At 43.6% G+C, this 56,986-nt stretch carries 66 protein-coding genes (2 of these 66 only partly in view); 2 read left to right on the forward strand and 64 right to left on the reverse strand.

Features of this window, described 5'->3' with window-relative positions; translation table 11 throughout:
- From dinG to BSI_RS01585, 11 genes are all read right to left on the reverse strand, one after another.
- A protein-coding gene (gene dinG / locus BSI_RS01635) for an ATP-dependent DNA helicase DinG, 3'-5' exoribonuclease type (protein ID WP_004398027.1) crosses the window boundary here: on the reverse strand, positions 1–263 show its 5' end (the start). 2,533 nt of this gene lie to the left of the window's left edge; only the first 263 of its 2,796 coding nucleotides appear in the window; its start codon is at positions 261–263; the stop codon falls past the left edge of the window.
- 125 nt (positions 264–388) lie between these two features.
- Positions 389–772 carry an aspartate 1-decarboxylase gene (panD, locus tag BSI_RS01630; protein ID WP_004398029.1) on the reverse strand — a complete coding sequence of 128 codons (384 nt, stop codon included), beginning with the start codon at positions 770–772 and terminating at the stop codon, positions 389–391.
- A gap of 1 nt (position 773) precedes the next feature.
- Positions 774–1,634 (reverse strand): pantoate--beta-alanine ligase, encoded by an 861-nt coding sequence (gene panC / locus BSI_RS01625; protein ID WP_004398030.1) that lies wholly within the window; start codon positions 1,632–1,634, stop codon positions 774–776.
- Between the two features lies 1 nt (position 1,635).
- Positions 1,636–2,469: a 3-methyl-2-oxobutanoate hydroxymethyltransferase gene (gene panB, locus BSI_RS01620; protein WP_032732356.1), complete on the reverse strand. Its 834-nt coding sequence runs from the start codon at positions 2,467–2,469 to the stop codon at positions 1,636–1,638.
- Positions 2,470–2,717: 248 nt separating this feature from the next.
- Positions 2,718–3,695: a bifunctional biotin--[acetyl-CoA-carboxylase] synthetase/biotin operon repressor gene (locus tag BSI_RS01615; protein WP_004398032.1), complete on the reverse strand. Its 978-nt coding sequence runs from the start codon at positions 3,693–3,695 to the stop codon at positions 2,718–2,720.
- On the reverse strand, positions 3,680–4,873 hold the full coding sequence (locus BSI_RS01610) for a CCA tRNA nucleotidyltransferase (RefSeq protein ID WP_004398033.1): 1,194 nt from the start codon (positions 4,871–4,873) through the stop codon (positions 3,680–3,682). The genes BSI_RS01615 and BSI_RS01610 overlap by 16 nt, the downstream gene beginning before the upstream one ends.
- 4 nt (positions 4,874–4,877) lie before the next feature.
- Complete coding sequence (gene bshA / locus BSI_RS01605; protein ID WP_004398034.1) at positions 4,878–6,011, reverse strand: N-acetyl-alpha-D-glucosaminyl L-malate synthase BshA; 1,134 nt, start codon at positions 6,009–6,011, stop codon at positions 4,878–4,880.
- Entirely contained in the window at positions 6,008–6,718 is a 711-nt protein-coding gene (gene bshB1 / locus BSI_RS01600; protein ID WP_004398041.1) for a bacillithiol biosynthesis deacetylase BshB1, read from the reverse strand. Before bshB1 ends, bshA begins: the two co-directional genes overlap by 4 nt.
- Entirely contained in the window at positions 6,711–7,124 is a 414-nt protein-coding gene (gene mgsA / locus BSI_RS01595) for a methylglyoxal synthase (protein ID WP_019258743.1), read from the reverse strand. The genes bshB1 and mgsA overlap by 8 nt, the downstream gene beginning before the upstream one ends.
- 15 nt (positions 7,125–7,139) lie before the next feature.
- The gene (dapB, locus tag BSI_RS01590; protein ID WP_004398043.1) at positions 7,140–7,943 is read right to left on the reverse strand and encodes a 4-hydroxy-tetrahydrodipicolinate reductase; all 804 of its coding nucleotides are present in this window, start codon (positions 7,941–7,943) and stop codon (positions 7,140–7,142) included.
- Positions 7,944–7,954: 11 nt separating this feature from the next.
- A complete protein-coding gene (locus BSI_RS01585) occupies positions 7,955–8,290 on the reverse strand; it encodes a nucleotide pyrophosphohydrolase (RefSeq protein WP_004398044.1) in 336 nt (111 codons plus the stop codon).
- A gap of 139 nt (positions 8,291–8,429) precedes the next feature.
- Between BSI_RS01585 and BSI_RS01580 the strand changes: the two genes are divergently transcribed.
- Entirely contained in the window at positions 8,430–9,302 is an 873-nt protein-coding gene (locus tag BSI_RS01580; protein ID WP_004398045.1) for a YitT family protein, read from the forward strand.
- A 40-nt stretch (positions 9,303–9,342) separates the two neighbouring features.
- Here BSI_RS01580 and ypjB read toward each other — a convergent pair whose 3' ends face one another.
- From ypjB to BSI_RS01400, 36 genes are all read right to left on the reverse strand, one after another.
- Positions 9,343–10,137, reverse strand: coding sequence for a sporulation protein YpjB (gene ypjB / locus BSI_RS01575; RefSeq protein WP_004398047.1), 795 nt, complete (start codon positions 10,135–10,137; stop codon positions 9,343–9,345).
- Between the two features lie 68 nt (positions 10,138–10,205).
- Positions 10,206–10,799, reverse strand: coding sequence for a lipoprotein heptaprenylglyceryl N-acetyltransferase LhaT (gene lhaT, locus BSI_RS01570; RefSeq protein ID WP_004398049.1), 594 nt, complete (start codon positions 10,797–10,799; stop codon positions 10,206–10,208).
- A gap of 111 nt (positions 10,800–10,910) precedes the next feature.
- A complete protein-coding gene (locus BSI_RS01565; protein ID WP_004398051.1) occupies positions 10,911–11,678 on the reverse strand; it encodes a menaquinol-cytochrome c reductase cytochrome b/c subunit in 768 nt (255 codons plus the stop codon).
- Positions 11,679–11,712: 34 nt separating this feature from the next.
- Entirely contained in the window at positions 11,713–12,387 is a 675-nt protein-coding gene (qcrB, locus tag BSI_RS01560; protein WP_003225560.1) for a menaquinol-cytochrome c reductase cytochrome b subunit, read from the reverse strand.
- Position 12,388: 1 nt separating this feature from the next.
- Positions 12,389–12,892, reverse strand: a complete 504-nt coding sequence (locus BSI_RS01555) for a Rieske (2Fe-2S) protein (RefSeq protein WP_004398062.1) — start codon at positions 12,890–12,892, stop codon at positions 12,389–12,391.
- Positions 12,893–13,034: 142 nt separating this feature from the next.
- Positions 13,035–13,481 (reverse strand): YpiF family protein, encoded by a 447-nt coding sequence (locus BSI_RS01550; RefSeq protein WP_004398065.1) that lies wholly within the window; start codon positions 13,479–13,481, stop codon positions 13,035–13,037.
- A gap of 54 nt (positions 13,482–13,535) precedes the next feature.
- On the reverse strand, positions 13,536–14,075 hold the full coding sequence (locus BSI_RS01545; RefSeq protein ID WP_003225551.1) for a ReoY family proteolytic degradation factor: 540 nt from the start codon (positions 14,073–14,075) through the stop codon (positions 13,536–13,538).
- 71 nt (positions 14,076–14,146) lie between these two features.
- Positions 14,147–15,418, reverse strand: coding sequence for a tetratricopeptide repeat protein (locus BSI_RS01540; RefSeq protein WP_004398067.1), 1,272 nt, complete (start codon positions 15,416–15,418; stop codon positions 14,147–14,149).
- 348 nt (positions 15,419–15,766) lie between these two features.
- Positions 15,767–17,053, reverse strand: a complete 1,287-nt coding sequence (gene aroA, locus BSI_RS01535) for a 3-phosphoshikimate 1-carboxyvinyltransferase (RefSeq protein ID WP_004398069.1) — start codon at positions 17,051–17,053, stop codon at positions 15,767–15,769.
- 11 nt (positions 17,054–17,064) lie between these two features.
- A complete protein-coding gene (locus tag BSI_RS01530) occupies positions 17,065–18,180 on the reverse strand; it encodes a prephenate dehydrogenase (RefSeq protein ID WP_004398071.1) in 1,116 nt (371 codons plus the stop codon).
- Positions 18,181–18,228: 48 nt separating this feature from the next.
- The gene (gene hisC, locus BSI_RS01525) at positions 18,229–19,311 is read right to left on the reverse strand and encodes a histidinol-phosphate transaminase (protein WP_004398073.1); all 1,083 of its coding nucleotides are present in this window, start codon (positions 19,309–19,311) and stop codon (positions 18,229–18,231) included.
- 11 nt (positions 19,312–19,322) lie between these two features.
- Positions 19,323–20,126 carry a tryptophan synthase subunit alpha gene (gene trpA, locus BSI_RS01520; protein ID WP_004398075.1) on the reverse strand — a complete coding sequence of 268 codons (804 nt, stop codon included), beginning with the start codon at positions 20,124–20,126 and terminating at the stop codon, positions 19,323–19,325.
- Positions 20,119–21,321 (reverse strand): tryptophan synthase subunit beta, encoded by a 1,203-nt coding sequence (gene trpB, locus BSI_RS01515; RefSeq protein WP_004398077.1) that lies wholly within the window; start codon positions 21,319–21,321, stop codon positions 20,119–20,121. The genes trpA and trpB overlap by 8 nt, the downstream gene beginning before the upstream one ends.
- On the reverse strand, positions 21,302–21,949 hold the full coding sequence (locus BSI_RS01510; protein ID WP_004398079.1) for a phosphoribosylanthranilate isomerase: 648 nt from the start codon (positions 21,947–21,949) through the stop codon (positions 21,302–21,304). Before BSI_RS01510 ends, trpB begins: the two co-directional genes overlap by 20 nt.
- 4 nt (positions 21,950–21,953) lie before the next feature.
- The gene (gene trpC, locus BSI_RS01505; RefSeq protein ID WP_004398090.1) at positions 21,954–22,706 is read right to left on the reverse strand and encodes an indole-3-glycerol phosphate synthase TrpC; all 753 of its coding nucleotides are present in this window, start codon (positions 22,704–22,706) and stop codon (positions 21,954–21,956) included.
- Entirely contained in the window at positions 22,699–23,715 is a 1,017-nt protein-coding gene (trpD, locus tag BSI_RS01500; RefSeq protein ID WP_004398092.1) for an anthranilate phosphoribosyltransferase, read from the reverse strand. Before trpD ends, trpC begins: the two co-directional genes overlap by 8 nt.
- Positions 23,687–25,234, reverse strand: a complete 1,548-nt coding sequence (gene trpE, locus BSI_RS01495) for an anthranilate synthase component I (RefSeq protein ID WP_004398093.1) — start codon at positions 25,232–25,234, stop codon at positions 23,687–23,689. The genes trpD and trpE overlap by 29 nt, the downstream gene beginning before the upstream one ends.
- Positions 25,235–25,448: 214 nt before the next feature.
- Positions 25,449–25,832 carry a chorismate mutase gene (aroH, locus tag BSI_RS01490; RefSeq protein WP_004398096.1) on the reverse strand — a complete coding sequence of 128 codons (384 nt, stop codon included), beginning with the start codon at positions 25,830–25,832 and terminating at the stop codon, positions 25,449–25,451.
- Positions 25,829–26,917 (reverse strand): 3-dehydroquinate synthase, encoded by a 1,089-nt coding sequence (aroB, locus tag BSI_RS01485; protein WP_004398098.1) that lies wholly within the window; start codon positions 26,915–26,917, stop codon positions 25,829–25,831. Before aroB ends, aroH begins: the two co-directional genes overlap by 4 nt.
- Positions 26,917–28,089: a chorismate synthase gene (gene aroC / locus BSI_RS01480; RefSeq protein WP_004398727.1), complete on the reverse strand. Its 1,173-nt coding sequence runs from the start codon at positions 28,087–28,089 to the stop codon at positions 26,917–26,919. Before aroC ends, aroB begins: the two co-directional genes overlap by 1 nt.
- A gap of 74 nt (positions 28,090–28,163) precedes the next feature.
- A complete protein-coding gene (cheR, locus tag BSI_RS01475; protein ID WP_004398101.1) occupies positions 28,164–28,934 on the reverse strand; it encodes a protein-glutamate O-methyltransferase CheR in 771 nt (256 codons plus the stop codon).
- 237 nt (positions 28,935–29,171) lie between these two features.
- Positions 29,172–29,621 (reverse strand): nucleoside-diphosphate kinase, encoded by a 450-nt coding sequence (gene ndk, locus BSI_RS01470; protein WP_010886554.1) that lies wholly within the window; start codon positions 29,619–29,621, stop codon positions 29,172–29,174.
- A gap of 115 nt (positions 29,622–29,736) precedes the next feature.
- A complete protein-coding gene (gene hepT / locus BSI_RS01465; protein ID WP_004398107.1) occupies positions 29,737–30,699 on the reverse strand; it encodes a heptaprenyl diphosphate synthase component II in 963 nt (320 codons plus the stop codon).
- Between the two features lie 25 nt (positions 30,700–30,724).
- Complete coding sequence (gene menG / locus BSI_RS01460) at positions 30,725–31,426, reverse strand: demethylmenaquinone methyltransferase (RefSeq protein WP_004398109.1); 702 nt, start codon at positions 31,424–31,426, stop codon at positions 30,725–30,727.
- 6 nt (positions 31,427–31,432) lie between these two features.
- Positions 31,433–32,188, reverse strand: a complete 756-nt coding sequence (hepS, locus tag BSI_RS01455; RefSeq protein WP_004398111.1) for a heptaprenyl diphosphate synthase component 1 — start codon at positions 32,186–32,188, stop codon at positions 31,433–31,435.
- Positions 32,189–32,351: 163 nt separating this feature from the next.
- A complete protein-coding gene (gene mtrB / locus BSI_RS01450; protein ID WP_003225517.1) occupies positions 32,352–32,579 on the reverse strand; it encodes a trp RNA-binding attenuation protein MtrB in 228 nt (75 codons plus the stop codon).
- A gap of 21 nt (positions 32,580–32,600) precedes the next feature.
- A complete protein-coding gene (folE, locus tag BSI_RS01445; protein ID WP_003225516.1) occupies positions 32,601–33,173 on the reverse strand; it encodes a GTP cyclohydrolase I FolE in 573 nt (190 codons plus the stop codon).
- Positions 33,174–33,360: 187 nt separating this feature from the next.
- A complete protein-coding gene (gene hbs / locus BSI_RS01440) occupies positions 33,361–33,639 on the reverse strand; it encodes a non-specific DNA-binding protein Hbs (RefSeq protein WP_003153447.1) in 279 nt (92 codons plus the stop codon).
- Positions 33,640–34,011: 372 nt separating this feature from the next.
- On the reverse strand, positions 34,012–35,490 hold the full coding sequence (spoIVA, locus tag BSI_RS01435) for a stage IV sporulation protein A (protein ID WP_004398133.1): 1,479 nt from the start codon (positions 35,488–35,490) through the stop codon (positions 34,012–34,014).
- Positions 35,491–35,672: 182 nt separating this feature from the next.
- The gene (locus BSI_RS01430; RefSeq protein WP_004398134.1) at positions 35,673–36,407 is read right to left on the reverse strand and encodes a YphF family lipoprotein; all 735 of its coding nucleotides are present in this window, start codon (positions 36,405–36,407) and stop codon (positions 35,673–35,675) included.
- A 21-nt stretch (positions 36,408–36,428) separates the two neighbouring features.
- Positions 36,429–36,632 carry a DUF2768 domain-containing protein gene (locus BSI_RS01425; RefSeq protein ID WP_004398135.1) on the reverse strand — a complete coding sequence of 68 codons (204 nt, stop codon included), beginning with the start codon at positions 36,630–36,632 and terminating at the stop codon, positions 36,429–36,431.
- A 340-nt stretch (positions 36,633–36,972) separates the two neighbouring features.
- Positions 36,973–38,010, reverse strand: a complete 1,038-nt coding sequence (locus BSI_RS01420; protein WP_004398136.1) for an NAD(P)H-dependent glycerol-3-phosphate dehydrogenase — start codon at positions 38,008–38,010, stop codon at positions 36,973–36,975.
- Positions 38,011–38,027: 17 nt separating this feature from the next.
- Positions 38,028–39,338, reverse strand: coding sequence for a ribosome biogenesis GTPase Der (gene der / locus BSI_RS01415; protein WP_003225506.1), 1,311 nt, complete (start codon positions 39,336–39,338; stop codon positions 38,028–38,030).
- 153 nt (positions 39,339–39,491) lie between these two features.
- Positions 39,492–39,686 (reverse strand): capping complex subunit for YIEGIA, encoded by a 195-nt coding sequence (locus tag BSI_RS01410; RefSeq protein ID WP_004398137.1) that lies wholly within the window; start codon positions 39,684–39,686, stop codon positions 39,492–39,494.
- Positions 39,683–40,576, reverse strand: a complete 894-nt coding sequence (locus tag BSI_RS01405; protein WP_004398138.1) for a YIEGIA family protein — start codon at positions 40,574–40,576, stop codon at positions 39,683–39,685. Before BSI_RS01405 ends, BSI_RS01410 begins: the two co-directional genes overlap by 4 nt.
- Positions 40,573–41,172: a YphA family membrane protein gene (locus BSI_RS01400; RefSeq protein WP_004398139.1), complete on the reverse strand. Its 600-nt coding sequence runs from the start codon at positions 41,170–41,172 to the stop codon at positions 40,573–40,575. The genes BSI_RS01405 and BSI_RS01400 overlap by 4 nt, the downstream gene beginning before the upstream one ends.
- A 77-nt stretch (positions 41,173–41,249) precedes the next feature.
- On the opposite strand from BSI_RS01400, the gene BSI_RS01395 reads away from it, so the two are divergent.
- The gene (locus tag BSI_RS01395; RefSeq protein ID WP_004398140.1) at positions 41,250–41,381 is read left to right on the forward strand and encodes a YpzI family protein; all 132 of its coding nucleotides are present in this window, start codon (positions 41,250–41,252) and stop codon (positions 41,379–41,381) included.
- A gap of 41 nt (positions 41,382–41,422) precedes the next feature.
- On the opposite strand, the gene fni is transcribed toward BSI_RS01395, so the two are convergent.
- The 17 genes from fni to BSI_RS01310 form a co-directional block, all read right to left on the reverse strand.
- Positions 41,423–42,472, reverse strand: a complete 1,050-nt coding sequence (gene fni / locus BSI_RS01390) for a type 2 isopentenyl-diphosphate Delta-isomerase (RefSeq protein ID WP_004398141.1) — start codon at positions 42,470–42,472, stop codon at positions 41,423–41,425.
- Positions 42,473–42,484: 12 nt separating this feature from the next.
- Positions 42,485–43,633 carry a 30S ribosomal protein S1 gene (gene rpsA, locus BSI_RS01385; protein WP_003225495.1) on the reverse strand — a complete coding sequence of 383 codons (1,149 nt, stop codon included), beginning with the start codon at positions 43,631–43,633 and terminating at the stop codon, positions 42,485–42,487.
- A gap of 233 nt (positions 43,634–43,866) precedes the next feature.
- Positions 43,867–44,541, reverse strand: coding sequence for a (d)CMP kinase (gene cmk / locus BSI_RS01380; protein WP_004398144.1), 675 nt, complete (start codon positions 44,539–44,541; stop codon positions 43,867–43,869).
- 78 nt (positions 44,542–44,619) lie between these two features.
- A complete protein-coding gene (locus BSI_RS01375) occupies positions 44,620–44,796 on the reverse strand; it encodes a YpfB family protein (RefSeq protein ID WP_004398147.1) in 177 nt (58 codons plus the stop codon).
- Between the two features lie 44 nt (positions 44,797–44,840).
- Entirely contained in the window at positions 44,841–45,497 is a 657-nt protein-coding gene (gene dgrA, locus BSI_RS01370) for a cyclic di-GMP receptor DgrA (protein WP_029316850.1), read from the reverse strand.
- Positions 45,498–45,593: 96 nt separating this feature from the next.
- A complete protein-coding gene (gene ypeB, locus BSI_RS01365; RefSeq protein ID WP_004398151.1) occupies positions 45,594–46,946 on the reverse strand; it encodes a germination protein YpeB in 1,353 nt (450 codons plus the stop codon).
- A gap of 35 nt (positions 46,947–46,981) precedes the next feature.
- A complete protein-coding gene (sleB, locus tag BSI_RS01360; protein WP_004398152.1) occupies positions 46,982–47,893 on the reverse strand; it encodes a spore cortex-lytic enzyme in 912 nt (303 codons plus the stop codon).
- A 153-nt stretch (positions 47,894–48,046) separates the two neighbouring features.
- A complete protein-coding gene (gene prsW / locus BSI_RS01355) occupies positions 48,047–48,703 on the reverse strand; it encodes a glutamic-type intramembrane protease PrsW (protein WP_004398155.1) in 657 nt (218 codons plus the stop codon).
- A gap of 119 nt (positions 48,704–48,822) precedes the next feature.
- Positions 48,823–49,797 carry a YpdA family putative bacillithiol disulfide reductase gene (locus BSI_RS01350; RefSeq protein ID WP_004398157.1) on the reverse strand — a complete coding sequence of 325 codons (975 nt, stop codon included), beginning with the start codon at positions 49,795–49,797 and terminating at the stop codon, positions 48,823–48,825.
- A gap of 107 nt (positions 49,798–49,904) precedes the next feature.
- Positions 49,905–51,179 carry an NAD-specific glutamate dehydrogenase gene (gene gudB, locus BSI_RS01345; protein WP_004398159.1) on the reverse strand — a complete coding sequence of 425 codons (1,275 nt, stop codon included), beginning with the start codon at positions 51,177–51,179 and terminating at the stop codon, positions 49,905–49,907.
- Between the two features lie 156 nt (positions 51,180–51,335).
- Positions 51,336–51,920 carry a genetic competence negative regulator gene (locus tag BSI_RS01340; protein WP_003230533.1) on the reverse strand — a complete coding sequence of 195 codons (585 nt, stop codon included), beginning with the start codon at positions 51,918–51,920 and terminating at the stop codon, positions 51,336–51,338.
- Positions 51,921–52,078: 158 nt separating this feature from the next.
- A complete protein-coding gene (locus tag BSI_RS01335) occupies positions 52,079–52,858 on the reverse strand; it encodes a metallophosphoesterase (protein WP_004398162.1) in 780 nt (259 codons plus the stop codon).
- A gap of 83 nt (positions 52,859–52,941) precedes the next feature.
- A complete protein-coding gene (locus BSI_RS01330; protein WP_004398163.1) occupies positions 52,942–53,385 on the reverse strand; it encodes a YpbF family protein in 444 nt (147 codons plus the stop codon).
- Positions 53,386–53,448: 63 nt separating this feature from the next.
- Positions 53,449–54,201: a LysM peptidoglycan-binding domain-containing protein gene (locus BSI_RS01325; protein WP_004398166.1), complete on the reverse strand. Its 753-nt coding sequence runs from the start codon at positions 54,199–54,201 to the stop codon at positions 53,449–53,451.
- The gene (locus BSI_RS01320) at positions 54,152–54,754 is read right to left on the reverse strand and encodes a CPBP family intramembrane glutamic endopeptidase (RefSeq protein WP_004398167.1); all 603 of its coding nucleotides are present in this window, start codon (positions 54,752–54,754) and stop codon (positions 54,152–54,154) included. Before BSI_RS01320 ends, BSI_RS01325 begins: the two co-directional genes overlap by 50 nt.
- A gap of 26 nt (positions 54,755–54,780) precedes the next feature.
- Entirely contained in the window at positions 54,781–56,271 is a 1,491-nt protein-coding gene (locus BSI_RS01315; RefSeq protein ID WP_004398169.1) for a RecQ family ATP-dependent DNA helicase, read from the reverse strand.
- Positions 56,264–56,986 carry the 3' portion of a YpbB family protein gene (locus BSI_RS01310; RefSeq protein WP_004398171.1) on the reverse strand. 336 nt of this gene lie beyond the right edge of the window, so 723 of the gene's 1,059 nt are visible here — the last part of the coding sequence; the start codon falls outside the window, past its right edge — the gene reads right to left on this strand; the stop codon is at positions 56,264–56,266. The genes BSI_RS01315 and BSI_RS01310 overlap by 8 nt, the downstream gene beginning before the upstream one ends.

The raw sequence follows: 56,986 nt of genomic DNA on the forward strand, positions 1-56,986 counted from the left end.
AAATAAGCGCCATCAAGCAAATGGAACACTTCTTCAGCCACAGCTTCAAACGGCTGTTCATGCTCTACCATTTGATTGGAGATTCCAGTAAGCTGCTCAATAAAAGCAGGAATGGATTTATTTGGATTAATGTATTTTGAAAACCGCTCAGTAATTTGTCCATTTTCGATTACAACCGCTGCGATTTGTATGATTTTATCGCCTTTCTTCGGCGAATTCCCTGTTGTTTCTACATCTATAACAACGAACCGTTGCTTATTCATTAAAATGGACACCTCAATTCTTGCATACGACAAAAGTGTAACACGTTTTGTGCGGAAATGGAGCGGCAAAACCGTTTTACTCTCAAAATCTTAAAAGAAAACCCCCGATAAAGGGGGCTTTTCTTCTACAAAATTGTGTGGGCTGGTTCATTCCCCAGCATTTGTTCAATTTTGTTTTGATCATTCAGAACAGCCACTTTCGGCTGGTGGCTTGCCGCTTCTTGATCAGACATCATTTTGTAGGAAATAATAATGACTTTATCGCCTTCCTGCACAAGGCGTGCGGCTGCACCGTTTAAGCAGATGACGCCGCTTCCGCGTTTACCAGGAATAATATACGTTTCCAGTCGTGCTCCATTATTATTATTTACAATTTGCACTTTTTCATTAGGAAGCATTCCCACTGCATTAATGAGGTCTTCATCAATTGTAATGCTTCCCACATAGTTTAGGTTTGCTTCCGTAACGGTTGCCCTGTGAAGCTTTCCGCTCATCATCGTGCGATACATATTATATTCTCTCCATTTCTCGAATATCAATAATGATATTATCTATTAAACGCGCTTTTGAAAAAGCAACTGCAACAGCCAGAATCATCTTTCCTTCAATGTTGTTCACAGGCTCGAGTTCCGGATAGGAATAAAGCTCTACATAGTCAATGGTGCCGCTTGTCGTTTCAATGATTTCTTTCGCAGCATTTATCACCGCTTCAGGATCTCTTTCACCGGCTCTGATCAGCTCCGCACTTGTTTGAAGTGCCTGATAGAGCTTAGGCGCTTCTTTTCTTTCCTCAGCTGTTAAGTATACATTGCGGGAGCTTTTGGCTAAGCCGTCTTCCTCTCTGACCGTATCGACAGCAACCAATTCAATATTCATGAAGAAATCGCTGATTAAGCCATCAACAACAGCCACCTGCTGTGCATCCTTTAAACCGAAATAGGCGCGAGTCGGCTGCACAAGGTTGAACAGCTTCGTCAGTACGATTGCAACCCCGTCAAAATGTCCTTCTCTTGAGCGACCGCATAAAACGTCTGTGCGTCTTTCAACGTGAATTGTGACATTCTTTTCACCAGGATACATGTCATGAGCATCAGGCGTAAAAAGAATATCGACTCCGGCGTTTTCTGCAAGGGCCGCATCCCGCTCAATATTGCGCGGATATGCTTCAAAATCTTCATTAGGACCGAATTGCGCAGGATTCACAAAGATACTCATAACGACGGCGTCATTTTCTTGTCTTGCTTTGTCTGCCAAGGTTAAATGCCCCTCATGCAAAAACCCCATCGTCGGAACAAATCCGACTGACTTCCCCTCTGATTGATATTGTCTTATGGCTTCTTTCAGCTGTGAAATATCTGTAATCTGTCTCATCTTATTTTCCTCCATACAAGCCGTCAAGCACTGTCTGGTTCATTTGAAAGGAATGCTTTTGTTCAGGGAAAGCACGATGTCTTACATCATGGACATATCCGCTGATTGCTGTTTCGATTGTTTCGTCAATTCGCGTATATTGTTTTACAAATTTAGGTGTTCTTTCAACACCGTGGCCGATAATATCATGATAAACGAGAACTTGTCCGTCCGCTTTCACACCAGCCCCGATTCCGATGACCGGTATGCTTAGCATTTCGGCAATTTTGGCTGTGAGTTCTGCAGGAACACATTCCAGTACAAGCATCATAGCTCCTGCTTCTTCGCATTTTATACTGTCTTCTATTAATTTTTTAGCGCTTTGTTCGTCTTTGCCCTGTACTTTATATCCGCCCAATACACCGACTGACTGCGGTGTCAGGCCTAAGTGACTGACTACCGGAATGCCTCCGATCGTCAATGCGCGAATGGATTCAAACACGCCTTCTCCGCCCTCAAGCTTCAGCGCGTCAGCTCCGCTTTCCTGAACGATCGCAGCCGCATTTTTCAGCGTATCTTCCTTAGACAGGTGATAAGACATAAACGGCATATCCGTTACGATAAATGTATTCGGCGCGCCCCTTTTAACCGCTTTTGTATGATGGATCATGTCCGCAACTGTCACACCGACAGTTGAATCAAGGCCGAGGACGACCATTCCGAGTGAATCACCGACTAAAATCATGTCGACTCCCGCTTGTTCAGCCAGCTTAGCCGCTGGATAATCATAAGCGGTCATCATCACAATCGGTTCTTCAGACTCCTTCATTTTTAGAAAATCCAATTTTGTTTTCATCATGTTTTCTCCTCCTCATGTTTAGAGGAGATGAGCTGCCGTTTTCTTCTACAAGCCAAAAAACCTTCCGTTACAACGAGAAGGATTCTTCACTTTCTAAAGTTCGGCGAGTTTCATCCCTCTGTCCCAGTCCTTTTTTGGATCAAGGCAGACTGCTGCAATGTCTATCTATTTTTATAATAGGTGCAGTTCGCAGGCGATACTGCCCAATGGAAGTATACCAAAATCAACGGGCTTGTACCAACACATTAACCCAATTCAATATCGGCAGAATAGATTTTTTTAATGCCTTCGTTCGTTTCTAGCAAAAGAACGCCTTCATCATCTATACCTAGCGCCTTCCCGTAAAATGTTCCGTTTAACGTTCTGGCCCTCATATTAGTGCCGATTCCCAGCGCATAGCTTTCCCATAAAAGCTTAATCGGTGTAAAACCGTGATTCATATAATCCCGGTACCGTTTTTCAAAGCAAAGTAAAATATGCTGGATGACGCCGGCTCGGTCAATTTTTTCTCCGGCAGCTTGGCTAAGGCTTGTCGCGATGTCCTTCAGTTCATCTGGAAAATCGTCCGGCTGCTGGTTAACATTAATGCCCATCCCGATGATGACTGAACGTACGCGGTCTTCCTCGGCCTGCATTTCTGTTAAGATGCCGACTGTTTTTTTTCCGTTAATCAAAATATCATTAGGCCATTTAATGTCCGTCTGGATGCCTGCTGCCTCTTCTATTCCCTGCACAACAGCTATTGCAGCAAGCAGTGTGAGCTGCGGTGTTTTTTGGAGCGGAATGTCTGGCCGCAAAATCAGGCTCATCCAAATGCCGTTTCCCTCTTGAGAATGCCACACCCTAGACATTCGACCCCTTCCGGCTGTTTGTTTGTCAGCCACCACGAGGGTGCCTTCCAGTGCGTTATCATTCGCAAGCTCATGCGCCGTTTTTTGCGTGCTCGAAAGAACGTCATGATAAATAAGATGCTGGCCCATCACATCCGTTTTCAGTCCGAAGCGAATTTCGCTTTCACTGAGTTTCCCGGGCTTTTTAATGAGCCGATATCCTTTTCTTCTGACGGCTTCTACTTCATAGCCCTCTTTCCGAAGCTCTTCAATATGCTTCCACACAGCAGTTCTGGAACAGCCGAGGGCATCACTGATTTTTTGGCCGGAAATAAATTCATTTCCGGCCTGAGAAAATAATTCAATAAGATCTTTTCTTAATGTTGACCGCATGTCTTCAGCCACTCCTCTATGTGGTTCTTTTGATTGGAGAGCTTTCCCGTCACAACTGCCTGCTCGATCTGCTGTAATTCTTCCGACACCCATTTTCCAGCAGGCCGGTTTCGAAGCGCAAGCAAATCCTTACCCGTGAAATCAAGATCCTTGAGGCTTTTGATCGGCAGGCTTTGATAAGCGTTTTGAATGTCTTTCAGTTTTTCTTCATCCAGTTTTTCATTTTCCCGAAGCTGCGCTATTTTGGCTGCTGAAAGCAGTGCCTTTTCCCCAGCCTTGTACATTGACATATCGTCAAGGCTCTGGCCAAACGTATGGGCAATGTGAATGGCTTCCTTCATCACCTTTCCCGGGAGCTTCCAGGCTTTCAGGAAAAGCGGCGCATCTTTCAAGTCTATGTCAAGGTCAATTAAAAGCGCAGCCCAAAGCTCCTCACGGGATGTTAAAAAGAAAAATGGAAAGTTACTCGCCGCAATCAGGTTCTCTCGTTTATGGTAAAAACCAGGAAGTTCCTCATACAGCCCCGTTTGAATGAGCGTTTGAAGCGCTTGGCGGGACGCTCTTCCCTGCAGCAGCTTTTCGAACTCTATAGTTTTTCGCTCTACTGAAACATGGGATAGGAGTGTTTTTTCCTTCGTGATCGCTTCTTCTGTTTCAAGTGAAAGCGTAAAGCCAAGCTGACTCATAAAGCGTACGGCTCTCAGCATGCGAAGCGCATCCTCTTGAAATCTGTCCTCAGGCTTTCCGACGGTTCGAATCAGCCTCTGATCAATATCTTTCTTACCGCCAAAATAATCAAGCACCTGCCCGTCAGCTGTCATGGCCATCGCATTAATCGTCAAATCTCTGCGTTTTAAATCCTCTTCTAAAGATGTGATAAATTGTACATCTGATGGCCTTCTATAATCTTCATACTCTGATTCAGTCCGGAATGTAGTGACTTCATAGGTTTCATCTTCCCAGAGCACAATAATGGTCCCGTGCTCTTTTCCTACATCAACTGTTCGCTGAAACAGCCGTTCTACTTGATCCGGAGCCGCATCAGTCGCGATATCGACATCTCCGATCGTTCGTTTCATATAGCTGTCACGAACTGCGCCTCCGACAAAATAAGCCTGGTGGCCCGCTTCGAATAAAGTGCGGAGCACGGGAAGCGCTTTGATAAAAACTTGTTCCATGTGATCACTCCGGTTCTGCTAAATCGGCATAAATCTGTTCATACTGGCTGACAATTTTTTGTGAAGAAAATTCATTTTTGAGCATTTCCATTGCCGCCTCTGTAAACCGCTTGCTTAGCTGTTCATCTTCTAAAATACGCATCGCGCTGGCTGTTGCGGCTGCAACATCGCCGACATCCACCAAAAATCCGCTCACATTATTCTTAATAACCTCCGGGATACCGCCAATGTTTGTTCCGATACAAGGCACCCCGCAAGCCATCGCTTCAAGCAGGACAAGGCCAAAGCTTTCTTTTTCAGACAGCAGCAGCTTCAAATCGCTAATGGAATAAAGCTCCTCAACACGATCTTGATTTCCAAGCATTAAGACTTGGTTTTCCAATCCATATTTTCTGACAAGCTCACAGGCTGTCGATTTCTCCGGGCCGTCTCCGACTAAAAGCAATTTTGCTTTCGTTTTGCCGGCGATATTCCGGAACACACGGATGACATCCTGCACACGTTTGACCTTTCTGAAGTTAGACACGTGGATGACGACTTTTTCGTCTGGTAAAATACCATGTTTCTCTTTAATCACCGCTGTGTTTTTCTTCAGATACACGCGCTCGTCTATAAAGTTATAAATCGTTTCGATTTTTTTCTCCGGTTTAATTAAATCGTATGTTTCAGCTGCAAGCGCTGAGGAGACAGCTGTCACCCTGTCTGATGCCTCAATGGCAAAACGGATCAGTTCTTTTAGAGACGGGTCATACCCTAACACCGTGATATCCGTACCATGCAAAGTGGTCACAATGCCGATATTGCGTTTTAGCATCTGCTTTGCAAGATAGGCGCAAACCGCATGCGGGAGAGCGTAGTGAGCATGGATAATGTCTAAATTCTCCCGTTCCGCCACCTCGGCGATTTTGCTTGCCAATGTCAAATCATACGGCGGATACTTAAAAACAGCATATTGATTAACCTCAACTTCATGAAAATGAATATTGGGATGATATGTATTCAGTCTAAACGGAATGCTTGACGTGATAAAATGGATTTCATGTCCTTTTTCAGCAAGCTGCTTCCCCAGTTCTGTCGCAATGATACCTGAGCCTCCGACGCTCGGATAGCATGTGATCCCTATTTTTAGTTTTTTCATTGTTCGCCCCCAAGCACATCATGATCAAGCATCAGCATCCGTTTGGAAAAGAAACCTTCGGCATACCCCACTCCCGCTTCTTTACCGTAAAGCTTTTCTCTCGCTTCAACGATCTCGATATAACCATTTGTCAGAGGTGTTGAAACTGAATCCTTTGACGGTATAAACTGGCTTTTGTAGGCATTAAGGCTTTGTTTCTTGGCCTCTATTGTATCCGAGATATCAATAACAAAATCCGGCTGATGAAAACCATTTATCATATAATAGTAAACCTTGCTAACTTTATGCGCGGGAAGGCTTTTTTCGTCTTTATATTTATGGATTCCGGCGGAAAAGATTGCTTCTTCCACCAGTGCTGCCGCATTGCCGTGATCGGGATGGCGATCCTTTTTATACGGCATAAAGACTGCTTTTGGCCGGCAGGTTCTGATGACACTGACTATCGCCCGAATTGCCTGATCACTCATCATCAGGCCGCGGTCTGGAAGCGTCAGCTGAATTCTTTTTTCTGCACCTAATATTCGGGCTGCTTCCGCTGCTTCCTCTTTACGTAAGCTAACCGTTCCGTTTGAAGAGAGTTCCGCTTCGGTTAAGTCGCATATAATAACTTTTTTCCCCTGCTTGACAAACTTCGCTATAGTGCCGCCCATTCCGATCTCGACATCATCACTGTGGGCGCCAAAAGCAAGAACGTCAGCATTATACATTCGGCTCTTCTCCCCGAAGAAGATTGCGGAATTCAAAAACACCTTCATCAAGTGTGCGGACAAGAATTTCCGCAGTACCCATATTTGTGGCGAGCGGAATGGAATACACATCACATAAACGGATTAATGCCGAGACATCCGGTTCATGCGGCTGCGCGGTCAGCGGGTCGCGCAAAAAGATGACAAGATCGAGTGCATTGGCTGCGATCAGCGCACCGATTTGCTGGTCTCCCCCTAAAGGGCCGGATTGGAAACGTTCAATGTGAAGGCCTGTCGCCTCTTGAATTTTCAACCCTGTTGTTCCGGTTGCGTATAGATCATGATGACTCAAAATATCCCGATAGGCAGTCGTGAATTGAACCATATCCTGTTTTTTCTTGTCATGCGCGATCAAAGCAATTTTCATCATTTCTCCCCCTGTCTAATCAATGATATTTTCCAGTCCGTACACAAGCTGATCAATCTTCATGACTTGTTCGACTGACAATTTAACACCTGACATGAAAGAAGCGCGGTTATAGGAATCGTGGCGGATCTGAAGCGTTTGACCATCCATGCCGAACATGACTTCCTGGTGTGCAATCAGTCCCGGAAGACGGACGCTGTGCAAGCGGATACCGTTTTGCTCCGCTCCTCTTGCTCCTGGGAGAATTTCTTTTTCATCCGGATGTCCTTGCTGCTTTTCTTTACGAACCTCTGAAATCATTTCTGCTGTTTTAAGCGCCGTTCCACTTGGTGCGTCAAGCTTCCGGTCATGGTGAAGCTCAATAATCTCAACATCCTCAAAGTAGTTTGCAGCCATTTTCGAAAATTTCATCATCAGTACCGCACCAAGCGCAAAATTTGGAGCGATGATGGCTCCAATTCCCTTCTCTTCTGTTAAAGACGTGAGCTCTTTTAAATCAGCTTCTGAAAATCCAGTTGTTCCGACAACTGGACGAACTCCGTGCTCTAATGCAATTTTTGTATGTACTTTTCCGATTTCAGGCGTAGTCAAATCAATTAAGACATCCGGCTGTGTTTCTGTAAAACAGGCATGGATATCTGTGTAAATCAGGGCATCTGACTCAACAGACATCACATCAGATAATTTTTGCTGGTCATATGTATGATCTATGGCCCCGACAAGGTCAAAATGAGGTGTTCGTTCCGCCAATTTAACAGCTTCCTGCCCCATTCTTCCACGCGGTCCTGCAATGACTACTTTAATTGTTTCGTTTGACATCTTAATCTCCTCTACTTTCCTTCTTCTTTTCTGGTCCAGCGATCTTTATCTCTCGTATTAAATTTATGCATAACTCGATCGTGGGCTTCCTCTAAAGAGATATCTAAAGAGTTGGCTAAACAAACCAATACAAACAGCACATCGCCCATTTCCTCTTCCATGCTTTTATCATCTTCAGTCGCTTTTTTTGGTTTTTCTCCATAACGATGATTGACTTCTCTGGCAAGCTCGCCCAGTTCTTCGGTCAGCCTCGCCATCATGGCAAGCGGGCTGAAATATCCTTCTTTAAATTGGCCGATGTAACGGTCCACTTCAGCCTGTATGTCTTTCATTGTTTTATCACTCACTGCACGAAACCTCCTATCATCCTCTTACATGTTAGCTAATTCAGATACGTTTGACAAATGTTTAAGCACGTTTGCTGTTTTCTTTTTCATCCACTATAATATAAACGCTATCTAATGGAAGGAAAAGGGGTTTTGTGTGATGCTTGGAGAAATTAGATTAAAAAACATATTTTTTATTTTAATCGGTGCGGCGATTTTTTCATTTGGCTTGGTTCATTTCAATATGCAGAACAATCTGGCTGAGGGCGGGTTTACAGGTATTACACTTTTGCTTTATGCCCTTTTCCACATCAGTCCCTCTATCTCGAATCTGGTTTTGAATATTCCGATCTTTTTTATCGGCTGGCGTTTGCTTGGCAGGACAATGTTTGTTTACACCCTTGTAGGCACTGTAGCATTGTCTCTGTTCCTCAGCATTTTTCAGCGATATGAAATACATATGCCTCTTCAGCATGACTTAGCGCTCGCTGCTTTATTTGCCGGCGTGTTTATCGGAGCCGGATTAGGCATTATTTTTAAGTTCGGCGGTACGACAGGCGGAGTTGATATCATTGCCCGTTTGGTCAATAAGTATTTTGGGATTCCGATGGGCAGAACGATGTTCGCTTTCGATGCCTGCGTCATCATTTTGTCTTTGCTTACTTACCTCTCCTATAAAGAAGCGATGTATACCCTGGTGGCTGTATTTGTAGCGGCAAGATTAATTGATTTTATTCAGGAAGGCGGATACGCTGCTAAAGGGGCGACCATCATCTCTTCGAAAAACGACCTGATCCAGAAAAAGATTCTTGAAGAAATGGAACGGGGCGTCACCATTTTGAAAGGACAAGGTTCCTATACAAAAGAGGATATAGATGTACTTTATTGTGTGGTGCCGAAAAACGAATTGGTGATGCTGAAAAGTGTGATTAACTCCGTTGATCCTCATGCCTTTGTGGCAGTAAGTGATGTCCACGATGTACTCGGAGAAGGATTTACGCTTGATGAAAATAAAAATCCGCTTCCCCGCTGACATTTAATAGAAAAAAGGCGGCTGCCGCCGCCCCTCATGCTCATTTAGGGTAGTCCCGTTTTTTCAGCTTGTTTTTCTCCGCTTTGTACTTTCTGTAGCCGACATAGGTGAGAGCCGTAATGATAATACTGCCGGTTGTGATGATCACCCAGAGTAAAGACGGATCGGCATCATCCTCCTCCACCCTGTCAAATACATTTTTCAGATCATGCTGAAGAAGAGAAAGCCGTTCAAGCTTCGTGCTCTCAGTCATTTGCTGAAATTCCTCTTGCTCAATGACGTCTATATGTTTTCCCACTGTTTCAAGCTGATCCTCTGATACATCGATTGTAAGACTTGGATAAATCAAATCATATAAACTGATAAATTCATTCCATTTTTCATGAAAGCTCGTACTTTCATTCTTTTGGACATCCTGCTTCAGTTCAGCAAAGGCTTCCATAATCGGTTTTTCCAGTGATCCCCAAAGCGGATCAGACCGATTCTCCACCGCATCCATCAGCATTCTGAACTGCGCGGCTGCTCTGAGTTTTTGTGTATCTGATGTATCAGCCTGCTTTAAACTCCGTACCATATCGTTATAGCCCAGTGTGATTTGACGGATTTGGGCTCCGGTTAGCATGGGGTCTTGCTGTTTTTTTTCAGCGGATTTTAAAGTTTTTTCAAAGTAAGCAAGGACTTGCAGCGCCTCTTCATATTTCGACTGGCGGGTCATTTGAAAGACCGTATCGGATAAATCGTTCAATTCTTCGAGGCTTCCCCGCTCTGCAGCCTTGGCATTTCCATTATAAAAAATAAGAGCAAGCAACAAACAGATCGTCAGCTTTCGTTTCATGCAGGTCCCTCCCACTCTCTCTCCTTACAGAATATGAAGAAAGGGACAAGGATAGACCAACATTGTCTTTACATCAGCTCAAGCTTTGATTGCTTTTTCGAGACCACAAGAAAGTAAGCCAGCCCGATTGAAAAGATGCTCAGCCAAAATGTTCCGTACCCTATATCAGTCATATAATCAGAAAGCATAGAGTACTTCGGCATCATTTCAAACAAGTAATCAATGACATCGTTATGCAGCGTCCAGACGGCAGCAATTGCAAGATGCCAAAAAGAAAAACGAAAATACGGACTGTACAATACGCCTTGGACTGCCATTGCAAAATGCGAGACAATCAGCATATAGCCCTCCCACGGCAAGTCACCTGTTACAGCTAGTACAAGAAAATTCATAACGACCGCCCATAGGCCATACTTTACGAGGGTGACTAGCGCAAGCGCCTCAAAGAGCGGGGCGTTCCGTTTCATGATAAAGGCGAGCAGCACAAACAGAAAGAAAAACGTTGCTGTCGGACTGTCCGGGACAAAAACGAGGAAACGGGCCGGTGTCTCCAGAAGCTGCGGCAAATACCAGTAGTATCCGTAAACCGTTCCCAGAAAATTGATGGCTAAGACCAGAATAAGCACCGTCCGCTGTCCTAATACATATTGAAACCATTTCACATCATATCAACTCTCAGTCTGTAAAAAATAATGTGTCCATATAAAAAAGCTGACGCCGGGTCAGCTTTTGATAATAAAAGTATATCCTTCCATTTCGCAATTCACAATACGTTATTTTGCGGTTGTTTCAGAAATGAATTTCGCAAGTTCTTCGAGCTGCTTATCATTCCCTTTAAACACACCCGCCGGCATTTTGCCTTTCCCTTCAACAGCGATTTTTTTGATTTCTTCCGGTTTCAGTCCGCTGTCAACCAATGAAGGCCCGGCCGCTCCCCCTTGGAGGTTATCCCCATGGCAAGAAATACAGCCCTGCTCCTTAAATACCTTATATCCCTCTGCATTGGTGTCAATGTCAGCTTCTTTTGTGATTTTCCCCTGTTCTTCTGCCTTGGCCCAGTCATGAGTAGCAACTGACTGCCACGTCAAAAACACAGCAGCAGAAATGGCCAGAAGCATCATACCGACAGCAACAGGGCGCTTCCACGGCCTTCTTTCTGTTCCTCTGTCAAGGAATGGCGCCAAAAGCAGGGCGCCAAAAGCGAGTCCTGGCATAATCATGGCGCCGACGACTGTAAAACTCCCGGCGGCGTATTCATACTTCAACAGCTGGTATAAGAAAAGAAAATACCAATCCGGCAGCGGAATATAACCTGTATCAGTCGGGTCCGCCATCCGCTCCAAAGGCGGCTGATGCACAATCGTCAAAACAAGAAAACCGATCAGAAAGACAGCTCCAACCATCCATTCCTTCAACAAGAAATTCGGCCAGAAAGCCTCTGTTTTACCGGGATACTCCGAATAATCCTTCGGTATATTCGGCTTTTTTTCAGCCGGTATCCTTGAGTCGCCTACAAATTTCATCCCTTTGCCCCGGTGCATGTCATCCCCTCCCTTTTATTTGCAGATCAAGAGTTTAAAGCGGTCCTGAAATCCCCTGCTTCCGGATCATAATAAAATGTGCAGCCATCAGCCCGAACAATGCGGCAGGAAGAAAGAATACATGGATCGCAAAAAACCTAGTCAGCGTTTGGGCGCCTACAATATCCGGGTGCCCCGCAAGGAGTGTTTTGACTTGCGTCCCGATCAAAGGCGTGGCTTCAGCGATCTGCAGCCCGACTTTTGTTGCAAACAGAGCCTTCATGTCCCAAGGAAGCAAGTAGCCTGTAAAGCCAAGCCCGAGCATGACAAAAAAGATCAGCACACCGACAATCCAGTTCAGCTCGCGCGGCTTTTTATACGCCCCTTGGAAAAAGACCCTCAGTGTATGTAAAAACATCATCACAATGACCAGGCTCGCACCCCAGTGGTGCATTCCCCTGACGATCTGGCCGAATGCCACTTCATTTTGCAAATAATATACCGATTCCCAGGCATTTTTGATATCAGGCACATAGTACATCGTTAAAAACATTCCAGATAACACTTGGATAACGGTTACAAAAAACGTCAGTCCCCCAAAGCAATACACAAACGCAGAGAAATGATGGGCGGGATTCACATGTTCCGGTACTTCGTGATCGGCAATATCCCTCCACATCGGTGTAATATCAAGCCGCTCATCTACCCAGTCATAAATTTTGTTCAGCATGTCACCCTTCCCCCTTAGGCTTTGCTTTTCCAAGATACAGGAAGCCGTCTTTTACTTCTTGCTCATAATGATCAAGAGGCGAAAGCGGCGGCGTGCCCGGGACATTGGTGCCGTCCTTTTCATAGAGTCCGTAATGGCATGGACAAAAGAATTTATTCGGGTTTTTAGGATCACTATTCCAGTTCACCGTACACCCTAAATGCTTACAAATTGGCGAAAGTGCTACAATTTCATCCCCGTTTTTGAAGACCCAGGCTGATCTTGACTCTTCTGACTCATACCAGGCATCGACTTGATTAATTTTGAAATCAAAACGCTGCGGCTCTTTTGTCAGCTCATCTACGCTGACAACCTGAACCATGTCCTGCTTTCCTGTCGATTTTAATACCGGGTCGAGTGCAAAGCGAACCATAGGCATGAGCATACTAGCCGCCATAAAACCCCCTACGCCTGTGAGCGTATAATTCAAAAATTGACGTCTGGATATATCATGTTTTCCGCCCATCTCTTCTCCCCCCTCTAGGTCACCCCTGCAAACTGACTAAAATAGAAAATATTGCAATAACTCTAGACACCCTCATAATATATGAATCTCTCAGCAAGGTCAATATAGCCAAAATATTGTTCATAAGGAAATGTAAGTGTTTTTACGAGGTGCTCCATAACTGTAACAAAACGTTCAAAATTTCAGCAGTGCGTTCATCTAATATTTTTCTTTTTAAAGAGTCATTTAAATGCTCTAACGGAACAGACGGTGTCACAATGATTTTGCCTAACGCATCCTCACTATTCCAATTTTCGTCAGACGTGAGCAGTACAACATGCGGAAATTCTGATATAAGCTCTTCCCGCAGGTCCTTAAGTCCTTGAACGGTTTTTTCATTTCTATCAACATATGTATAAGGGGGCAGTAAATATACCCGTCCCTTTAACTGCCTTTCTAGTTCATCTGACAGAAGCTGTGTGAATTCTCCTTTCTCTGCCGTTATTTTGAAACGCGCACCTACTTTTATGTTAATTAGTGGAATGACAGCGGTATCAATGTAATCTTTAGCTTGTAAATAGTCCTTGGCATCAGTGATTCTCCACCTCATCGTTCTCCCCCTTTACAACAACAAGCCTTGCAATACGCTGCAAGGCTGGTCATATTATGTGAGCTGATTCAATTGGCGCGATAATTGTTCAAATGCTTCTTTATCATGACGATCTAGCGCGTCGTCAATGTCTTTTAATAATTTTTCTCTTTGGAATGTGGAAATAGCGTGCTCTAAAATTTGTTCAGCCAACCCCTGATCTTTTTTGTTCTCAAACAGATCCTTCGGAATATGAGGGTTAGACTCCAGCACCGCCGCATACTCAGGTGAGCTGTAAGCTGAACGGAAATTAAGCTGGATAAACAAATCCTGCTGTTTATTTAATCTAATATCATGAAAAGATTTTTCCGCGTCGGTTGTCATGACATTCTCTTTATAGAACCGAAACGGAACTTCTTCAACACAATGTGTTGACATTATAATGCCTCTCGGGCAAAATTCTGCCTGCTCCACAAAATGAACCTTCTCCATGAGAGAATCATGGCTCATTAAGTAGTTCAAGATCCAAACGCACTCTCGGCGCTTTAACTGATAATGGTTTAAAAACCAACGGATAAAATCCTTTTTCTCATTGACAGAAACAGGGGTCTGCATGTAATTCCCTCCTCTATCGTTCGTATAATCTATATACTTATATGTTCCACACGAATGGTGAATATTCCTGCTTATCTAGAAAATTCATCCTCGATTCGCAAAATCGTTTCTTCCAGCTCTTCATTGGCTCCGTCAATTTCGAGAACCTTTTTCAAAAGCGGCAGTGCTTCTTTTTGAAGTCCTTCTTCTAATAGGAAGCTTGCGTATTCATATAAGAAATCTCTGTCCTCACGGTAGTGAAGAAAGGCAGCCTCAAAGGATTGTTTTGCTTCCTCGTATTGCTCTAATTCCGTATATGCGCTCGCAAGATACCAATTGTATTTCGGATCTTCTTCCCCGTAGCCGCGCACCTCTTGAATAAGATCAATGATCTGTTCATAATCCTCTTCTTTATGATACACGGCAAGAAGTGTATGAAGTGCCTCGACGAAGCCCGGATCAAGCGCAAGCGCCTCCTGAAGCAGCTGTTTCCCATCTTCTGACTTCCCGATTTTCAAGGCCATTTTTGCGGCATAGAGAAAAAGCTCTTTGTTATATTCATCATATCTGATACCCTCTTTTGCCGTTTTTAATGCCTCTTCATACATTCCTTCAGCTTCATAGCTTTTCGAAAGCGGCATATAAAGTGAAGAATAAGATGGATCAAGCTCCTTTAAATCAGACAGCTGCTTAATAGCTGTTTTAACAAGCCCCGCCTGTAGGGCTGTAAACCCATAGCCGAAAATCATATTAGGATCAGGATTCTCATCAACAGCTTTCTCGTACCACGGAATGGCATCCTCAAATTCACCTGAGGCACTTAACGATTCTGCCAATCTTTGATGGACATTAACGCCTCCGATCTCACTCTGCTCCTCAGCCGTTGTTTTAAAATATTGAACCGCTTTTGCATAAGCTCCCTGAGTAAAATAAAGTTCGCCCAGCGCAAAATCAATTACGGGTTCATTGTCCAGAATGGACTTTGCCTGTAAAAGCTTTTGTTCACTGACTTCGAATAACCCCTGCATTTGATAAAGATCCGCCATAAGCAGCAAACTTTCCGGGTATGATGGATCTGTTTCCGGAATGGTTTCCAGCACAGCAAGGGCTTTTTCTTCTTCGTCAATATCTATTAAAAGTTCAGCGTAAAAATTCGTCAGTTCTGTTTCATTTGGATATAAATCATGTAAATCACTGATCAGTGAAATTGCTTTTTCTACATTGCCCCACTCGTAATAAAGCTGGGCAGCGATGGCTTTATCTTCATCATGGAGCTGTTTTTCAGCCTTCGAGAGAGTGTTGAGGCCTTTTTCTGTTTCACCTGCTTCAACTAATTTTATGGCTTCTTGAATCAATGTATTCAAATCGGACCGGTCCTTTCTTTTCCTATACAACATCAACCATACAAAAAATCTTTATTTGTTCGGGTTAATCTTATCATAATTCAGACGAATGTCCTCGGCAAATAAGATGCTTGCTGTACGGCAGGGAATTATTGAGTCTTATTAGTTTACCAAAAGATCTTGAGATAGAAAATGAAAAAAGGAAGATCGCCCTCTGTACAGTAAAGCAGCTCTATGACCTGCCGGCTTGTAAGTAAAGCGCATCCCCCCTTTTCGTTTTTCTTTTCCCTCTTAAGACAAGCTATGTTTTTTTCCCTCGAATTATGATTCTTACAGTCAATCTGCACAACAAATCCTGAAGCAAGAACTTCAGGATTTGTTTGAAAGCTTATTTAAATGCTCGAAGAAGGTTGGATAAGAAACATGAATGGCATCTGTCTGCTCGATTTCAATTGGCTCCTCCGTTATACAGGAAGCGATACCAAGCATCATTCCGATCCGATGATCTCCATGGCTGGACACTGTTGCGCCGCCTTTCAGTGTTTGTTTGCCATAAACCTTCATTCCATCTGCTGTCGGTTCAATCTCAGCACCCAGCTTACGAAGCTCGGAAACCACGGTGTCAATGCGGTTTGTTTCTTTTACTTTAAGCTCTGCCGCATCCTTAATAACGGTAGTTCCTTCCGCCTGAGTTGCAAGAAGCGCAATGATAGGGATTTCATCAATTAAACGCGGAATGATATCTCCTCCGATTTCAACCGCTTTTAGAGATGACGTTTCTATGACCAAATCTCCATAAGGCTCTGCACTGTCGGCAGCAGACGGTTTGACTTCAAGTTTTGCCCCCATGTTTTGAAGGACGTCAATGATACCTGTCCGAGTCGAATTTAAACCTACGTTTTTCAATACAATCTTGCTGTTTGGAACAATTGCGCCCGCAGCAAGGAAAAAAGCCGCTGAAGAAATGTCTCCAGGAACAAAAACATCTGCAGCTGTCAGTTTCTGGCCTCCTGCAATGGAAACACTCGTTTGATCTTCAGAAAGTTTAACGCCAAATGCAGAAAGCATCCGCTCAGTATGGTCCCGAGATTTATGAGGCTCTGTGACGGTTGTTGTGCCCTCAGCCTGTAATCCGGCCAGTAAAACAGCAGATTTAATTTGCGCGCTTGCAACAGGTGATACATAATCAATTCCTTTTAATGAAGAGCCGCTCACTGACAGCGGTGTAAATTCTCCGCCGGCTCTGCCGTCGATTTTAGCCCCCATTTGTTTCAAAGGCTCAGTGACACGTTTCATCGGGCGCTTCGCAATGCTCTCATCTCCAGCTACCGCGCTGTAAAATGGACGGCCCGCCAAAATGCCGAGCATCAGGCGAATCGTTGTACCTGAATTTCCGACATCTAAAAGGCTTTCTGGCTCGCTCAAGGAATCGATTCCTTTTCCGTGAATCACTACATCGCTGCCGTTTTGCTCAATTTCAACACCCATTTTTCTAAAGCAATCAATCGTGCTCAGACAATCCGCACCCGGCAGAAAGTTTTTAACAGTTGTTGTGCCTTTCGCTAGTGCACCGAACATGACGGAGCGGTGTGAAATGGATTTATCACCAGGAATGTGTATTTCTCCGTTTAAGGCCTGCACCTTTTCTCTTTTCATTATTTTCCACCTCAATCAGCATAAAAAGTTTCATATTCCGCCCGGGCTTCAATGCATTGTTCAGCCCGTTTGCGGTCATCATCAGACTGAAAACTGATTCTTAGAATCCCGTTAATATCTTCTCGTGTTTCAATAATGCGGATATTCGTGATACTGATGCGCTCCGCAGCTAAGATAGCCGTTATCTCGGAAATCACACCCGGATGATCGGGAACATCCACGTATAAATCATAAAATGCAGGTATCGCGCCCTTCTGCCGAAGCGGCAGACCGTCGCGATAATCCTTGGCCGTTTTAAAATAACGAAATAGATTTTCCGCATCTTCTTGTTCTACATATGTCCTAATCTTCTCGATTTCACGAATCCACTCATCAAAACGGTCCAAAATTTTATCTTTATTATGTAATAGAATATCCCGCCACATTGCCGGGCTGCTTGATGCAATCCTTGTAATATCCCTGAACCCGCCGGCAGCAAAACGCTTAACAAGCGGATAAAGCTCTTCCGAATGATGGGTTTGGTGAACAAGGCTTGCTGCGACAATATGCGGAAAATGACTGATCACGCTTGTAACGCCATCATGCTCTTCTGGTGACATTTCCACAAAATGGGCATTCGTCCCCTCCAGCAGGCTTTTTAACTGCTCTACCGCTTGTCTGTCCGTTTTATGGCCTGGCGTTAAAATATAAAATGCATTTTCAAACAGGAACTCCTTCGCAGCGGCCACTCCTGATTTGTGTGAACCTGCCATCGGATGCCCTCCGACAAATTGATAGCGGCTAGGCAGCACTTTGTCTGCGTAATGAACCACTTTTTGCTTTGTGCTTCCTACGTCGGTAATCAAAAGCTTATGTTCAATTCCTGAATGAGCCAGCTCATCAAGCATAAGCAGCGTTTGCGCGACAGGCGTCGCAATGATCACTGTAGCCGCCTCTTTCGCACCGCTAATAAACGAATCAGCACGCTCGTCTATCACACCTAATTTTAAAGCGGCAACCACCTGTTCATCAGAGATGTCGATTCCGATAATCCGTTTGCCGGGATGCTTTTTTTTGATCGCTAACGCAATCGAACCGCCTATCAATCCGAGACCGGCGAGCAATATTGTATCTTTGATTTGGTTCATATGTCATCACCTGATTTATAGACTAAAGAGGTGATATTTGATCACCTCTTACAAAATTTCAGCTAAAATTGCAAGAATTTCTTCATTTTGCTCTTTTGTTCCGATCGTAATCCGGAGTGATGTCGGGAAACCTAATGCATTTCCCGACCGGACAATATAGCCTTTTTCCAGCAGAGCCTGAAACAGTTCATCGGCCGGACGGTTAAAGTCAATTAACACAAAGTTTGTCTGTGAAGGGTAGCACTTTAAACCATGAGTCTTCGCAAAATCATAATATTGCTGGAGACCTGCTTTATTTTGCTCGACACAGGAAGCAATAAACGCTTGATCATCAAGCGCCGCGATCGCAGCAGCCTGGCCTAGACGGCTGGTGTTAAACGGCTCTCTTGCCGGCTCAATCTGGCGAATCAGGTTCTCGTCAGCAATTCCGTATCCGACTCTGAGCGCAGCTAGACCGTAAGCCTTTGAAAATGTCCGTAATATCATCAAATTGGAGTACTTGTTTAAGAGCGGCACAGTCTCCGGGTAATCCTCTGCTGTTACATATTCATAATATGCTTCGTCTAGAACAACGAGGACACGAGATGGAACGCGCTCCAGAAATGCGAGTAATTCCCCTTCTGATGTATAAGTGCCTGTCGGGTTATTTGGGCTGCATATCCAAACGACTTGTGTCTGTTCGTCAATCGCTTCAAGCATGGCGTCTAAATTATGTGAGCCGTCGGGCCGAAGTGCGATTTCACGAACTTCAGCACCTTCAATGACCGCATTATGTTTATATTGCGGGAAAGTCGGAGCAGCAGTAATCGTGTTCGTTTTCTCGTTTAAAAATGCCCGGCAGATGATCTGAATGATTTCATCTGAACCATTTCCGAAAATAAGTGATGTTTCGCTGACATTGAGGTGCTCACTGAGCCTTGTGCGCAAAGCGGCGCTATATCCGTCCGGATAAAGCGCAAGCTGTTGAATTTCATGATGAAGCGCCTCTTTTGCAGCTTCTGAACAGCCGTACGGATTCTCGTTTGAAGCAAGCTTCACAACTTTATCCAAGCCATATTCTGATTTCACTGCTTCAATTGGCTTTCCAGGCTGATAAGGCTTCAGCTGTTTTAAATGTTCTTTGATACGCAAATCCAGTCACCTCATTTTAAACTGTACAAGCCGCCAAACGCCGTTGCGTAATCTTCAAACTCCTGCAGCGCTTGATCTCTCGTTTCAGCACTGATGAGCCGGTCCTTTAATTCTTCTATTTTTCTGACGAGCGCACTTCCCACTACGACACCGTCACAAATTTCATTCATCTTCATGACCTGTTCGCGGTTGGATATACCGAACCCTACAGCAACCGGCACAGCGCTAAGATCCTTCACTGTCCGGATGAACGGATACACGGATGAATTGAACTCATTGCGGACACCGGTCACACCTAGAGAAGATACACAGTAGACGAAGCCCTCGGCTTGTTCAATAATGGTTTTCAAACGGCTTTCGCTTGTCGGCGCAACCAAAGAAATATACGTCACCTCATGGTTTTTGCATTCGGCTTGAAGGCTGGCGCTTTCTTCTAATGGCAGATCCGGAACAAGCAGACCGTCAATATGATTTTCCCGCAGTAAAGCGAAAAAGTATTCTTTGTTCAATTGTAACACAGGATTATAATACGTAAAGAGGATAATCGGAATATTCACTCCGTTTTTTTTCATTTCTCCGCCTAATTCGATTGCCTTTACGATATTCATTCCATTGTTAAGCGCCCGCTTCGAAGCCCGCTGGATCACCGGACCGTCTGCAAGTGGGTCTGAGTATGCAACACCAAGCTCCAGTGCCGTGGCACCCGCTTTTTGGAGAGACTTCGCCAGTTCAACCGAAACCTCAGGCAATGGATCGCCCGCCGTAATAAACGGGACAAACAATTTTTCTGACGCTTGAAGGTCTAATTTAAACATGCGCTTTCACCTCTTCTTCCAATACATTCATTAAGGTGTTGACATCCTTATCTCCCCGTCCTGATAAACAGACGAGAATCATTTGATCGCGATCCATCTCTTTAGCAAGTTTGAATGCTTTCGCTAACGCATGGGCAGATTCGATTGCCGGCAAAATCCCCTCTTTTTCTGACAAGAGTTTTAATGCATCCACCGCTTCTTCATCTGTGATACTGTCATAAGTGACTCGGCCGCTCTTATGCAAATAAGCGTGTTCCGGTCCGATTCCCGGATAGTCAAGTCCTGCTGAAATGGAGTAAGGCTCAATAATTTGCCCGAACTCATCTTGAATGAGATAAGTCAATGAACCGTGAATGACACCTACGGTTCCTTTCGAAATAGTAGCGGCATGAAGAGGGGTATCAATTCCTTTTCCGGCTGCTTCAGCGCCGATGAGTTCAACATCTTCATCTAAAAACGCCTGAAACATGCCCATCGCATTGCTTCCTCCGCCTACACACGCCACCACCTTATCTGGCAGAGCGCCTTCAATGCGTTTCAGCTGATTCTTCGCCTCCTCACCGATCATTTTTTGAAATTCACGGACGACCTGCGGATAAGGGTGCGGTCCGACAACTGATCCGATCATGTAAAAATGATCCTCACAATGCTGAACCCAGTACCGGATCGCCTCATTTGTGGCATCCTTCAATGTGCCGTTTCCGCTTGTTACAGGCACAACCTCCGCTCCAAGAAGCTTCATTCGGAAAACGTTAAGAGACTGGCGGGCAACGTCTTCCTCGCCCATAAATACAGTGCAGGAAAAGCCGAATTTAGCTGCGACTGTCGCAGCGGCAACGCCGTGCTGCCCGGCGCCAGTTTCAGCAATGATTTTCGTTTTGCCCATTTTTTTAGCAAGCAGCGCTTGGCCTAGTGCATTATTGATTTTATGAGAACCTGTATGGTTTAAATCTTCTCGTTTCAAATAGATTTTTGCACCGCCTAAGTATTCAGTGACTCGATCAGCGTATGTTAATGCAGTAGGCCTGCCGGAATAGTCATTTAACAGCTTGTAATATTCGTCACGAAAAGCGGGATCATCCTTGATCTCTTTAAATGCACGTTCAATTTCTTCTAATGGCTGCATGAGTGTTTCCGGAACAAATTTTCCGCCAAAATCGCCGTATCTTCCTATTTCATTCGGGTATGGATACATATCGGTTCATCCTTTCTTCTAAAAGCCTCATCAGATTTTGATCTTTTTGTCCGTTTTTTTCGATTCCACTGGCAAGGTCAATTCCTAACGGCTGCCATTTCAATAGGTCTGTGATGGTGTCCGGATTCACGCCGCCTGCGATAAAGCAGCGTTTGCCCGCAGCCGCCTGCTGATATTCCGGCACACAGTCCCAAGAAAAAGCAACACCAGTGCCGCCTCTTTGCCCTTTTACAGATGAATCAATCACAAAGCCGTCCACACCACCTTTAAAACAGGCTATTTCTTGAATTGTGTTCTCATGATGGTGAAGCGCCTTCCATATTTCGCAACCTGTCAGCATGCGAAGAGCATCGGCAGCCGCCGGTTCCTCATCACCGTGAAGCTGAATAACGTCGAGATTCAAGTCTTCGGCAATGCGTGACATTGTCTCTATCGATTCATTAACAAAAACACCCGCAACCTGTTTTTCGACATGAACTTGACTCAGCCACTTTTTCACATTTTGCGGAGATACTTTCCGTTTGCTTTCAGCAAAAATAAAGCCCAGATAATCAGCCTGTGAATCCGCTGCAAGCTGCAAATCCTGCAGTGACCGTATGCCGCAATATTTTAATGCCGGTTTCTTCACAACCTTACTCCCCAAACAAAGCATGGATTGCTTTTTGCTGTGATGTTTGTCTCATCAATGATTCACCGATAAGCACAGCTCGTGCTCCATGTTCTTTGACAAATGTTAAATGTTCTAAAGAACCGATTCCGCTTTCGCTGACAAGCAGGGATTCTTTCGGTACGAGAGATGCGATTTGTTCTGTCTGCATTATAGAAGTTTCAAATGTTTTTAGGTTTCGGTTGTTTATGCCGAGAATAGCAGGCATAAATACTTTCAATATTTGTTCAAGCGTTGATGCATCATGAACCTCTACTAACACATCCATCTCCTTTTCGCCTGCTTCAAGATATAATTCATGAAGATGTAAGGGATCAAGCACCTCGCCGATTAACAGTATGGCATCCGCTCCGATTCTTTTCGATTCCTCCACTTGAAGAGAATCAATAATAAAATCTTTTCTGAGTACAGGAATTGATACAGCACGCTTTACGTCTGATAAATAGCTGTTTTTCCCTTGAAAAAACGGGGTGTCTGTTAATACGGAAAGCGCATCTGCCTGCGCAGTTTCATAGTCTTTTGCAATCTGTACAGGGACAAAATCCTCTTTAATAAGCCCTTTTGACGGTGACGCTTTCTTCACTTCGGCAATCAATCCGATAAACCGATTCGGACTTGCCAGCGCCTCTTTAAATGAACGTTTTTCGAAAAGCTGCTCTTCCGGCAGTACCAGTGTTTTTACTTCTTCTTTCTTTTGTTTAATAATATTTTCAAGCATAGATCTCTTCCTCTTTCTGCTTTAGTCGTTCAAGCTGCGCGGCAGCGCCTCCGCTTGTAATCGTCTCTAACGCGAGCTCCGTACCTTCCTTCAGTGAGGCGGTTATCCCCGCCGTGTATATCGCAGCCCCTGCATTAAAAGCAGTAATAGATAAAGCGGAACTGCTGCTTTTATTTTCAAAAATATTCTGAATGAGACAGGCACTCTCTTTCGGTGACTGCACTTGTAAATCTTCAATTCTGCCATTTGTAAAACCGAAATCTTCGGGTGAAACGGTGTATTCCCTGCGCTCACCGTCCTTTAATTCAATCACATCGGTCGGTGCCGTAATTGAAAGCTCATCTAAACCGTCGCGGCTGGATACGAACAGGACATGCTTCGGCTGAAACGTTTCCAGTGCGCTTGCCATCAGTCCCGCTTTTTCAGCGGAATAGACCCCGATCACCTGACGCTTCGCCTGCAAAGGATTGCTGAGCGGTCCAAGCAGATTAAATACCGTTCTGAAACCTAGTTCTTTTCTAGTACCCGCTACATGTTTCATAGACGAATGATAAAGCGGCGCAAAAAGAAATCCCATGTTGTTTGTTTCAATGCTGCTTTTGACCTTTTCGGGAGTAGTTTGAATTGGAACCTCTAGTTCCTCTAAAACATCAGCGCTTCCGCTTTTAGAAGAGACAGAGCGATTGCCGTGCTTAGCGATTTTCGCACCGGCTGCTGAGGCAACAATTGCAGATGCCGTTGAGATATTAAAAGTAGAAATACCGTCTCCTCCAGTTCCGCATGTATCTACAACATCAGGAAGTCCATCTACGGTAAGAGCGCGCGCCCGCATCGCCTTCACAAAGCCCGCAAGCTCTTCTGGCGTCTCTCCCCGATGAGCAAGAATAGACAATATACCGCCCATTTCAGAAGGAGTCATTTCCGCTGTCATCATCATATTCATCAGCGTTTCTGCCTCACTGGCAGTGAGTGTTTTTCCGTCAACGCACAATTGTAGAAATTTGTTCATCAGCTTTATCCTCCTTGCTATGGAACATGTCTTCTGCAATATGAATCGTTTTCAGCAGCGCACCGGCTTTATTACAGCTTTCTTCGTATTCGGCTTCCGGAACAGAATCCGCAACAATACCAGCACCTGCTTGTATCGATGCAACACCGTCCTTTACGCTCATAGTGCGAATCGTAATACAAGAGTCGATATTACCGTCAAATCCGATGTAAGCGATGCAGCCTCCGTATGTCTCTCTCGGTGTTGGCTCCAGCTCTTGCAAAAGCTGCATGGCACGGATTTTTGGTGCGCCTGTTAACGTTCCCGCCGGGAAAGCGGACATCAGTGCATCGACAGGATGAACCCCTTCTTTCAATCGGCCTGTAACCACCGAGATAATGTGCATGACATGTGAAAAGGAGACAATTTTTGTGAACTCCGGCACAGATACAGATCCATACTCTGCTACTCTGCCGATATCGTTCCGGGCAAGATCAACGAGCATGTAGTGCTCTGCTTTTTCTTTTTCATCCTTCATTAGCTCAACTTTGAGTTTTTCATCTTCCTCTTTGTCTGCGCCCCGTTTTCTCGTTCCGGCAATCGGATGGATTTCCAAGTGCCCGTCCTGAACGTGGATTAACCGTTCCGGAGAGCTGCCGACTATTTCTCTGTCTTGGAGTTTCATATAATACATATACGGAGAAGGATTGACGATCCGCAGCACTCGGTATAACTCAAAGGCATCTGCTGTTATCGGAATCTCAAATTTTTGTGACAAAACGCCTTGGAAGATATCGCCCGCTTTTATATATTCTTTGATTTTTTCTACATCAGCCATAAAAGCCGATTTTTCATAATTAGAAGAGACAGTCTCAAAGCTGGGCGTCTTATATGAATCAGCAGAGAGAAACAGCTCTTTTATGTTTTTTTGATCCATCATTTTTTCAATGAGGTCTTGGAGCTCTTGATGATTTTGATGAAACACATCGGTTTTTTCGTTTTCAGTTTCCTGGCCATTGAGTCTTGCATATTGGATAAAGTGGACATTTTTAGTTTCATGATCATACGCAATTATTGTCCGGCAAACAAACAGCATACACTTTTCCATTCCTGTTTCTTTTGTATGCGGAGGAACAGAAGGCTCAATCAGCGGGATCATATCATAGCTTAAATACCCAACAGCTCCGCCGACAAAAGGAATGCCAAGCTCTGGCGTTTTGATTTTGTACGTGGAATTCATCCAGTTCAGAACTTCTTTGAGTTCACTTCCTGTATAAAGAGCTCTGCCGTCCTGATCAGCGGCTGTAAAACGGCTCTGCTCTTCTTTAATTGTGAGAAATGGATTCAGGCCGACAAACGAATATCTCGACCAATTGGATGTATCATCCTTGCTTTCAAGAAGATACGTAATCTCCCTGTCGAGCTTCTCTATCATTTGAATGGGTGTCAGCGTATCGACTGTGAAGGTCTCCACAATCGGTATGGTGTGGTTGGACAAGCTGTCCTGTAAAAATGCAGAAATGTTTGATTGGAAATTCATTGCTCTCACTCCTTATGGCAAGGAGAATGAGAAGATGGCATGAGAGGATAAACTATTATATAACAAATAAACCCAAAAGAAAGGCTTCTTTTGGGTAGAATAAACATACATGTCTCAGCTCAACTAAACTCATTCTCTGCTACCCTATTCTCTAACTCAACTCATTCAATGCTTTATACACACTCTTGTGTATTTCTAAGCTGTTCCTATCGTATTACAATTCAGTATTTTTTGTCAATGATAAATCGGGTCTTAATACGACGGCTTTTTCTAAATATACATGTCTGATCTGATCCTGAGGAACATCTGTCTGGACGGTCATCATGACTCTTATGCACTTTTTCAGACCGCCGGTTACGTCCATTTCCTGCATACAGGTTACTGGCACGTACTGCCATCCTGAAAGCTGACGAACAGCTTTTGCCGGGAAAACGGAGTGCAAATCAGGTGTCGCCGAAAGAAGCATTTGAACAACATCTTCGGGCTTTGTTTTGTTTTCTTCTATGATTTTTTCTAACAGCTGTTTTGTTTTTTGTAAAATTTCTTCTTCAGTATCCCGTTCAACTGTAGTTGCTCCGCGAATTCCGCGAATCATCATGATGTCTCCTCCAATCGCCATTTGTTCAGCCAGCTCTCAAGTTCATTTCTGGAAAATGTGTGATCAGCAACTTTTCCTAATTCGTTGAGCACGATAAATTGAATCTTCCCGCCGCGGGTCTTCTTATCATTCATCATACGGTCTAAAAGAACCGAAGTTTCCGTCTCTTTTTTGATTTGACTTGGATAGCCCAGGCTTTTTAGCCAGCTGACCAAACGTTTTCTGTCCATTTCACAGCCCACTGTCTTTTCGCTTACATATAAAGCAAACTGCATTCCGAGGGCTACGGCATCACCGTGAGTGATCTGTCCGTATCCATATTCCGCCTCAACGGCATGGCCGAGCGTATGTCCAAAGTTTAAGTAGGCTCTTATCCCCTCTTCTTTTTCATCCTGCTGAACGACAGACGCTTTAATTGAAATGCCTTTAAAAATCATGTCATTCAGCTGATCACTTGTGATATCGTGCAGTGAGCGGATATTCAGCAGCTCTTCCAGAAACGCTCTGTCATAGATAAAAGCGTGTTTAATCACTTCTGCCATTCCGGACCGAAGCTCTTTTTCTGGGAGAGAACGCAGAAAGTCTGTATCGTAAAGCACGGCTTTGGGCTGATAAAACGCACCGATTAGATTTTTTCCGAGCGGATGATTCACGGCTACTTTTCCTCCGACTGCGCTGTCATGTGCCAAAAGCGTCGTAGGCATTTGAATGAAATCAATGCCGCGCATAAAAGTGGCAGCCACAAAACCGGCAAGATCTCCTACAACACCGCCACCGAATGCGATGATGCATGAGGAGCGATCCATATGAAAACGAATCGCTTCACTCTGCAGTTTTGTGTACATGTCCATGGATTTCGCCTGCTCTCCGCTCGGCACCGTCACTTTTTTCACAGGCCATTTTTCTTGCAGCAAATGAAGCATTTCATCACCATACAGGCGATCCACCTCTTCATCCGTGACAAGCATAATCCGTGTTAAAGGCCTGTTTAGAGAGGTTAATAGTTCGCAAGCCTCTTGTCTGATGCCTTGCCCGATAAAAACAGGATACGACGAGGAAGCGGTTTGAACATGCAGTGTTCTCATTAAAATTCCCTCGACAGTTTTCTCATATTCTCCACATTTTCTCTAATGCGGTCGATTTGATCTAAGCCGAATTGTTCAACGACTGCGTTCGCAATTTCCCATGCAACAGCAGCTTCAGCTACTACACTTGCCGCAGGCACTGCACAGCTGTCTGAACGTTCAATACTGGCAGAAAACGGTTCTTTCGTTTCAATATCCACACTCTTCAACGGTTTATATAAAGTCGGAATCGGCTTCATAACTCCGCGGACGACAATCGGCATTCCTGTCGTCATGCCGCCTTCCAGACCTCCAAGTCTATTTGTAGCGCGAGTATAGCCCTTTTCCTCGTCCCAAATGATCTCGTCATGGACTTCGCTTCCATTTCTGCCGGCCGCTTCAAAGCCGATGCCGAATTCCACACCTTTAAATGCGTTAATTGACAGCACTGCAGCAGCAAGCTTACTGTCCAGCTTGCGGTCATAATGGACGTAGCTGCCCACGCCTACCGGCATTCCCTCGACAATGACTTCTACAATTCCGCCGATGGAATCTCCGTTTGCCTTCGCTTCATCAATGGCAGCCATCATTTTTTTGCCTGCTTCTTCATCGTAGCATCTGACCGGAGACTCCTCCGTTACACGCTGCAGGTCTTCAATTGACGTATATTCTGTTTTTTCAGCTTTAACTGCGCCAATTTGCAATACGTGGCCCGCTACCTTAATGCCAAGCTCAGAAAGAATTTTTTTAGCGACAGCCCCTGCTGCCACTCTGACAGTTGTTTCCCTTGCTGAAGAACGCTCAAGCACATTTCTCATATCACGATGATTATATTTAATCGCACCGTTTAAATCAGCGTGCCCAGGTCTCGGTCTGGAAATTTGGCGTTTCATTTCCTTTTCTTCATCTTCTGTAATCGGAGCTGCGCCCATGATTTTTGTCCAATGTTTCCAATCGTTGTTTTCTACAACGAGAGCAATTGGCGAACCGAGTGTGCGGGCATGGCGCACCCCGCTCATAATTTTGGCCTGATCTTTTTCGATTTGCATGCGGCGGCCGCGGCCGTGGCCTTTTTGGCGTCTGGCAAGCTCAAAATTGATATCTTCCTCCGTTATGTAAAGCCCGGCAGGCACACCTTCAATAATGGTTGTCAGTTGGGGGCCGTGTGATTCTCCGGCTGTTAAATATCTCATGACTTCTTCTCCCTTCATCGCATTAACGCTTTTAAGTAAAACTACTATAACATATTTTTCAGCAAAAAGTCAGTCTATCTTTTTTGATAAAAGAATGTATCGGCTGGAGCCAGGCCAAATTTCTCAGGATTAAAGATTTGCTCAGTGCTGCCGACAAAGAGAACTCCATTCTTTTTCAGGCTATGTGCCATTTTCAAATAAAGTTCTTCCTTCGCGCTTTCTGTAAAATAAATAAATACATTGCGGCACACGATTAAGTCAAAGTCTTGTTCATAACGATCCGCCAGCAGATTATGCTTTTTGAATGTAATATTTTTTTTGATTTCTGCTTTTACTTCATAGCTTCTATTTGCGTTTTGAGTAAAATAACGATCCTTCACAGATGATGGAACTTCCTGTAAAGACCGCTCCTGATAGATGCCTTTTTTCGCTTTCTCCAATGCTTTTTCATCAATATCAGTCGCCAGAATCTGAAAGCCGGGAAGACTTTTTTGCTGATCCAAAAGCATGGCAAGCGTATAAGGCTCCTCACCCGTTGAGCAGGCGGCACTCCATATCTTTAAAGGCTTAGAGTGCTTGATTAACGGCAGAATAGCAGTCTCAAGAACTTCCCATCTTTTATAATTACGATAAAATTCTGAAACATTGATCGTCATTCTGTCCAATGTTTCATTTAAGAGAGCTTGATCCTTTTCCAATGCCGCCGCAAACTCCTTAAAGCTCTGATACCCCTTTTTCTCATAAAGCGACGTCAGCCTTCTTTTCATTTGTGCTTCTTTATATAATGTCAAATCGACTCCGGTTAATTGCTTCCATTTTGTTGTAAATACGCTGTATGTATCCATCTCTACTCTCCCAGTCTCGCTGTCTTTTTGTCCTAGTATAGCTTGTTTTATCAGGAAATTGTATTGTTTCAATAAAAAAATCAGCTTTTCAGCTGATTTTAGATCGGTTGGGAAAGGCAGGAGTCTGATGCACACTGCCGTTTCACCCTTTATTCACTTTAATGTAAACCTTTACAAAACAGAATGAAAACCGGCGGCATTACATGGTGCCGGCTCTGTTACTTATTTTCATAATGATTAATAGATCCAGCCTGCCATGAGCTGTTGATATGATACTAATTCTTCATTCTTAAAGAAAATGTTAATCTCGCGTTCAGCACTTTCGAGAGAATCAGAGCCGTGGATGATGTTTTTCCCGACAAACATGCCATAATCTCCCCGAATCGTACCAGGCAAAGCTTCTTTTGGATTTGTCTTTCCGATCAGCTGTCTCGTCACTTCAATGACATTTTCGCCTTCCCAAACCATTGCGAATACAGGTCCTGAAGTAATAAACTCAACGAGCTCTCCGAAGAAAGGCTTCCCTTGATGTTCGGCGTAGTGTTTCTCAGCCATTTGTTCTGTCACTCTCATTAACTTGGCGCCAGCTAATTGTAAGCCCTTACGCTCGAATCTGGATAAAATATCACCAATGAGCTGACGTTGGACACCGTCTGGTTTCACCATGATAAAAGTCTTTTCCATCACATTCTCCACCCCATCATTATGTATGTATAGGCTTTCACACTGCACACCGAAATCGTAACATCTTTCTGATAATTAATCAATCCGGGGCGGAGAAATTTCTTAATATCTACAAAAATTAAAATTTTCTTTTACCGATATATTTTGCGATGGCCGCAAGAGACGAACGTGCACGTCCTCTCGGAAGCGTGTTTAATTTCTGGAAAGCTTTCTGCAGATACATTTCGCTTACTGCCATAGATGCTTCAATTGCATCTGTTTTTTTGATTTCTTCAATGATTGGTTCAAGCTGTTCCTGCGTAGTCTCGCTGTTAATCAATTTAAGCTGGTTTCTTAATGCTGGATTTTTCAGGGCATACAGCACTGGCAATGTGACATTCCCTTGAAGCAAATCTCCTCCAACAGGTTTGCCCAGCTCTTCTTCAGTTGAAGTAAAATCAAGAATATCATCAATAATTTGATAAGACATGCCGACGTAATACCCAAACCAATACAGCGCCTTATGAATCTTTTCATCAGCTCCGGACGCAATGGCACCGAGCTGGCAGCTGACTGCGATCAGGAGCGCCGTTTTTCTTTTGATGCGGCGGAGATACGTTCTGAGATTTTGTTCCATGTTGTATTTGTCTTTGATCTGCTCGATTTCCCCAAGACAAACTTCAACAATAGTCTGTGACAAAATCCTATGGGCTTTCGGTTCGTTAATTCTCGTCATCATTTCAAGTGATCCCGCAAGCATATAATCGCCTGTGTACATCGCAATGCGATTGTCCCACTTTGCTTTGATTGTCGGCTTCCCTCTGCGAAGCTCGGCATCGTCAATAACATCATCATGAACCAAAGATGCCATGTGAATCATTTCCAGAGTGACGGCGACATATTTAATCTTATTAATATCGTAATCGCCAAACATGCCGGAAAGCAGCACGAAAACAGGCCGAATGCGCTTCCCTCCTGCCTGCAGCAGATGAAGACCCGCCTCGCTTAAAAGCGGGTAATCGGAACGTACGGTTTGTTCAAGTTCTCTTTCGATTACATCAATATCGTCATTTAAAAAAGAGTAGGCCATTTTAAATTTCATATCATTCACCCAAACATCTGTGTTTTCATTTCCATCCGATATGCGTGGCAGCGACTCCGCCAGTAAACGAATGATATTTGACATTTTTCAAGCCCGCCTCTTCAAACAGGCCTGCCAGTTCCTTCATTCCAGGGAATTCTCTGGCTGATTCTTGAAGCCAAGAATATTCTTTATAGCTCTTCGCAAACAGTTTCCCGAAAAACGGCATAATATACTTAAAATACATAAAGTAGGCCTGTCTGAATCCGAACATTTCCGGCTGGGACGTTTCCAGACATACGACCTGTCCGCCCGGCTTCACCACACGTCTCATCTCTTTCAGTACAGTCAAGTAATCAGGGACATTGCGGAGTCCGAAGCCAATCGTGACATAATCAAACGTATCATCATCAAAAGGAAGCTCCATCGCATTTCCGTGCAGCAGTTCAATTTGGCTGAATCCGCCGTTTTTTACTTTCTGCTGGCCGACACTCAGCATATTTTTACTGAAATCCAAGCCCTTGATCTCGCCGTTTTTGCCGGCTGCTTTTGCAAGAGCGATCGTCCAGTCAGCCGTTCCGCAGCAAACATCAAGTGCCTTGGCACCTTCTTTCACATCCATGATGCGCATCGTTTTTTCGCGCCATTTTTTATGCTGCTGAAAACTGATGACAGAGTTCATTTGGTCGTAGTTTTTAGATATTTTTTCAAATACTCCATGAACGCGCTGTTCTTTTGATTCCTGCATAATGGTTTACCCTTCTTCCACTTTCTGATGATAGGTTTGATCTTGGCTGATTGTCTTCAGGCGGTTTAATAAAGCATGCTGAATAGGTGAATTTAGAGGCAAAAGTGACTCAATGCTGTTTTTCGCTTTTTTAAAACAATCTTCTAATATCTCTTCTTTTGTTTTTCCCAGCTGTATAAAACTGCCGATCACATCCAGAAATGTATCATTTCCGTTTATAAGCCGCTTAAATACAAAAAAATCACTCGACAGCTTTTTCCAGCGCGGGAGGTTGAAGTGTTCCGCCACCCGATGGAATAAAGCTGATTCAACGATGCCGACACTTTCGAAAAAATCGTGTTCATCCTTGAAAGAACGGTCATAGAGACGAATTTTATGTTCATTGATTTCTTTGATGGCTGTAGCAAGCGTCCGAATCATGTAGATATCCTTCATTTCAGATAACAAAGAGTAGTACAGCCCGCTGAAATAATCGCCTGCGAGAACAGTCAATTGGCGGTTTTTGTTTTCGTCTCGTTTTATGACTCTGGCTGTCGTCACTTCATCATGGGTATCAAGGGCGCTTTGTACAAGCATCGCTGTTACAATATAATTTTCTCTGTCGTTGTTTTTTATGTCGGCTTCCTCAAATAAAGCATGAAAAAGAAGAAGCTTATCCTCATCAATCTTTGGCGCAGAAATATGCTTCGCTAAATAAGGATGAGACAGCTTTTGTTTTAATTTCGTGTTCAGATTGGCTAAAGTTCCGTAGATGTCTTGCAAAAATATCACCCTTGTCCCCAAATTCACATTTATTTCTTAATCTATGTATGAGTTTTATCTTTTCATTCGCTTACGCAGGTATCATTATAGCATAAAAAAAAGAAATTGGCTGTATTCACCCGCTGTTTGCGAGCATTTGCGTTGAACAGCGGGAACAGCCAGCTTATTTTTTTTCGCTTTTCATTTCTCCGTATGCGGTTTGAATGAGTGCCTCTCCTCTGACTTTAATGGCAGAAGTATGCTCTGTAAACTGAGCGATGATTACTTCTCCCTTGTCGAGTTTTTCGGAATGGTGAAACTTTGTGTCTGTTCCTCTTGTCAGGCCGATCACATTCACTCCGTCCTCAACCGCTTTAATGACGACAAAATCACTTGAATGCTTTTCGTTCATTTATAGCACCCTCTATCTTTATTAGTCCTGGCGTTTAATATGTTCCAATACTTCAGCACGGGCAGCGGCATCATCTTTAAAAACGCCTCTGACTGCTGAAGTAACAGTTTTTGCACCCGGTTTTCTTACACCGCGCATCGTCATGCACATGTGTTCTGCTTCAACCACTACCATTACGCCGTGCGGGTCAAGCGTTTCTACGATACTTTCCGCAATTGTAGAAGTGATGCGTTCCTGAAGCTGCGGACGCTTTGCAACGGCTTCAACGGCACGTGCCAGTTTGCTGAGGCCTGTGACCTTTCCGCCTCGCGGTATATATGCAACGTGTGCTTTTCCATAAAAGGGAACAAGGTGATGCTCACACATAGAATGAAACGCGATATCTTTTACAAGAACAAGCTCCTCATGGTTTTCACCGAAGATAGTCTGGAAATGTTCTTTCGGATCTTCATTCAAGCCGGAGAATACTTCGGCGTACATCTTTGCGACTCTTTTCGGAGTATCAAGAAGCCCTTCTCTATTCGGGTCTTCTCCGATCGCTTCTAAAATTTGACGAACAGCTTGTTCGATTTGCTCTTTATTAACTTCTTTCATGTTCTATGTCCTCCACCAATGAATACATTTAATTTCGATTCTAGCACACATGCCCCGCTAAAAGCAAAGTGAATGCCCTGCCAGGAAGCCCATGCTCTTGAAATATGAAAAGCCCCTTAGAAAGGGGCTTTTCTGTGAAGAAATAAAGTGTATGTAAGCTAGATGCATACACGATCTATATTCACAATTATTTTCCGGCAACTGCGTCTTTAAGCGCTTTACCTGGTTTGAAAGCAGGTACTTTGCTTGCTGGAATTTCGATTTCTTCACCTGTTTGAGGATTGCGTCCTTTACGTGCAGAACGTTCACGCACCTCGAAGTTACCAAAACCGATCAGTTGAATTTTATCACCGTTTTTAAGTGCATCTAAGATCGTATCAAAAACAGAGTCAACTGCTTTTGTAGCGTCTTTTTTAGACAATTCGCTTGCTTCTGCAACCGCATTGATAAGTTCTGTTTTGTTCATGCCTTTCACCTCCTCCCAAAAGGAATACATTCAGTTCGTTTATTATCATTTCTTCACAGTTCAGTCTGATTCTAAACCTGTCTCAGAAAAAAATCAGAGCAGGCAAGAAAGACAATTAAACGGCTTTTTACGAAAAACTGCACTCTGAGGAATGTTTGTCCAACAAAGTGAAGAATTTCTGTATGTAGAGTAACACATATAAAAAGCCATATCAAGCATTTTAAAGCGTCAATCCCTTGCTCGTCAAGGATTTAACGTGATTTATCGAACAAATATTCCTTTTTTTACTTTTTTCATCCTATTCTTTGATCCTTTTCCATTATTAAGAGCAAAGAAAAAAGACCTCCCATTCTATAAAGAGGTCTTGCGGTATTACAGGATGATGGCGATTAAGCCGCCTGAGCCTTCGTTTATAATTCTTTCTAACGTTTCTTTTAATTTGTACCGTGCGTTTTCAGGCATTAATGACAGCTTTGCCTGAATCCCCTCTCTTACAATTGAGCTCAGCGATCTTCCGAAGATATCGGAGTTCCAGATGGAGAGCGGATCATCCTCAAAGTCTTGCATTAAATAGCGTACAAGCTCTTCGCTTTGTTTTTCCGTTCCGATAATCGGCGCGAACTCGCTTTCGACGTCTACTTTGATCATATGGATCGACGGAGCGACAGCTTTCAGCCTCACACCGAATCGTGAGCCCTGCCGTATAATTTCCGGCTCATCGAGACTCATATCTGTTAAAGCAGGCGCTGCAATGCCGTATCCCGTCTGTTTGACCATTTTTAAGGCATCGGACACTTGATCATATTCTGTTTTCGCATGGGCGAAGTCCTGCATGAGCTCAAGCAGATGGTCTCTTCCTCTGATTTCAACGCCCACCACTTCTTTCAGGATTTGATCATATAATTGGTCCGGCGCGTACAAATCAATTTCAGCCACCCCTTGGCCCAGCTCGATTCCGGCTAACCCGGCACTTTCAATGAACTCAAACTCGCTGAATTGGCCGACAACCCTGTCTACATCCCGGAGACGCTTAATATCCTTAACGGTTTCCTTCACGGATTCCTGATAGCTTTCACGCAGCCAATGGTTTTCTTTCAGCACCATTACCCAGCTTGGGAGATTGACATTCACTTCAAGCACCGGAAACTCGTAGAGGGCCTCTCTGAGCACATTCAGCACATCTGTTTCCCGCATGCTTTCTACGCTCATTGCCAATACCGGGATATCATATTTTTCGCTTAAATCCTGGCGCATGGCTTCTGTTTCCGGGTGATACGGCCTCACTGAGTTGATGACCATAATAAAGGGTTTGCCAACCTCTTTCAGCTCTTCAATAACTCTTTCTTCAGCCTCTATATAGTCACTTCTGGCGATATCCCCAATGGTGCCGTCTGTCGTAATGACAACTCCGATGGTCGAGTGTTCCTGAATGACTTTTCGTGTGCCGATTTCAGCAGCCTCATGAAATGGGATCGGTTCTTCGTACCAAGGCGTATTAATCATCCGCGGCCCGTTTTCATCTTCATATCCTTTTGCACCGGGAACTGTGTAACCTACACAATCTACTAATCTTATATTGACATCGAGTCCGTCTGACACATGAACAGACATCGCCTGATTCGGAACAAATTTAGGCTCTGTAGTCATAATCGTTTTGCCGGCTGCGCTTTGCGGCAGTTCATCCTGCGCACGTGCCCGGTCTGCTTCGTTACTGATATTCGGGAGCACCACAAGCTCCATAAATTTCTTAATAAACGTGGATTTTCCTGTACGGACAGCACCTACGACTCCTAAGTATATATCGCCTCCTGTTCGTTCAGCGATATCCTTGAAAATATCGACCTTTTCCAAGTGATCCCCTCCCGGACTTCCTATCCTTCTCAATTTTATTAAGCTCTTTCAATCAAACACAGGACACTATATGTGTATGACGTTGTCCTATTTCAATATGACATCTTTAGAAAATTTCCCATCCACAATCTATTAAAGTATAAAAAAACCTTTCTCCCTATTTGTATGCAAGGGAGAAAGGTTCATTCCTTTTTCATATCATTTTCTAAAAAAACAGGTTCCTGTTTGTCATTTACCGTATATTTCACAGAAAACGCGGGGACAAAGGGGGTTTCTTGCCAAATCATATCCTGGATTTCAGAACCGGGTTTAAACGTTTTTTTGCTTTTTTTGAGGCAAGAAGCCAGCTCAGTCCGGTAATCGGCATATATTTCTCCGTCTCCGTCAATCATAAGCGGCAAGGAATTCCCTGAGATTGGGCTTGTCACTGTAAGAGAGCTTCCATCCCCAAGCTTCTTCCCATCGAGTGTAAATAAATCACGTGATAGCACATCCTTGTAAGGCGGATATTGATGCTCTTGGCGGTACATTTGGACGCGCAATTTCACATCGCGGATTTTTTCAGCCATCTTTAGATCAATCAATTTAACAGTCGGATCGTTCTCTACGTCAACAAGCACATATTGATAGTCTCCTCCGCTTTCATATGCCGTGCTTGGAGGTTCGGCTATATATCTCGGCGCTAAACGGTTAAAGTCTATCGGATACTTTTGATATAGCGGTGTCGACATATCTTTTGTTTGAATGGGAAGCAGCCCTCCATTAGCCTTTTGAAATTCATCAACAGCAGACTGAACCTGCTTTAGCTGGTCCTGATAAGGAATGGCATGTACACTGCTTTTCCGCTCATTCGGATATAAACACCCCGATAAAAACACGACTGCCGCAAAAATTATAGCGCACTTCAGTTTACCCATACAGCACTTCCTTTTACAGCTTTATTCATTGACGGGGCCGCTGAATACCACGAAAAACACAATAATTCCAGATATGAGCATACACATGTAAGCAAAAGACGATACCGCAATCTTCAGAAACCGATTTTGAAACTTAAACCGGCTTAAATAGATGGAAGCTACAGCCAGAAACATCAGACCCATGGACCCCAGTGCAAACCACATTTTCATCAATGCCAGACTCAATGACCTGCGCCTCCCCGATATGTATGATGTAAGCGTTATATTTTAATTTTAATATACAGCCCCGGAAAAGATCAACCAGATTTTCCATCCTTTGATAGAACAAAAAAAAACTGAAGCAAAGAGGGGGACCTTCACTTCAGTCAAATTGACTATATTCACCTGCACGTTTAAGAAACACTCTCTTGGACTTCGATGCTATAGTATGCGACTTCACACACAGATGCATCCTCTATTGCCTAAATCGGCAAAATGTTTCAGGAGATCCCAAGACTTGGGTGTTCTTCTGTTTTTCGAGCTTTCGTTCAATTAAGATATGCGGTCCTCAATACGATTGACACTTTTACTTCACTTGATTTTCAAACGTATTGACCAGATCCTCCATCTCGTGGGTTTTGCCCCTCGCCATTAAAGATTCAACAGCAGTTTCCACTTTTTGTCCGTTAAATAGAACTTGATGGAGTGCTTCTGTAATCGGCATTTTCACATCATATTTCTTCGAAAGCTGGTAAGCCGCTTTTGTCGTGCGGACGCCTTCGACTACCATTCCCATCTCTTCGAGAACGTCTTCAAGCTTGTAGCCCTTTCCAAGCAAATTGCCGGCACGCCAGTTTCTGGAATGTACACTTGTGCACGTAACAATCAGATCGCCTACTCCTGTCAATCCAGAAAACGTCAGGGGATTCCCGCCCATTTTCGTTCCGAGTCTCGCGATTTCGGCAAGTCCGCGTGTAATCAAAGCCGCTTTGGCATTGTCGCCATACCCTAAACCGTCTGTAATTCCTGCGGCGAGGGCAATAATATTTTTTAAAGCCCCCCCGATTTCAACTCCGATAACGTCAGGGTTTGTGTACACCCGGAAATTGTGATTAATAAATAAATCCTGCACCTCTTCTGCTGCCCGCATGCTCTTTGAAGATGCAGTAACGGTCGTCGGATGCCGCAGCCCCACTTCTTCCGCATGGCTCGGTCCGGAAAGAACAACAATATCCTTTCTGGCATCGCTCGGGAGCTCAATTTCCATAATCTCAGAAATGCGCAGGAGCGAATCAGGTTCTATGCCTTTGCTGACATGAACAAAGACTGCCTTTTTCGTTATAAAAGGCACAGCCTGTCTCAGCACTTCCCGAATCGCTTTTGTCGGAACCGCAACGATAATGAAATCTGCATCCGAAACAGCTTTCTCGATATCCGTTGTTGCCTCTATTGATTCAGGAAGCTTGACGTTCGGCAAATAATCCTTATTTTCATGGAGATCATTGATTTGATGAATCAGATCTGCACGGTGCCCCCACATGGTTACATTGTGATGATTATCGGCTAACACTAAAGCCAGTGCCGTCCCCCAGCTTCCCGCTCCGAGCATAGTGACTCTTTTCATATTTGCTTCACACCTTTTTATTTTCTAGCTCTTGCAAATATTTTAATTGGTGTCCCTTCAAAACCGAACGCATCTCTGATTCGGTTTTCTAAAAAGCGTTCGTACGAAAAATGCATCAATTCCGGATCGTTTACAAACACAACGAAACTCGGCGGCTTCACCGACACTTGAGTCGCATAATAAATCTTCAAACGAGAACCGTTATGAGTCGGCGTCGGATTCATTGCCACAGCATCCATAATGACATCATTTAAGACATTCGTTTGAACTCGAAGTGAATGGTTTTCGCTCGCTTTAATAATCGCAGGCATCAGCGTATGGATCCGTTTTGTCGTTAAGGCTGACATGAATAGGATTGGTGCATAATCAAGAAATTGAAAATGATCACGGATATTTTCTTCAAATTCTTTCATCGTGCTTTCATCTTTGTCAACAGCATCCCATTTGTTTACGACAATTACGACGGCCTTGCCCGCTTCGTGTGCATAACCGGCGATGCGCTTGTCCTGTTCAATAATGCCTTCTTCGCCATCCAGCACAACCGCAACGACTTCTGAGCGGTCGATTGCTTTCAGCGCGCGCAGCACACTGTACTTTTCAGTCGTTTCATAGACTTTCCCTTTTTTTCGCATACCGGCAGTATCGACAATGACAAACTCCTGCTGGTTGTACGTAAATGCCGTATCAACAGCATCTCTTGTCGTTCCCGCCACGTTGCTCACAATGACGCGCTCTTCGCCGAGCATCGCATTCACAAGTGAGGACTTTCCGACATTCGGGCGCCCGATCAGGCAAAATTGAACAACTTCTTCATCATATTTCGTTTCAGGAATGTTTTTAAAATGCTCTGCAACGGCATCCAGTAAATCACCCAGTCCGAGTCCGTGTGTTCCCGAAATTGGATATGGCTCGCCAAAGCCAAGCGAATAAAAATCATAAATATTCGCTCTCATTTCTGTGTTATCCAGTTTATTAACTGCCAAAACAACAGGCTTTTTCGTGCGGTACAAAATTTTTGCTACTTCTTCATCAGCAGCTGTTACGCCTTCACGGCCATTCACCATAAAAATAATGACGTCCGCTTCATCCATGGCGATTTCAGCCTGCTGGCGAATTTGCGCTAAGAACGGCTCATCACCGATATCAATACCGCCAGTATCAATCAAATTAAAATCATAATTCAGCCATTCAGCCGAGCTGTATATCCGATCCCTTGTCACTCCAGGGGTATCTTCTACTATTGAAATTCTTTCTCCCGCAATCCGGTTAAAGATTGTGGATTTTCCTACATTTGGTCTCCCGACAATGGCTACGACAGGTTTACCCATAGTACCCTTCCTTTCGATCCAGCCGCTTTCATTTTTACATAAATTTTCAACCGGTTATTAAAATCATTTCATTCACTTTTATGAAAAGAAACCCTTCAGAGGAAGGGCTTAACTCATTTATTATATCAGTTTTTACTGGGATCACAACTATTCTTAGAAATGTTTCACGATCAAATACACGTCATCTCCAATTCTATGCGCTATTCCATCAAGGATCGCCTCAAGATTTTTAGCGAAAAGCTCCATCTCCTTTTGGTCATTGCAAAAAAAGACAGGCGCTCCTCCCGCAGCCCGGTTTCGGTTAGTCGTGATCACAGACAAAATCACTTTCGTGAGAGATTCGCTCATCCTATCACCTTATCCTGCTTTTTGATAAATTCTGTCGGCATTCTGATCGCGTTTTCCAAGGTTGGAACATTGCCGATGATCTGAACAGCCGTTTCGGGGTGGTTAATTTGCGGCAGAACAAAAACTGCCACTCTCCCGTCATTTAAATCCCGTTTTGCAATGGGCGTCAGAGACGGCTCGCCTGAGTCCCGATAAACCCCGAGCACATTGGAAACATCAAATAAAATCGCCTGGCGCTGCCCTAAGTTGGCAATCGTCGCTGCTGAATTAAAGTTTTTCGGCGTTAAAATAAAGCCCATGCCATGCTTTAAAATCAGCTCCTGTTTCTCCGGAAGCCCGATATTCATCATATAAATATTATCAACAAACAGTCCCGGACCGTCAAAGTGAGGCTTTATGTACTCGATGTCTACAATATCCTTCAATACACTGCCCGACATAAATTTCATTGCCAGCAAAAAACAAACAATAGCCGCTATAATTGCAGCCCAAATGGATAAAAACACATACGCAGAGGTTGTCAAAAGCGCTGTAAAGATCACAATATAATTTCTGCTTTCAAACGCAATGGCAATTCCCTCAATATATGTGCTTCCCCTTGAGACAAGTTCATACGAATCCATTTGCGTCAGCGTGTTCCGCTCCATGTTTCGGACATCTCTAAATTGCGTCGCGGCCAACGTTAAAAATGTGATGGCCGTAAATTCCTCCTGCAAAAGCGCCGGCATAATAATTGCCCCTAAACCAGCCGCGATCAGCCCTAGTGCGATATGAATGACTTTCCCATGAATATAGGTCGGATACTGGCGGTAATCCGTTTTCAGCATATAAAGCCGTGTTGCTACTCCGGCAATGACCCCAGCAATAATCGGATAGATGTAATCACTCATGACATTTTGGTAGCTCCTTTGTTTGATCTTTTGCTTTTTTGACCAATTTGGCTTGCGAGCTGTTCGTATTTGGATATGCCAAACAGTAATATCATGCCCGCAGAACACGCATTCAGCCATTGAAAGCCGCCGACAGCCAATCCCCCAGCCAACTTCTGAATCACAAACGAATACACCAGTTCGCCTTGGCACATCCCTAGGACAAATAAGGTAAGCTGCTTCTCGAAATCCCTTTCAACTGAAGCTGTCAAAAGCACTAATAATATAACGGCAACCCACTCAGGTTTTATGATGAACCAAACCGGATCATATAATGCAAAAAGATAGACAAACGCATACCCGCCAACAAGCGTCAGAAAGACCATGAGATAACGAAAACGATACATTCCCAAATACCCGGCATAGACACACCCGCAGACGAAAAACATCATATAAGCAGCATTCAGGGAAAAATATAAAGTAATGTCATGTATGCTTAGGATTATATTAGTCAAAATAAAGACAGAGACGGCAAATCGTCTTTTCGTCTTTTCAAAAATAAATGTTGTCAGGACCCACAGAAACCACATTGACCAATAGTAATAAAATTGTTCCATATTGCTTCCTCCATACTCCCAGTATGGAACCCAAGCGCTTTTTTTAAACAATCCATCTCACATTAAGGAGCATGATCATGGGAAAAGACAGACAGGAGAAAAAACTCAAAGCTTCTGGCAGAGTCGAATCAGACCGAGACCAGTCCATTCACTATGACGGAGCGACAAGCCTTGAACAAAACGGAAGCTTCAAAAAGCGAAAATCATAAAACAAAAAGCCCAAAACTCATAAGGTTTTGGGCTTTAATATTTATCGCACACTATAGCTGGACGTATCGATCCCTCTCTCTGTAAGCCAATGATGGGTTTCACCTTTGATCACAAGAGGCGCCTTTTGCAAATCAGAAATCGTTCTGGCGCCCAGCACGGTCATAATCATTTTCAATTCCTCAAGGATCAGCTGAATCTCCTCAAGCAGTCCTTCCTCGCCGCTGTCAGTCAGTGCTTTTAAAAAATGTCCTGCCATTCCGGTGCAAGAGGCCCCAAGCGCAATTGCCTTCGCCACATCAAGCGCATCCTGCAGGCCGCCGGACGCAATCATTGTGCTTGCGGGAAACGAAGAGCGGATTTCCGCCAAACTTGCGGCTGTCGAAATGCCCCACGAGTCAAAAAAAGTAATTTGCCGCTGTCTTCGGAGATTTTCTATTTTCGAAAAATTTGTACCCCCGTAACCGCCAATATCAACAGCTGCCGCTCCAGCTTCATACAGCTTCCCTGCTGATTCTTTGCTCATACCGAAGCCGACTTCTTTCACAATGACTGGTACACTGACCTGGCTGCAAATTTGTTCAATGCGGTTCAGAGCGCCGCTAAAGCTTCGGTCTCCTTCAGGCATCACAATTTCCTGAATCACATTTAAGTGAATCTGCAGCGCATCCGCTCCAATCATATCAACTGCTTCCTTTGCATGATCAGCTGTCGCCTCGCTCCCCAGGTTGGCAAAAATCAGCCCGTTTGGGTTTTCCTTTCGAACGATTTCATACGAAACACGCTCTGAGGGATCTTTTAATGCGGACATTTGCGATCCGACAGCAAGAGGTATTCCAGCCTGACGAGCCGCTCGTGCAAGCGATTTATTTATTTCATATGTAAGTTGTCCGCCGCCGCCAGTCATTGCATTGATAAAAATCGGCGAACTGCTTGAAAGTTCGCCGATTTTTGTGGAAATATCTACTTGTTCTAATGCAAGATCGGGCAGACTGACATGAACAAACGTAATATCATCAAGACCCGTTTCCCGCTTTTGGCCGGTGGACAGGGCATGATTGATGTGTTGTCTTTTCCGTTCTGCTCGAGTCACGTTTATCACCAATTATTTTAGTTTATTCAGCTTATCTCCGATCAGATCTCCAAGCTGGAAGCCAGTGCTTGTTTCTTCCTTCGCCTGATATTGACGGTAATCTTCCTGATCGGCTTTAGGCGCTTCTTCAAGTTCACGCATGCTTAATGAAATGCGCTCCTCATTTTCATTCACATCAAGAACCTTCACTTTTACAGTCTGTCCTTCTTCAAGGACTTCATGCGGCGTGCCGATGTGTTTATTAGAAATTTGAGAAATATGAACGAGACCTTCAACACCTGGAAGGATTTCAACAAAGGCACCGAAGCTTACTAGACGCTGTACAGTTCCTTCAAGCACATCACCAGGTTTCACTTTCTCGCCGATTTGGCTCCAAGGTCCAGGCAGTGTATCTTTGATAGATAAAGAAATACGTTCATTATCACGGTCAACCGATAATACTTTCACTTTTACTTCCTGTCCCTCTTCGACAACGTCAGACGGCTTCTCTACATGGGAGTGGGAAAGCTGTGAAATGTGTACAAGTCCGTCGATACCGCCGATATCAACAAACGCGCCAAAGTCAGTCAGGCGCTGTACTTTTCCATCGAGTACACTTCCAACTTCAAGAGACTGAAGAAGTTCTTGTTTTTTATTCGCTTGTTCACTTTCAACAACGGCACGGTGTGAAAGGATCACGCGGTTTTTATCACGGTCAAGCTCTACAACGAGCAGAGACAGTGTTTTCCCTTTATAGTCAGTAAAATCTTCAACGAAATGCGCTTCAACAAGTGATGCCGGGATAAAACCTCGAACGCCGATATCAACGACAAGGCCGCCTTTTACGACATCTTTTACTTCAGCTTCAAACACTTCTTTTGTTTCAAATTTTTTCTCAAGGTCTTCCCAAGCGCGGTCTGCATCAACAGCACGTTTAGATAAAATCAAAGCATCGTCTTCCACTTTTGTTACTTTCAGGTCAAGCTCGTCGTCTACTTTTACAACATCCGATGCTTTCTCTACATGAAGACTTGATAATTCACTGATTGGAATAATGCCGGACTGTTTGACATTGATAATTTCAACATCCACATGCTTGTCCTCTACCTTTGTCACAATCCCTTTAACTACATCTCCAACCTCTGGCACTTGAACATCAATTTGATTCATTTCCTCTGTCATTTGAATAACCTCCTTGGTCCAAACCTACACAGCTTAATTAAAACGGTTTGAAAGCTGAACATATAAACATGCCCGCTTTTAGCCGAATATGTATTAAAGAATCATCCAAAAAAGTTTTTTGAATGATCAATAAAAAGTTTTATTAGTATTAACTTCTAATAAAAGGACAGGTTTGTCAAGCAATAACATTCTTTCTTCGTTGAAAAATTCAAAAAAAGTGGCATTCGCCTTAATCAGCGGGACTTTTGCTCCACTGCCTCAAGGATTTTATCAGCTACTTCTTGAATAGAAAGAGATGTCGTGTCGATTTCAAGAGCGTCTTCTGCTTTGCGCAGGGGAGATACTTCGCGCTCTGAATCAAGCTTGTCTCTTCTTGCAATTTCCTCAATTAATGTTTCGTAGTTGACATCGAAGCCTTTTTTCACATTTTCTTCATAACGGCGTTTCGCTCTCTCTTCAACAGATGCCAAAAGAAAAATCTTCACTTCTGCATTCGGCAGCACGTGAGTCCCGATATCACGTCCATCCATGACGACGCCGCCTTTTTCCCCAAGCTGCTGCTGGCGCTTCACCATTTCTTCTCTGACGCTTCTATGCTTGGCCGCAATTGAAACTTGGTTGCTGACTTCATCTGTTCTGATCGCCTCGGTTACATCGGTGCCGTTAACGAGTACTTTTTGTCCTTCTTTTGTTGTAATCAGTTCAATGTTTGTCCGCTTTAGCAGCTCAGCCAGTTTTTCTTCATCTGTCAGATCAACGTTTTCCTGTAAAGCCGCGTACGTAATCGCCCGATACATCGCTCCTGTATCAATATATATGTACGATTTTTTCTCAGCCACAATTTTGGCAACGGTGCTTTTCCCCGCAGCTGCCGGGCCGTCGATTGCAATCGATAATTTCTTTTCCATAATTCCTCTCCTTGCTCTTTTCTCCTCTATGGATTGTATCACGAACTTTATGAAAAAGGGTGAAAAATTGATGAATAATTAATGTTTGAAGGTTTCAATCTTATTGTCCCCCTCCATGTTATCCACCCCTTCATATTGAATCACTTTTGATACATAAGGTTCAATATGCTGATAGTGAAAAAGAAATTGGACACTAAGTAAAATGATGGCCTGAATAAACAATATTTTAATTAGCAGCCGTTCAAATGTTTTCATCGGAGCACCTCCATCACAAATAGTATGGAAGTGTTTGCCGATGTTTATTCCATCCGGGCCTTTCTTCTCTTATTTAACTGGCGCCGGATGCAATATTGAAGCAGGAACTGCTGGTCACTTGCTGCGATTCCCGTATACTCAATGGTCATTTTACGTTTCCTGGATTTTGGATCATTAAAGATTCGTCTGACAACGGCTGCTGTTTCTATTTGACGTGTGTTCTCCTCTTCAGAAAGACTGATGATAAGGCGCAATGATTCTCCGGATTGAAAAGAACGGCCATCAGCTAAAATCACGGCGATGCCGCCTGCACTGATGTTATAGGAAAGTGTGTGGAACCCTTCTTTTTCATCTGCCGGCTTAATTTGCACATCCAATACCGCATCAGACCTTACATACTGGCGGCGCTGGATTCGTTTCATTTTTTCACGAGGAGGCACTTCAAGACAGATCATTTGAAGTTTGTCCTTCACTTTACCTTTTATGCGGCTTGTAAAGCGGTAAGGAACTTCGTCTTTGCCCACAAACTCTACCATTACTTCCATATCGTTATGTAAAATCACAGTTCGCCCTGTAACTACATCAACAGGGTACGCAATCAAAAGCTCATTGTTTTCGATGCTTACTGCCTTGCTCTTTGCTTTTTTCAATTCATTTTCTTCTATATATTCTAAATGTACATTTTCCCCAATCTCTATCATCATTGACTTCACTCTTTCGTATTCAAATATACTCACTTTTTATTAAAGCATGTAATGAAAAAAAGGAAAAGACATTTAGTCCTTTCCTCCTATTTTTTATAGGTCTTTATATATAGGTTCGGCATTTTTTAGTTTTTCAACCTTTTCTTCCGATCCGTCTTTAGCATTAATATACATCCTGAATGTGTCGTTTTCAATGGTTCCGAGCATTTCATAGCACAACACTTCTTGCCCAACTTCATTTGTAATCAAAGCGAGCCTTGTTTCCCTCACTTGTACATTTTTATTTAATTTGGATTTTGCTTCTTCTTCAGTAATGGCTGGCTTAGCTATGTTTCTTTTTCTGTGGGATGTTAGGAAGTCTCTTGCTGAAAAGCCGACAACCTCACCGTCGTCCAAGGCTACTTTCATGCGAATCGCTTCTGGGTACATCCGGACTTTATTTTCAACAGGAACATATGAAAATACGCCGATTTTATCATATTGGGCACTTTCATCAATTTCCAAATCATCTGTTTCAAATCCGTTTTTCTTTAAAAAGGCGAGCGCGCGGTTCGATCCGTCATTCAAACTGATTTTCTGATTTTTCACTTCTCTGTTTTGGATCAAATATACCGGATGCCCGCCCTTTTTCGTAATATCCATATAAATCGCTGCTTTATGGTCTGGGTCTTTCATGCTGATGCTATATACGTCGCGATTTGTTTTTTTCCCGCTCTTTACCACTTTAATTGAATAATTATCATCCGGGGCAAATCGCTCAGCAATTTGTTTTGCTTCCTGTTCGGAAATTTGTTTTCCTTTCAGATGGCCGAAGCCTTTCTCTTCTTTTTTTGTGCTTGTGAAACTCGGGCCTAGATCAGTTCCAGTGGAAAATGCACCGACATTTTTTTCGACAGTTTTAAAGCTGTTGATAATCGTATTATCACTTTGTTTTTCGTCAGAAGCCAGCGCCATCTCTACGTCCATCCAGCGAAGGTTTTTGCTCATGACAAGGTGCTGAACATGACGCAGTTCATTTTGTATATCTTCGGATTGCTGATATAGCTTATTTAGTGAAGTATACTCTTTTTTATCAAGCGGCTTTTGGTCCAAATCTCTGACTGACGTTTTATAACTGAAATCGCCGATCTTTGATAATAGCTCTTCTGTTTTGTTAAACGGCATTAATGTAAGCGGCAGCTGACTGACACTGTTATGTGCTTCAGATGTAATCCTCCACACATCTACCAATGCAGGTGACAGCGATTTTTGGCTGTTCATAGCAAGTGTTGTTCCGATTTTATCATGAAGCTGATCCATCTGATAGGTAAGTTCATGAAACGCCCGCTGATAGTTATTTTCAGCATGAAGAAGAACTGCGTCTTTTTCCTGGTGCTCTTTGTATCCCCAGTAGCTTGTACCGACAATTGCAATACCGAGCACGGCGATTAAAATTCCTCTGATCATTTATCACACCTCTTTTTATGCTTTCTCATGTCCTGCTACTCACAGAAAATGTGTTTACCGATTCTTTTAATCTGCGGACGCCCCCAAATCCACGGACTTGTAGCTGTATCCGGGTTAAAGTAGTACAGCGCTTCCTCTGATGGGTCCCAGCCATTGATCGCATCCAATACTGCTTCTCGGGCCGTTTCATTAGGCTGCATGTAAATTTGCCCGTCGGCTACTGCTGTGAAGGCAAGCGGCTCAAAAATAACCCCGGCCACAGAATTCGGAAATAACGGGCTGTTCAATCGGTTCAAAATGACTGCTGCAATGGCAACCTGCCCCTCGTACGGCTCGCCCCGGGCTTCGCCATAAACTGCCTGAGAAAGCAGCCTGATATCATTGTTGGAAAATCCGCCAGGCATGTTGGCAGCGACCGCATCCTGTTTTCTTGCTTTTGCAGGTGTATTGTTTTGCTGTTTATTCGCTTTAGGCTGCTGCGTTGTTTTTTCCGCAGGCTGTTTCTGCCGCGCCTCTGCTTGCTGTCTTGCTTTTTGTGTTGCTGCTTTTGATGGTTTCGTCTGGTATTTCAGCGGAATTTTTCCGTAATGCGTGAATGTATTCCCTTTTTGAAGCTGCTGCATGACATATTCACGATAGTATTTAGATTTAGATATTAGGGTTTGCTTTGTTTTAGCTCCGACAAGGCCGTCAACCTCTTTTAACCCGAATTGATCCTGAAAATTTCGAACTGCCCAGTACGTTCCCCATCCATAAACCCCGTCAATTTTTCCGTTATAGTATCCATTGTATTGAAGGCGCGCCTGGAGTTCGACCACATCGTCTCCTGTTGCCCCTCTTTGAATGACCTGATTCGAAAAGGCAGCGATGGTTTCAGTATTGATAAACGTCGTTATTGTAAAGGAAAAAAGGATGAGACATGCCATAATCGATCCTTTGGACTTCATCTTTTTCAAGCCTCCTACAGCAAATTTTTAAGTGTAATCGTATTTTCTGTAACGAGGTTATTTTTATACACTCTTTCCTTGTTATCCCTCAAAACATAAAATCTCATTTGATAAATCGGCACATAAAAAAGCCGCACGGTTTCTGTGCGGCTTCTATATTTGCATCATATTGACGGAACGGGCTTTTTTCGCTTTGCGTAAACCAAACCACCATAAAAATAACATAAATGGAAGCATATAATAAATCCAATTGCTGAGTGCTGTGAGGATAAAATCATACGATCCATGCAAAAGTGACGGGACTGCTAAAGAAAGAATAAGCCACTTCACACGCGTCTTATCAGCGGAAAAACGGGCTTTCCCAAGGTAAAATCCCATAATAACGCCTATCAAGGCATGGCATGAAACGGGCAGCAGCGCCCTGACGAACGCATGCTCCACGCCGTGACCGATTAAGTATAGAATATTTTCGAGGGTTGCAAAACCGAGCGATACACTGGCCCCGTACACAATCCCGTCATAATGCTCATCAAAGTGGGCATGCGGGTAAACACTGACCATCAAAATAAACCATTTTAATGATTCCTCCAAAAACCCCGAAGATAAAAAAGAAACGAAAAAGCTTCCGCCTCCCACATTCTCTTTTTCAAGCACGTACTGGATAAACATCGTGGGAAATACAAGAACAACCCCTAGAAAAAACGACCGAAGCACCATATGTACAGGTTCATTATCATACTGATCTTTTAAATAAAAATAACTTAACAGCGCGATGCCAGGGGCAATTCCTGCAGAGATGATTGCAAACATCAGGCAACCTCTTTCCTTTATATTCCTAAGTCTATCCTACCATGTTGTTTATGATTTTACATCTGTCTACACTTAAAAAAACAAAAAGAGCATACGAATTCATCATATGCTCCCTTTCTTTAATGATTTTCTCTTTTTGCGATTTCCTCTGCGATATGTCCTCCATGAAACCTGCCGTTTTCAATAAATATTTCATTTGCATTGTTCCCCGCAGCAATAACCCCGGCAATAAAAATACCTTCAACGTTTGTTTCCATCGTTTCTTCATTGAAAAACGGACGTCCTGTTTCTTTATCAATTTCAACACCCATTTTTTCAAGGAATTGATGGTCGGGATGATAGCCTGTCATGGCAAATACAAAATCATTTTTAATGGTGATGATTTCCTTCTCGCCGGAGCGGAATACAACTTCATCCTCGGTGATTTTTTCTACACAAGCGCCAAATTCCATACGGATTGTTCCGTTTCTGACTAGCGATTCAAACTCAGGCAGAATCCAAGGCTTAATGCTTGGCGAATACTCATTGCCCCTGTATAAAACTGTGACACGCGCTCCAGATTTCACGAGTTCAAGCGCAGCGTCTACACTTGAGTTTTTCCCGCCGATGACGACGACATCTTTGTCAAAGTACGGATGGCCTTCTTTAAAATAATGGAATACTTTCGGCAAATCCTCACCGGGTACGTTCATATAGTTTGGATGATCATAATAGCCTGTTGCAATAATACAATATGGTGTCGTGTAAGTTCCTTTTGACGTCTCTATCACGAATGTATTGTTTTCCGCCTTCGTCACTTTATGAACCATTTCAAACGCATTTACACGGATGTTTTTCCGCTTGACCACTTCCCGGTAATACGACAAAGCCTGAATTCTGACAGGCTTTCTGTTTTCCGTAATAAATGCCACGTCTCCGATTTCAAGCTTTTCACTTGAGCTGAAAAAGGTTTGATGCGTCGGGTAATTGTAAATGCTGTTAACGACATTGCCTTTTTCGATGACGAGGGCATCAATGCCAATTTGTTTTAGGTGAATGGCAGCAGATAATCCGCAAGGTCCTCCACCTATAATTATTGCTTTTTCTTGAATCATTTCCGTCAACTCCTGCGATTGGCATTTCATCATATTTTTCTATTTCCGAATAAAAAAATCTCCTATTTTATCATAGGAGATTTTTTATTTTTATGCAAATCATCAACTTATATCCAGCCTCTAAAACGCGAAGCTTCAGCCATTTTGCGAACGCCGACCATATAAGCAGCGAGTCTCATGTCAATTCTTCGGTTTTTAGCCATTTCATAAATATTGTTAAATGATTTGACCATCATTTTTTCTAATTTTTCTTCTACCTCTTCTTCACTCCAGTAGAAGCCTTGGTTATTCTGAACCCACTCAAAATAAGAAACCGTTACGCCGCCGGCACTTGCCAGCACATCTGGTACAAGCAGAATGTCCCGGTCTGAAAGAATTTTTGTTCCTTCAAGTGTCGTTGGCCCGTTTGCCGCTTCAACGACAATTTCAGCCCGGATATTATGGGCATTTTCTTCAGTAATTTGATTTTCAATCGCAGCAGGAACGAGGATATCACAATCCAGCTCCAGCAGCTCTTGGTTCGTAATGGTATCGTTGAAAAGCTTTGTTACGGTACCGAAGCTGTCGCGGCGATCGAGTAAGTAATCGATATCGAGTCCTTCTGGATCGTAAAGTCCGCCATATGCATCTGAGATGCCGACAACCTTTGCCCCTGCATCGTGCATAAATTTCGACAAATAGCTTCCCGCGTTTCCGAAGCCTTGGACAACGACACGCGCACCTTTAATATCGATGCCTTTTTTCTTAGCCGCTTCTTTAATACAGATGGTTACACCCTTTGCTGTCGCAGATTCTCTCCCGTGAGATCCGCCAAGCACAAGCGGCTTGCCTGTAATAAATCCAGGCGAATTAAATTCATCAATTCTTGAATACTCATCCATCATCCAAGCCATGATTTGTGAGTTTGTAAATACATCCGGCGCCGGCACGTCTTTCGTCGGACCGACAATTTGGCTGATTGCTCTGACATACCCTCTGCTCAGACGCTCCAGCTCTCTAAACGACATATCCCTTGGATCACAAACAATTCCGCCTTTACCACCGCCATATGGAAGATCAATTATGCCGCATTTTAAACTCATCCAAATAGAAAGCGCCTTCACCTCTTTTTCTGTTACGTTCGGGTGAAAACGTATCCCGCCTTTCGTCGGACCGACAGAGTCATTGTGCTGCGCACGATAACCTGTGAAAATTTTTACTGAACCGTCGTCCATACGAACAGGTATTTTTACCGTTAATAATCTCATCGGCTCCTTTAACAGTTCGTATACTTCTTCAGGATATCCCAATTTCTCCAGAGCCTTATGTATTACGGTTTGGGTTGATTTTAATACATCAAGTTTGTCCTCTTCTGTATGACCGGTGTTTCGATCGGCTGCCATTTGAGTTAACCTCCTAGAATCTTCTGTTTCTCACATGCTCCCTTTCAGAGAATAGTATACACCTTCATATGATCTGTGCATAGAATAAACGTTATGTTTTTCCATGTTTTTTAACGAAAAAAAACTGCTGTGAAATCAGCAGTTTTTCGTGCGTTCTTATGAAAAATGAGTCTGTATCGTCTCGACGGCATTACCGTCCATAATGAGCTTACCATACTCTTGCAAGCGATAAATCGTTAAAGTTGTCGGATTGCCGTATTCAGCAAGAACCGCCACAACCCCCTCAGCCGTATGTGATCCCAGGTCTTCAAGGCTTAAAAAGTACTGTCCGTCATAGTGGTAGACAGTTCCCCCTGTGATACCGATTCGCTGTAAGCTTTCTGAAAGCTGAATGATATCTTCAAAGGAATGGAATTGATAAATGATGTCCGCGCTTTCATCAAGCTTGACTTGCATTTCGATGTAATCATCATCATACTCATCGTCTTCTGAATCGGCGTCTTGGTTCTTTGTTACGATCACTACCATCCCTTGTGCTTGGAGAGAATACACTTCCACTGCAATCGGTCCATTCGCTTCAAAGCCGAGCTCTGTATTAGCTTCATTCATCATATCTTTAAATAACTGGTGGACTTTAAATGAGTCCTTCCAGAGGTCTTCTTTTGTCAATCCCCGGTCTGTCAAATCATCGAGGGTTAAAAAGATTTTGATCTTATTATAATTCAGACGCTCAAGCCGCATAACGTTCCCTCCTGCCTCTACTTGCACACAAATCATATAACACATTATATGAGATGATGAGTCATAGGTTCTTAATTGTTATCAGTTTACACTGAGTTCACTAGTAAGACAAGCACAATGCAGTTTTTATTGCCTTATGGATTTTTGCTTTTGAGAAGTTATTCTGGCGCGCAAAGAGTCACAATGTGCGTTTCCGGCTCAGCACCTAAACGAAGAGGCACTTTTGTTGTGCCATATCCATTGCTGATCAGGTACGCCGCATTTTTAATCATGCCTGTTTTTCCAAGTTCATACGGGCCGAATTTTCCAAACCTGATCTGACCGCCATGGGTATGTCCGCTGAATATCGCATCAATACCATCAGCTTCATTGATTTGTTCATGGATCTCCGGGTTATGGCAAACCAGAATATTCAGCTGGCTTTTATCGAGTTCTTTAATGGCTTCCTCATAATGATCCATTTCCATCCTGATATCATCAACTCCGGCAATGCCTATCGTATGGCCTTTGTACGAAAACGGAACTGACTCATTCCTCAGAGTGATGACACCATGCACTTTGAATATAGAATACAGTTCATGCTGCCTGACTTCATAATCATTATTCCCCCACACAAATACGACAGGGACCCCGATAGCCGCGAGCCTTTTGATGTTTTCCTCGATTCTCGTACTAGACACTCCGCCCTCAGCTAAATCACCGCCGATGATAACAAGGTGAGGGGCATGGCTTCGCGCTTTTTCTAAAAGATCTTGATCGATGAGACGCTTGTGAATGTCTGAAATAAAAAAGATTGTAAGAGGCGGCTTGCCCTTCATTTTTGATAAAGGAAATGTATGTGTTTTCAGATGGTTGCCTTTTGCTGTTGAGTACATTTTTGCCGTCATTGCCGCTGCCGCCACAGTTAGCACTCCGGCAATTTTCACTGATAGCTTCATAAAAACTCTCCATTCTTTTAGAACTTATCAATAAGACGGACAATAAAAAAAGACGTTTCTATCGTTTGAGAAAACGCCCCATTTTATTTACTTTCAAAATATAGATTTATGTCATATTTGTGCTTCATCATTTGAAAGACAGACTCTCTCGCCTTCCATTTATCCGGCTGCGGCCAAAGGTCAGTGCTTTTCTGAATAATTTCGCATCTCAGTTTATGGAAATCACCCTCAGCTTTTTCTTCCTTTTTCTTAAAATAATATGAAGTGCAGTATGCAAAAGCGGTTGCCATCATCCAAAATAAATAAAAAGTATGGCTAAGCATTTCTTGAAGAACGAGCTGAGGCGCCGGGCTTTTGATCATGATCATCAGACATAATAAACCCAGGCAAATGAGTGAAGTCCATCGCCACCTGCGGCACTGTGCTGCATAATTTTCAAATTTTCGTTTTCGTTTCACCAGTGCTTGGAGCATCTGTTTGGTCGGCGCGTCTGTAAACTGATCCAGCTGATTCCATAAAGATTCCATACGCTTCACACCTTGTCCATTTTCATTGCTACAATATATGTGTGTAAAATAAAAAAATGCCCTTTAATCCACCAAGGGGATGTCCAATACTTGTCCGGTGTAGACATCATTTCCATTTAGATGGTTATACGCACGAATTTTTTCTTCTCCTGACCTGCTTTTATAATACTTCATGGAAATGCGGTACAGCGTTTCTTTCTTCTGGACGGTGTGCTTGACAACGCGTTTCGGCTCGGGTTGAACTGGTTCAGCCGGCTGTTGTTCTTGCCGGGCTGCTGTTTGTTGAGAAGAGGAAGCAGCCGCGGCGGTTGCTTCCTCCTTATTTGCTGAGTCTTCTTTTTCCGCTACAGCAGGCTGTTTCTGATCAGTTGTTGTTTTTGCCGGCTCTTTTGCCCTTGTATCCTCAGACTTTTTTTTTGACTCTTGCTGCAGTGCAGTCTCTTTGGTCTCTTTGGTCACTTTGGTGTCTTCGTTATCTTTTTTATCCGCTGATTTCGGCACAACCTCATATTTGCTTTGGCTGCTGTCGATAAAAACATCTTCATAATCATCATGATTATCCGGGTGGCTTTTGAGATAAAATAAGGTCACTAAAACGATAACCGGCACAAATACAAATAATACAGCGAGTACAGTGAATAATGGCGTTTTTGTTTTGCCTTGCTTTTTTTTCTGTTCTTTTTGATTTTTTACAGATTGTCTTGTCGGAAGGCTTTCTCCATCATCATCAACATAATCGTCCGCCAATGCGGCGGCGTTTTGATCTTCATAAAGATTCTGGGCTTTTCTTCTCTCTACTCTCGACATGTTCGTCATGTATATCCCTCCTCACATGTTCAAAACGAATCTGGCAGGCAAACACAGCATCAATGATAAAATGTGCCGTCACCGGAACAAATAAGTTACCGGTCCATTCATATATCAGGCCTAGCAAAAAGCTGACTGCTGTCACCATGATAAATAACAGCCATTTTGACAAATATCGAAAGTGCAGAACGGCAAATACAATGCTGGCCGCCCATAAACCGATATGAGTCTGAAGCACTCCTCTGAATAACATTTCTTCCGCGAAAGCAATCAGAAGCGTTAAAAATATAATATGAGGGATTGACCTCTTACTGAATATTTTTTTATTGATTCCGCCGTCATCATATAAATGAGGCGGACACCATTTCATTACTGCCATATCGGCTAAAATAACAATAACCGCAACAGAAACACCATACCATATGATTCGCATATCGCTAATATCCCAGAGCTTTAGTACGTCCCTTGCATCCGCAAAAAAGAACAATCCAGCTCCAGCTGCGACGATGATGATCAAAAGCTGCGTCAAATATAACTGCTTCAGCATATCACGGTCAGACATATACTGAATGAAATCCTTTTGCTGTTTCAGTTCAGCTCACCTACAGTCTGCAAGCTGAATATCCGTTGCAATTCCGAACTCCAGCTGTCTAATGGCGCCTTTTTACTCCGTTCTCCTTTTTGTTCATACAAGGATAGATCAAAACCGCAATGTGAACAGCACGGGAGGTTTCCGTCATCAGGCTCGTATGATTCATCAAAATAGGTTAACATAGATTGCCTTAAACAGCCATCACGCTGAAGCAGAAAAGATACGCGGCGCATTTTTTCCAGCTTCAGCTCCATGCGATATGAAATCTCCCGCTTTATCAGTTCAACTGATGTTTTCCCCTGCATAAAGAGATGAATCATCATACGGGCTTGTGTCTCTCCGACACCATACTGCATTAAGACATCACGCAGCCTTCTCTCATCCCGCTCCTCCGTCTCCTCAAGCACACGGATCACATTGGCGATTTCCTCATCTGTAACACTCTCCATTTGGATAATCTGCTCCTGCAATTCAAAATCCCCTGGCGCCCGCAGCAAAATGCTGACACTAGGTTTTCCATCGCGTCCCGCTCTGCCGATTTCCTGCATAAAAGCTTCAGCCGTCTGCGGGAGGTGAAAATGAATCACATATCTGATATCAGGTTTATCGACACCCATTCCAAACGCATTCGTACAACATATCACATCAAGCTGGTTATGAATAAACTGCTGCTGAATTAAAATCCTGTCGCCAGACTCCATACCGCCATGGTAAAAGTCGGCTCTGCTGCTCGTTTTGCTTTTAATTTCACCCGCTAATTCCTCAGCCCATTTCCGTGTCGGGCAATAAACAATTCCCGGACCTTGCAGGTTTTCAACCAGCTGAATGACCCTATTTATTTTTTCGGCAGTATCTGCCGCATTTTCCACCCTGAGAGCGATGTTTGGGCGATTGACTGAGTTGAGATGCCGTTCGGCATGCTGCAGCTCTAGCAGGTTCATGACATCTTGCAGCGTATCCTTTGTAGCTGTAGCGGTCAATGCCAGAACGGGCGGGTGCCCAAGTTTTTTTCTCAGCTGCCCGAGCTTTGAATAGTCAGGTCTGAAGTCGTGTCCCCATTCAGATATACAATGCGCTTCATCAATTACGAATAAGCTGATCGGGACACTTTTCAATTTTTCCAATACATATGGCGACCGCAAAGCCTCAGGAGACAAGTACAAAAATTTATAGCGATGAATATGCTCCAAAACGAATTGTCTTTCCTGCCTGCTAAGCATGCTGTTCAAAGCGGCCGCACGCTTCTCACCACGTACTTTCAGCTGCTGTACCTGATCCTCCATTAAAGAAAGCAATGGAGAAACGATTAATACCATGCCGTCAAGCATATAGCCAGGCAGCTGGTAGCAAAGCGATTTTCCTCCCCCAGTCGGAAGCATCGCAATGGTATCCTTCCCGCTAAGTATGCTTCTAATAATGTCCTCCTGCCCTTTTTTAAAGGAAGTAAAACCAAAAAACTGATATAACGTTTGCTGTAATTTAGTCATATTGCTGCACCTGCTTCGTCAATGCCAGTCTGATTTGAAAGTAGCTGAATTGCTGCTCCAGGCCGTCGCGAATTTGTTTGATTTTGTTCGTCCGCATCCGCTTGGCAAACGCTGCAATGTGGAGCTGGTCTTCCGCTGATACATAGTCATCAATCATAAACGCAGGCTCATGGAGAGAAATCTCGACAATATGGTCTTCGATCGTCGCTGTTTTCAGCTTTCTGATTTCGGCAATTCGCTGTATCGGGATCCCTTGTTTGACCATCTGCCATGTTTTCCTCGTTGACTCTGTCAGGGCATTCTCTAAATACACATCAGAGAGGAGGTCCTTTAACAGAGAATGCTCACACTCCGGAAGAGAATGAATAAAATAATGTACCGAAGCCCAAAACATGACATAAACATACCATTCATCTTCTTTCAGCTTGTCAGCAAGCTGCCTGCTCGTATAACCGATCCTATCATGCGAGGTTAAGGAGTAGACAAAAATTTGCGCTGCTTTGTCATCAATCTTATGCAAATTCTCCTCCAGCATAGCAAAAAGGCTGTTTGCCATCTTTATATGATCCGTATTCCGGGACAGGTATTTCTTTACCCAGTGAAGTGTCTTATAATCGTTTGTGACAGGGATATACTGCCTGCTCCCTCGCTGTTTATGAGATAAGACTTGCACAAGCAGCGAAAGCCTTTTCCAAAGTACGCCAGCAGCCTGCTG

It is taken from the genome of Bacillus inaquosorum KCTC 13429, assembly GCF_000332645.1.
Lineage (GTDB): Bacteria > Bacillota > Bacilli > Bacillales > Bacillaceae > Bacillus > Bacillus inaquosorum.

Excerpts from the sequence above, each read along its gene's own strand:
- gudB (WP_004398159.1), bottom strand. The coding sequence starts at position 51,179 with ATGGCAGCCGATCGAAACACCGGTCATACAGAAGAGGACAAACTTGAT.
- panC (WP_004398030.1), bottom strand. The coding sequence starts at position 1,634 with ATGAGACAGATTACAGATATTTCACAGCTGAAAGAAGCCATAAGACAA.
- trpB (WP_004398077.1), bottom strand. The coding sequence starts at position 21,321 with ATGTATCCATACCCGAATGAAATAGGAAGATACGGCGATTTTGGCGGA.
- bshA (WP_004398034.1), bottom strand. The coding sequence starts at position 6,011 with ATGAAAAAACTAAAAATAGGGATCACATGCTATCCGAGCGTCGGAGGC.
- BSI_RS01375 (WP_004398147.1), bottom strand. The coding sequence starts at position 44,796 with ATGAAAACATTTGAACGGCTGCTAATTAAAATATTGTTTATTCAGGCC.
- hepT (WP_004398107.1), bottom strand. The coding sequence starts at position 30,699 with ATGAAATTTAAAATGGCCTACTCTTTTTTAAATGACGATATTGATGTA.
- trpA (WP_004398075.1), bottom strand. The coding sequence starts at position 20,126 with ATGTTTAAATTAGACCTTCAAGCGTCAGAAAAATTGTTTGTCCCGTTT.
- BSI_RS01615 (WP_004398032.1), bottom strand. The coding sequence starts at position 3,695 with ATGCGGTCAACATTAAGAAAAGATCTTATTGAATTATTTTCTCAGGCC.
- aroC (WP_004398727.1), bottom strand. The coding sequence starts at position 28,089 with ATGAGATATTTAACAGCCGGAGAATCACACGGCCCCCAACTGACAACC.
- BSI_RS01430 (WP_004398134.1), bottom strand. The coding sequence starts at position 36,407 with ATGGGTAAACTGAAGTGCGCTATAATTTTTGCGGCAGTCGTGTTTTTA.
- BSI_RS01580 (WP_004398045.1), top strand. The coding sequence starts at position 8,430 with ATGCTTGGAGAAATTAGATTAAAAAACATATTTTTTATTTTAATCGGT.
- BSI_RS01335 (WP_004398162.1), bottom strand. The coding sequence starts at position 52,858 with ATGAAGCTATCAGTGAAAATTGCCGGAGTGCTAACTGTGGCGGCAGCG.
- menG (WP_004398109.1), bottom strand. The coding sequence starts at position 31,426 with ATGCAGGAATCAAAAGAACAGCGCGTTCATGGAGTATTTGAAAAAATA.
- BSI_RS01410 (WP_004398137.1), bottom strand. The coding sequence starts at position 39,686 with ATGAGCGAATCTCTCACGAAAGTGATTTTGTCTGTGATCACGACTAAC.
- BSI_RS01340 (WP_003230533.1), bottom strand. The coding sequence starts at position 51,920 with ATGCGGCTTGAGCGTCTGAATTATAATAAGATCAAAATCTTTTTAACC.
- mgsA (WP_019258743.1), bottom strand. The coding sequence starts at position 7,124 with ATGAAAATTGCTTTGATCGCGCATGACAAGAAAAAACAGGATATGGTT.
- prsW (WP_004398155.1), bottom strand. The coding sequence starts at position 48,703 with ATGTTTGCAATCATCTCTGCAGGAATTGCCCCTGGCATCGCGCTGTTA.
- BSI_RS01405 (WP_004398138.1), bottom strand. The coding sequence starts at position 40,576 with ATGAGTGATTACATCTATCCGATTATTGCTGGGGTCATTGCCGGAGTA.
- rpsA (WP_003225495.1), bottom strand. The coding sequence starts at position 43,633 with ATGACAGAGGAAATGAATCAAATTGATGTTCAAGTGCCAGAGGTTGGA.
- aroA (WP_004398069.1), bottom strand. The coding sequence starts at position 17,053 with ATGAAAAGAGAAAAGGTGCAGGCCTTAAACGGAGAAATACACATTCCT.
- bshB1 (WP_004398041.1), bottom strand. The coding sequence starts at position 6,718 with ATGTATAATGCTGACGTTCTTGCTTTTGGCGCCCACAGTGATGATGTC.
- BSI_RS01320 (WP_004398167.1), bottom strand. The coding sequence starts at position 54,754 with ATGTCTGACCGTGATATGCTGAAGCAGTTATATTTGACGCAGCTTTTG.
- BSI_RS01400 (WP_004398139.1), bottom strand. The coding sequence starts at position 41,172 with ATGGAACAATTTTATTACTATTGGTCAATGTGGTTTCTGTGGGTCCTG.
- BSI_RS01315 (WP_004398169.1), bottom strand. The coding sequence starts at position 56,271 with ATGACTAAATTACAGCAAACGTTATATCAGTTTTTTGGTTTTACTTCC.
- BSI_RS01325 (WP_004398166.1), bottom strand. The coding sequence starts at position 54,201 with ATGACGAACATGTCGAGAGTAGAGAGAAGAAAAGCCCAGAATCTTTAT.
- der (WP_003225506.1), bottom strand. The coding sequence starts at position 39,338 with ATGGGTAAACCTGTCGTAGCCATTGTCGGGAGACCAAATGTAGGAAAA.
- ypjB (WP_004398047.1), bottom strand. The coding sequence starts at position 10,137 with ATGAAACGAAAGCTGACGATCTGTTTGTTGCTTGCTCTTATTTTTTAT.
- BSI_RS01550 (WP_004398065.1), bottom strand. The coding sequence starts at position 13,481 with ATGAGGTGGAGAATCACTGATGCCAAGGACTATTTACAAGCTAAAGAT.
- dgrA (WP_029316850.1), bottom strand. The coding sequence starts at position 45,497 with ATGATAGAGATTGGGGAAAATGTACATTTAGAATATATAGAAGAAAAT.
- mtrB (WP_003225517.1), bottom strand. The coding sequence starts at position 32,579 with ATGAACGAAAAGCATTCAAGTGATTTTGTCGTCATTAAAGCGGTTGAG.
- cheR (WP_004398101.1), bottom strand. The coding sequence starts at position 28,934 with ATGGATACATACAGCGTATTTACAACAAAATGGAAGCAATTAACCGGA.
- BSI_RS01610 (WP_004398033.1), bottom strand. The coding sequence starts at position 4,873 with ATGGAACAAGTTTTTATCAAAGCGCTTCCCGTGCTCCGCACTTTATTC.
- cmk (WP_004398144.1), bottom strand. The coding sequence starts at position 44,541 with ATGGAAAAGAAATTATCGATTGCAATCGACGGCCCGGCAGCTGCGGGG.
- BSI_RS01420 (WP_004398136.1), bottom strand. The coding sequence starts at position 38,010 with ATGAAAAGAGTCACTATGCTCGGAGCGGGAAGCTGGGGGACGGCACTG.
- trpE (WP_004398093.1), bottom strand. The coding sequence starts at position 25,234 with ATGAATTTCCAATCAAACATTTCTGCATTTTTACAGGACAGCTTGTCC.
- panB (WP_032732356.1), bottom strand. The coding sequence starts at position 2,469 with ATGAAAACAAAATTGGATTTTCTAAAAATGAAGGAGTCTGAAGAACCG.
- hbs (WP_003153447.1), bottom strand. The coding sequence starts at position 33,639 with ATGAACAAAACAGAACTTATCAATGCGGTTGCAGAAGCAAGCGAATTG.
- BSI_RS01545 (WP_003225551.1), bottom strand. The coding sequence starts at position 14,075 with ATGCAGACCCCTGTTTCTGTCAATGAGAAAAAGGATTTTATCCGTTGG.
- qcrB (WP_003225560.1), bottom strand. The coding sequence starts at position 12,387 with ATGCTGAACAAAATTTATGACTGGGTAGATGAGCGGCTTGATATTACA.
- trpC (WP_004398090.1), bottom strand. The coding sequence starts at position 22,706 with ATGCTTGAAAATATTATTAAACAAAAGAAAGAAGAAGTAAAAACACTG.
- sleB (WP_004398152.1), bottom strand. The coding sequence starts at position 47,893 with ATGAAGTCCAAAGGATCGATTATGGCATGTCTCATCCTTTTTTCCTTT.
- BSI_RS01565 (WP_004398051.1), bottom strand. The coding sequence starts at position 11,678 with ATGCACCGGGGCAAAGGGATGAAATTTGTAGGCGACTCAAGGATACCG.
- dapB (WP_004398043.1), bottom strand. The coding sequence starts at position 7,943 with ATGTCAAACGAAACAATTAAAGTAGTCATTGCAGGACCGCGTGGAAGA.
- folE (WP_003225516.1), bottom strand. The coding sequence starts at position 33,173 with ATGAAAGAAGTTAATAAAGAGCAAATCGAACAAGCTGTTCGTCAAATT.
- BSI_RS01555 (WP_004398062.1), bottom strand. The coding sequence starts at position 12,892 with ATGGGCGGAAAACATGATATATCCAGACGTCAATTTTTGAATTATACG.
- BSI_RS01350 (WP_004398157.1), bottom strand. The coding sequence starts at position 49,797 with ATGATTCAAGAAAAAGCAATAATTATAGGTGGAGGACCTTGCGGATTA.
- trpD (WP_004398092.1), bottom strand. The coding sequence starts at position 23,715 with ATGAACAAATTTCTACAATTGTGCGTTGACGGAAAAACACTCACTGCC.
- aroB (WP_004398098.1), bottom strand. The coding sequence starts at position 26,917 with ATGAGAACACTGCATGTTCAAACCGCTTCCTCGTCGTATCCTGTTTTT.
- BSI_RS01395 (WP_004398140.1), top strand. The coding sequence starts at position 41,250 with ATGGGAAAAGACAGACAGGAGAAAAAACTCAAAGCTTCTGGCAGAGTC.
- BSI_RS01530 (WP_004398071.1), bottom strand. The coding sequence starts at position 18,180 with ATGAACCAAATCAAAGATACAATATTGCTCGCCGGTCTCGGATTGATA.
- BSI_RS01330 (WP_004398163.1), bottom strand. The coding sequence starts at position 53,385 with ATGGAATCTTTATGGAATCAGCTGGATCAGTTTACAGACGCGCCGACC.
- panD (WP_004398029.1), bottom strand. The coding sequence starts at position 772 with ATGTATCGCACGATGATGAGCGGAAAGCTTCACAGGGCAACCGTTACG.
- aroH (WP_004398096.1), bottom strand. The coding sequence starts at position 25,832 with ATGATGATTCGCGGAATTCGCGGAGCAACTACAGTTGAACGGGATACT.
- ypeB (WP_004398151.1), bottom strand. The coding sequence starts at position 46,946 with ATGATCAGAGGAATTTTAATCGCCGTGCTCGGTATTGCAATTGTCGGT.